Here is a 57,671-nt window from a genome sequence, read left to right on the forward strand (position 1 = left end):
GGCGATTTCTATGAGATGTTTTTCGACGACGCCAGGCTGGCCTCCCGCGAGCTGGAACTGACGCTCACCGGCAAGGACTGCGGACTGGACGAGCGCGCGCCGATGTGCGGCGTGCCTTACCACAGCTGCGAAAACTATATTGCCCGCCTGGTGGAAAAGGGCTACAAGGTCGCCATCTGCGAGCAGGCCGAGGACCCGAAGCTGGCCAAGGGGCTGGTAAAGCGGGAGATCGTGCGGGTGGTCACGCCCGGCACCGTCATCGAGGGCAGCATGCTCGATGAGTCGCGCAATAATTACCTTGCCGCCGTCTGTGTGCGGGATGGGCAGGCGGGCGTGGTCTTTGCGGACGTATCCACCGGCGAGGCGCACGCCACGCTGCTCGCGGGCGAGGAACTGGATGTCAAGCTCACCGGCGAGCTGGGGCGCTTTGCCCCGCGCGAGGTTCTGTTCAACGGCGGCTCGCTGGCGCTGGCGGGCGTGGAGCGCTTTGCGAGGGAACGGCTGGGCGCGTCGGTCACGCAGCCGCAGGAAGAAGCGTTCTCGCCGGACGTTGCGCCCCTTTGCGCGCAGTTTGGCAAGCCGGACGCCGCCGCGCTGGAACTCGACGGCAAAGAGCCGGCCGTCCGCGCGCTGAACGCCCTGCTTGCCTACCTGCGGCAAACCCAGATCACCGGGCTGGAGCGCTTAAACCAGCTCGATGTCTACAGTGACGCGCAGTTTATGCGGCTGGATCTCTCCACCCGCCGCAATCTGGAGCTCTGCGAGACCCTGCGCGGGCGGGAGAAGCGCGGCACACTTCTCTGGGTGCTCGACCGCACCAAAACGGCCATGGGCAAGCGCCTGCTCCGGGCCTGGATCGAGCAGCCGCTGCTGCACCCCGGCCCCATCACGCGCCGTCTGGCGGCGGTGGACGAGCTGTTTTCCGATGCGGTGCTGCGCGAGGACGTGATGGAAATCCTCGACGGCGTGCACGACCTCGAGCGCCTGATGACACGCATCGTCTACGGCACCGCCAACGCCCGGGAGCTGCGTGCTCTGGCCGAAACCATCGGGCGGCTGCCGGGGCTGAAAGAACGCGTCGCGCCCTGCAAGGCGCGCCTGTTGTCCGATATTGCCCGCAACATCGACCCTCTGCCCGATCTCTTTGAGCTGATTACCAAAGCCGTCGAGGAAGACCCGCCCGTTTCAGTGCGGGAGGGCGGGCTCATCCGTCCCGGCTACCACGCGGAGATCGACAGCCTGCGCGAGATCATGCGCGGGGGCAAGGGTTTCCTTGCCGAGGTCGAAGCAAGGGAAAAGGAAAAGACCGGCATCAAAAACCTCAAGATCGGCTATAACCGCGTGTTCGGGTATTACATCGAGGTCACCAAATCGAACATCGCGCAGGTGCCGGAGGATTACATCCGCAAGCAGACGCTTACAAACTGTGAGCGCTACATCACTCAGGAGCTCAAGGAACTGGAGGGCCGCGTGCTGGGCGCTCAAGAGCGTGTGGTGCAGCTTGAGTACGATGTGTTCGACGGAGTGCGCCGGCAGGTGGCGGAGCAGCTCCACCGCATCCAGTCCACGGCCGGCGCGCTGGCGGGGCTGGATGTGCTCTGTTCCTTCGCACAGGCGGCGGCAATGAACCGTTACTGCCGCCCCGATCTCGGGGTGGACGGGCGCATTTCCATCAAAGACGGGCGGCATCCCGTGGTGGAAGCCATCCTTTCGGGTGTTCCGTTCGTGCCCAACGACACCGAGCTCGACATGGACGGCGACCGTGTGGCCATTATCACCGGGCCGAACATGGCGGGCAAGTCCACCTATATGCGGCAGGTGGCGCTCATCACGCTCATGGCGCAGATCGGCAGCTTCGTGCCCGCGTCTGCCGCGCACATTGGCGTGGTGGACAGCATCTTCACCCGCGTGGGCGCGTCGGACGATCTTGCCTCCGGGCAGTCCACCTTCATGGTGGAGATGACCGAGGTGGCCTCCATTTTGGAAAACGCCACTCAAAACAGTCTTGTTTTGCTCGACGAGATCGGGCGCGGCACCTCCACGTTCGACGGTATGAGCATCGCGCGCGCGGTGGTCGAGCATGTGGCCGACCTCAAACGCTGCGGTGCAAAAACGCTGTTTGCCACCCATTACCATGAGCTGACGGTGCTGGAAGACCAGCTTTCCGGCGTGCGCAACTACAGCGTGGCGGTCAAAAAGCACGGCGAGGAGCTAACCTTCCTGCGGCGCATCATTCCCGGCGGCGCGGACGACAGTTACGGCATCGAGGTGGCCAAGCTGGCGGGCATCCCCGCCCGCGTGGTCACGCGCGCCCGGGAAATCCTGCGCGAGCTGGAAGCCGGGCAGCCGGTGGCGGTTCCCGCCGGGCGGAAGCGCGCCGCCGTCGAAGCCGCGCCTGCGCAGATGGCGCTGATGAACCCCAAGGCGGAGGATGTGCTGGGGCGGCTGCGTGGCATCGACGCCAACGCGCTCACGCCCATCGAGGCGCTCAACCTGCTGTTCGAGCTTTGCCGCATTGCAAAAGACGACGCATAAAATTGTGTTAGAGTGATTCCAGATTCCATAGAAAGGCGGTGGACGGATGAACCGGATTCAGGTTCTGCCCAAAGCGGTGGCGGAAAAAATTGCGGCGGGCGAAGTGGTGGAGCGCCCCGCTTCCGTGGTGAAGGAGCTGCTGGAAAACGCCATCGACGCGGGGGCGGCCGCGCTCACGCTGGAGATCCAGAACGGCGGCGTGCGGTTCATCCGCGTCACCGATGACGGCAGCGGCATCCCGGCGGAGGACGTCGCCACCGCGTTTCTGCGTCACGCCACCAGCAAGGTGCATACCGACGGCGACCTTGAGGCTATCGGCACGCTGGGGTTCCGCGGCGAGGCGCTGGCGTCTGTCACGGCGGTGTCGAAGGTGGAGCTCATCACCCGCACGGCGGACGAACTGGAGGGAACGCGCATCGCCCTTGCGGGCGGCGAGGTGCTTGAGCAGGGCCCGGCGGGCTGTCCGCAGGGCACTACCATCCTCGTGCGCGACCTGTTTTACAATACGCCCGCGCGGATGAAATTCCTCAAAAAAGACGTCACCGAGGGCAACGCCGTGCGCGCCGTGGCCGAACGGCTGGCGCTTTCACATCCGGAAATCTCGCTCAAATTCATCAAAGACGGGCGCGAGGAACTCCACACGCCGGGGGACGGCAAGCTGCTCTCCGCCGTCCATGCCGTGCTGGGGCGCGATTTCGCGCGCGATCTGCTGCCGGTGGACTATGCGCTGGGCAGCGTGCGGATCACGGGCTTTGTTCTCAAACCGGTGAGCGCCCGCGCCAACCGCAACATGCAGTTTTTCTTCCTCAACGGGCGGCTGGTCAAATCCCGCACGGCGATGGCGGCGCTTGAGCAGGCGTATAAGGGCAGCATCATGGTCGGGCGTTTTCCGGGTTGCGTGCTGCACATCGCCCTGCCGCCCGCTCTGGTGGATGTGAACGTCCACCCAGCCAAGACGGAGGTGCGATTTGCCGACGAGCACGCCGTGTTCGAGGCCGTCTATTACGCGGTGAAGAACACCATTGCCGAAAAAGACACGCGCCCCGCCCTGCGGCTGCCCGGAACGGAGCAGGCCAAACCCGCCCCGTTCGCGGCGCCGGGCGGCAGCCAGTTGCATTTCGCGCCCGGAAACCACGGAATGGGCACCATGCGCGCGGGCGCGGTCACGGCCTATACCCCCGTGGCGGGTGGCCGGGTGGAAGCATCGGAGCCGGAGCTCTCGCTGCCGCCCGCGCTGCCGAAGTGGCCCGACAGACCCGCTTCCGCATTCCGGGCATCTCCGTTGTCGAAAGCAGGCGGGCAAACGGTCGCGCGGGCGGTGGATTCTCCCGTGGCTGCCCCCGGTGCCGCGCCGGAGGCGGGCCATACCGTTCCGCACACGGGCGGGCTTTCCACACATCCGGATGTTCCGGTGGAAACAGGCAGCCCGCAGCAAACCGTGTCCGAGCAGGTCGTCACCGCACCGCCCGCCGTGGAGGAGGGTGTGCAGCCTCCCGCGCTGCGCGTGGTGGGGCAGTGCTTTGAGACCTATATCCTTGTGGAGGAAGGCGACGCCCTCTATCTCATCGACAAGCACGCCGCCCATGAGCGTATCCTTTATGAGGAAATCAAAAAGCAGGGGCAGGCGGCAGGGCAGCTATTGCTGGCGCCCCGGGCGGTCACGCTTGCGCGAGAAGAATACGCGGCGGTGCTCGAAAATTTTGCGCTGCTGCGGGAGACGGGCTTCGATATGGAGGATTTCGGCGGCGCCACGGTGCTGGTGCGTTCCGCGCCGGTTTATCTGCGCGAGAGCGAGATCGTTCCCGCCGTGGAGGAACTGGCGGGCAAGCTGGCGGGTTTCGGCAAAGATCTCACACCCGAGCGTATCGACGAGCTGTACCATTCGGTGGCCTGCCGTGCCGCCGTCAAGGCCGGAGACAAAACCGGCCCGGAGGAGGCCGCCCGGCTGGCAAAGCGCGTGCTGGAGCTGGACGATGTGCGCTACTGCCCGCACGGCCGGCCGGTGGCGTTCGTGCTCACGCGCGGGGAGATCGAAAAGCAGTTCGGCCGGGCATGACCTGGCTGTGCGGGCTTTTTCTAAAACATTGCAGTATTCGGCGCCGGCGGCGGATGCTATACTTTGGATGAAACAGGAGGTGCGCCGTTGGAGCAGATTCCCGTCCTCGCCGTGGTGGGTTCCACCGCCAGCGGCAAAACCCGGCTGGCTGTGGAGCTGGCGCTGCATTACGGCGGCGAGGTGGTTTCGGCGGATTCCATGCAGATCTACAAGGGCATGGCCGTTGGCACCGCGCAGCCCACGCCGGAGGAAAGGCGCGGCGTGCCGCACCATCTCATCGGTATGCGTGACCCGGCGCAGCCATGCAGCGTGGCCGAGTATGTGGCGCTGGCGGGCGCGTGCATCGCGGATATCCACGCGCGCGGGCGGGTGCCCGTGGTGGCCGGCGGCACCGGGCTGTATGTCGATTCGCTGCTGCTCGGGCGCGCCTTTGAGGAGACCGGGCGGGACGACGCGCTGCGCGCCCGCCTGCGGCGGGAAGCGGAGGAGCGGGGTGGGGAGTCTCTGCTGGCAAAGCTGGCGGCGTTTGATCCGGAAACCGCCGAAAGGCTGCACCCGCACAACATCGGGCGCATCATTCGCGCCATCGAGGTCTATGAGACCGACGGCGTCACCATGTCCGAGCTTCAGCGCCGTTCCCGGCTGGCGCCTTCGCCCTACTGCACGTTTCGCGTCGGGCTGTATGCCGCCGACCGCGCCGCGCTTTATGCGAAGATCGACGCCCGGGTGGACGGGATGATGGCCGCCGGCCTGTTGGACGAAGCAAAAGCGCTCTTTGCGCGCGAAGATGTGCGGGGCGGCACCGCTATGCAGGCCATCGGCTACAAGGAGCTGGCGGGATACCTGCGCGGGGAATGCGCGCTGGAAGACGCCGTGGAGGCCGTCAAGCGCGCCACCAGGCGGTATGCCAAGCGGCAGATGACCTGGTTTCGCCGCGAAAAAGACATCCTCTGGCTTGAAATCGGAATGGGAAATTTTGAAATAATTTGTGAACAGGCCGTGCGCGGCATAGATAATGCGCGCATTCTATGCTATAATTAGGCAATACTCTCTGGTGCTTGTACACAAAACCGGAGCGGTCTTCCGCCGTGCAGAAAGGCATCATTCCCTGCTTTCGGACGGGCCGGTCTCTTTGGAGGAAACAATATGCAGAAGGCAATGAATTTACAGGACGTATTTCTCAACCAGGTGCGCAAGGACAAGATTCCCGTCACCATTTTTCTCACCAACGGGTATCAGTTCAAAGGCGTGGTCAAAGGCTTTGATAATTTCACCGTGATCCTCGAAAGCGACGGCAAGCAGGATCTGGTCTATAAGCATGCCATCTCCACCGTGATTCCGGTGCGCCCGGTCTCCATTCTGGACAGTGCCACCGCGCCCGCTAAAGAGCACGTCTGACGGCCATGCACATGAACAGCTCGCTCAAATGGCTGCTGCGCGTGGGGCTTTCGCTGTTTTTGCTCACCTATGTCGGGTACCAGGCCTACCGGGCGCTCTACCACCCCGTGCGCACGCAGCGGGTCACGATCTCCACCGTGCAGGACAGCATCACCGCCGACGCCGTCGCGCTGCATCAGGAAACGCTGTTGCAGAACACGGCGTCCGGCGTCATTGATTATACGCGCGATAACGGCGAACGGGTGTCCAAAGGCGGTGTGGTGGCCAATATCTACCCCACCGAGCAGGACGCGCAGAACGAGCAGGCGCTCCAGGCCGTGCAGGACCAGATCACCCGTCTGCAGAATCTGGGCGATACCGGCAGCGCGGGTGTGACGGATGTGAGCGTGCTGGACGCGGCGCTGCGCGAGGATTTTCTCCGGCTGGCCGATCAGACCGCCGGTTCCAACTTGGATGGCCTTTCAGACGCGGGTACCAGCCTCTTGAATTATCTCAACCGCAAGCAGCTTGCTACCGGCGCCGTCAGCGATTTCGGCGGCGCCATCGCCACCCTGCAAAAGCAAGCGGATGCGCTCAAAGCGAAGATCGGCGGGGCCGGGCAGCCGCTCACCGCTCCGGTCGCGGGCTATTTTGTGCAGACGGCGGACGGGTATGAGGGCGCGTATAACGTCGCAAATATCGCGTCCATCAAACCGGCGGATGTGCAGAAGCTCCTGACGGAAAAGGTGACGCCGCCTTCTGGCGCGGCCGGCAAGGTCGTGTCGGACTTTGAATGGTATGTCGCTGCGCTCCTCACGCCAAACGAGGCGCACCGGCTGGCCGAGAACGGGCAGGTGGATCTGCGTTTTGCACTTTCCAGCGAGGATGCGGTGCCCGCCACCGTGCTGGCGCTCAACCCCACGGGGAACCAGTACGCCGCAGTCTTCCTCTGCAGCTCCATGACCCAGAAGCTGGCCGTCATCCGTCGCCAGAGTGTGCATATCATCATACAGAGCTATACCGGCCTGCGGGTGGACAACCGCTATATCAGCGTGATCGGCGGGAAAAAGGGCGTGTTCGTGCAGGACGGCGACACGGCCCGGTTTCGCACGATCGTCCCCGTTTTCAGCGGGAACGGCTACACGATCTCGACGGTCGATCCTTCCGATACCGGCAGGCTGCAGGTCTATGATGCCATCATTACGAACAGGGATGATTTACATGACGGAGAATTGCTCCAGTGAGCAGACTGCGCGCGCGCAGGAAATCGCGCGCAACCTCGACGCCGTGCGGGCGCGCATCGAGCAGGCGGCGCGCGTGTCCGGCCGCAGTGCGGACGCGGTCACGCTGGTGGCGGTAACCAAGACCATGCCTGCGTCGGATGTGAATGCCGCGCTGGTGCACGGCGTGCGCGTATTCGGTGAAAACCGCGTGCAGGAGTTGCTCGGCAAGCTGCCGGACATCCGCTTGGGCGAAGGGCAGTGCGCCCATCTCATCGGCCATTTGCAGACCAACAAGGTCCGGCAGGTGATTGACAAAGTGGCGATGATCCAGTCGGTGGACAGCGTCCATCTCGCGGAGGAGATCGACAAGCAGGCGGCCAAACGCGGCCTGCGGATGGATGTGCTCATCGAGGTCAATATCGGCGGTGAGGAAGCCAAATCGGGCGTGCCGCCCCAGGACCTGCCCGCGCTGTTGGAAGCGGCGGCCGGTTTTCCCCATCTGCGGGTCTGCGGGTTGATGGCCGTCCCCCCCGTCTGCGCCGACAAAGAGGCGGTTCGCCCCTATTTTCGGGCAATGCGCAAACTGTTTATTGACATTGCACCCAAAAAATCGGATAATGTATCTATGCACATCCTCTCCATGGGGATGTCCGGTGATTTTGATATCGCAATCGAGGAAGGCTCCACAATGGTGCGGGTTGGAACCGCGATTTTTGGCAGAAGATAAGACCATACACTGCAGGAGGTAGACGGCGATGAGCCTGATGGAAAAACTCAAAAATTTTATGACCGCAGAAGAAGAAGATTACGAGGATATGGGAGAAGAAGTTGATCTGCTGGCGAAAGCGCCGGATAAAGCGGGTGCGCGCACCGAAGATGTCCGCCGCAACAACAAAGTGGTCAACATCCACACTACGGCGCAGCTTCAGGTAGTGCTCATTAAGCCGGAGCGCTTCGACGACGCGGTGGGCGTGGCCGATCACCTCAACGACAAACGCACCGTGGTGCTCAATCTGGAGTCCACCAACAAGGATGTGTCGCGCCGGATCGTTGATTTTCTCAGCGGCGTGGCGTATGCCAACAACGGCCAGATCAAGCGCGTGGCCAACAGTACGTTCATTATCACGCCGTATAACGTGGATATCGTGGGCGACCTGCTGGACGAACTGGAAAACAACGGCGTGTTCTTCTGAAAAATCCGGCATCCTGCCTGTCGGCAGGCATGTTTCGGGCGCCGCCCTGTTTGATGGTGGGGCGGCTTTTCATTTCGGTGCCGTACGCCGCACCGTTTTTGCTGTGGAGGGGATGGATTGGCTTACGCTTTGAGTTATGGGCTTCTGCGTGCGTTTGGCGGCCTGATTTGGATCATCAATGCGTTGATTCTGGTCAGGGTGCTCATTTCGTGGGTGCCGCAGTTGATTCAGTCGCATGTGGGACGTCTCATCGTCGCGCTCACTGAGCCGGTTTTGGCCCCTTTCCGGCATCTGCTGATGCGCATTCCCGCCCTCAGCCGTCTGCCGGTGGATTTTTCCCCGATCGTAGCCTGGATTGCTTTGAGTTTGCTCCAGTGGATCATCAACATGCTGTTCGGCGTCTTTTTCACGATGCTCCATTGACAAGGTGACGCTTTTGAAAATGCCAGGAACAGACGACAGTCTGCTTTTTGCGCGCGCAGACGATGCGTTGCGGGCGGTGGGGCGGTACGCGGCCCGTTTCGTCGGGTTCCTCGACGAGCGGGAACAGGCGGCCGTTTTGCGGCATCTGTCGGCAAAGCATGCTGATGCATCGTTTCTGCTCTGGGGCGGTTATGCGGACGCGGAGCGCCGGATGCTCGGCGTCTTCCCGCAGGAAGAGGTGCCGGACGGCGCGGCGTTTCCCATTACAGCGGTGCAGATCATCTGGAAAGGTGCGGAACTGAACCATCGTGATTTTCTGGGTGCGCTGCTTTCGCTGGGCCTCAAACGCGAAAAGGTGGGCGACCTTGTCGTACGTTCAAACGACTGCGTGGCGTTTTTGGAAAACGCGGTGGCCGCTTTCGTACGGTCCAACCTTTCCCGTGTGGGGCGTATCGGCGTTTCCTGCGAGCCGTATGAGGGGGATGTGCGTCGTGAAGCGCATTTTGCGGAGATCGGCGGCACTGTCGCTTCCGAACGGCTCGACTGCGTGGTTGCCGCACTCACCGGCTGCTCCCGTACCCAGGCGGAGGACGGTATCACGGCCGGGCGGGTGGCGTTGGATTTTCGAACGGTGACCGACCGGGCTTGCCGGGTGCCGCCCGGCGCTTCGCTGTCCATCCGCGGCTGTGGCCGCTTTGTCGTGGATGAACTCGGCCCGCCCACGCGGAAAGGGCGGCTGCGCTTCGCGGCGCGCAAGTATGTGTAACAGGAAATGAGGAGGCGGCGGCATGACGTCGGGTGAACTTTTAAATAAGCGGTTTGAAAAAACGCGCATGGGCGGCTATAAAACCACGGAAGTGGAGGCGTTCCTGACGGAAGCGGCCAACGCTTTTACGCAGCTGACGCGCGAAAACGGCGACCTCAAGCGGCAGGTCGAAGCGCTGCGCACACAGGCGGCGGAAGTGGAAGCCGATAAGGACAGCCTGCGTGACGCACTGCTGAGCGCTCAGAAGTTTGCCGACTCGCTGGTGCACGATGCAAAGGCGCAGGCGGAAGAAATTCTGGTGGAAGCGCGCACCAAGGCCGACCGTCTCACCGGCAGTGTGCAGATTCAGATCGTGCAGGAAAAAGAAGAACTGACGCGCATGAAAACGGAAGTCGCCGCATTCCGCTCCAAGCTGTTGGATATCTACCGCGCACATCTGGAGCTGATCGGCGCCATACCGGTGGAAGCGCCCGCAGGCACTGCGGAGCCTGCAAAGAATGAAAACGAAGCACCGACGGCCGATACCACGGCAGCGTCGGCTGCTGAAGAAAAACCGGCTGCTGCACCTGCCCTGGAAGAAGAGGCGCAGCCTGCCGCACAAGAGGAAGCCGCCGCCGCACAGGCGCCTGCCGGGGAGACTGCAAAACCCATGAACACCGTGTCCGTGCGGCTGAACATGCGCTATGACGAGCAGACGGGGGAATATGTCCCGTTCTCGGCGGACGGCGAGCAAGAGGAAGAATGAACAGGCGCCCCGGCGTCTGCAGCGGAACGGTTTTCGCTTTTCGTAAACATCGGATAAGGAGCGACGTGTACCCATGCCTGAGGATTATAACAATACGCTGAACCTGCCGAAGACGGCATTCCCCATGCGGGCGGGCCTGCCCCAGAAAGAGCCGGAGCTGCTCAAAAAGTGGGAAGAGCAGGATTTCTGGAATGCCCTGATGCGGCACAACGAGGGCAAGCCCCTCTTTGTGTTGCACGACGGTCCGCCCTATGCCAACGGTGATATCCATCTCGGCACGGCCATGAACAAGATCCTCAAGGATTTCATCATGCGCTACAAAAATATGTCCGGCTTCAAAGCGCCTTATGTGCCGGGGTGGGACACGCACGGCCTGCCCATCGAGCGCAAGGCGATCGACAAGGTGGGTCTGAACCGGCGCAGCGATGATCCGGCGGAGTTTCGCGGGCATTGTCGGGATTTTGCGCTTTCCCATATCGAAGTGATGACGGAACAGTTCAAGCGGCTGGGCGTTATCGGCGACTGGAAACATCCCTACCGCACGCTCAACCCTGCATTCGAGGCAAGGCAGATCGAGGTCTTTGGCGAAATGGCGCTCAAAGGCTATATCTATAAAGGGCTCAAGCCGGTCTACTGGTGCCCGCACGACGAGACAGCTCTCGCAGAGGCGGAGATCGAATACGCGGAAGACCCATGCGATTCCGTCTACGTCAAATTTGAAGTGACGGATGACCACGGCAAGCTCTATCCGCTCGGCGCAAAGCCCGGCAGCACCTATTTCATTATCTGGACGACTACCACATGGACATTGCCGGGCAACGTGGCTATCTGCCTCGGGCCGGAGTTTGACTACGCGTTGGTGCGCGCGGGTGATTCCTGTTATGTGGTGGCCGCAGCGCTGGCCGAAAAAGCCATGCAGGCCGGCGGCGTGGAAAACTATGAAGTGCTCGGCACCATTCCCGGAGCAGAGCTTGAGGGCATCACCGCGAAGCATCCGTTCCTGGACAGGCAGTCGCTGGTTATCGTGGGCGGCCACGTTACGCTGGAAAGCGGCACCGGCTGCGTGCATACCGCGCCGGGACACGGCGTGGAGGACTTCGAGGTCTGCCGGAATTATCCGCAGTTGCCCATTGTGGTGCCGGTGGATGACAAGGGTCGCCTGACCAAAGACGCCGGCCCGTTCGAGGGGCTGACCACCGACAAGGCAAACAAGGCCATCCGGGAACACCTCGCAGAGACCGGTGCGCTTTTTGCGACGGAGCACATCACCCACCAGTATCCGCACTGCTGGCGCTGTAAGCATCCGGTGCTTTTCCGCGCGACCGAACAGTGGTTCTGCTCGGTGGACGACATCAAGGAAAAAACGTTCGAGGCCATCCGCGGTGTGGAGTGGCTGCCCGCATGGGGCGAGGAGCGCATCACCGGCATGGTGCGTGACCGCAGCGACTGGTGCATTTCGCGCCAGCGTCTGTGGGGCGTGCCCATCCCTATTTTTTACTGCAAGGACTGCGGCAAGGAGCTCATCACCCGTGAGAGCATCGACGCGGTGGCTGCGCTGTTTCGCAAAGAGGGCGCCGACGCCTGGTGGAAATACAGCGCGGAGGAAATCCTGCCGGGAGGCACCGTCTGCTCCTGCGGCGGGCACGCGTTCGCCAAAGAGCAGGACGTCATGGATGTCTGGTTCGACTCGGGCGTGACCCACGCCGCCGTGCTGGCCACCCGCCCCGACCTGCACTGGCCGGCGGACATTTATCTGGAAGGCAACGACCAGTACCGTGGCTGGTTCCAGTCCTCGCTGCTCACCAGCATCGCGTGGAAAGGCGTCGCCCCTTATAAAATGGTCATCACCCACGGCATGGTGGTGGACGGCGAAGGCCGCAAGATGTCCAAGAGTCTGGGCAACGGCATCGCACCGGGCGATATTGTGAAAAAATTCGGTGCGGATATCCTGCGCCTTTGGGTGGCATCGTCGGATTATCAGGGCGATGTCCGCGTGTCGGACAACATCCTCAAGCAGCTTTCGGAAGTCTACCGCAAGATCCGCAACACCGCGCGGTATATCCTCGGCAACACGTCGGACTTTGATCCGCAGAAAGACGCGGTGGCGTTCGACGCGCTGCTGCCCATCGACAAATGGGCGGTGTGGCGGCTGGACGAGCTACAGAAGACCGTTGTCACGGCGTATGAACACTACGAGTTCCACACTATTTTCCACGCGGTGCACAATTTCTGTGTGGTGGATATGTCCAACTTCTATCTGGATGTGCTCAAGGACCGGCTGTATGTCGAAAAGGCGGATTCGGTTTCCCGCCGCGCGGCGCAGACCGTCATCCACCGCATCCTTGATTCGCTTACCCGGCTGGTGGCGCCCATTCTCGTCTTCACAGCCGAGGAAATCTGGCAGTATCTCCCGCACGACGCAGAGCAGGAAAGCGTGCTGTACGCGGGCATGCCGTCGCTCTCGGGCGAGTCGTTCGACGAAGCGTTTACCGGTCGCTGGGAGCGCATCCACACCATCCGCGACGATGTGAAAAAAGCGCTGGAGCTTTCCCGTACGGCGCATGAGATCGGCGGCTCGCTCGAAGCGGAAGTGACGCTGTATGCCGCCGGCGAACTGTACGACTTCCTCCAGTCCGTGGTGGAAGAGCTGCCCGCTGTGTTCATCGTTTCCGGCGTGCATCTGGAAAAAGAGGGCACGGGCGCGTTCCAGGGCGACGTAGAGGGCCTGTCGGTTACAGTGGCGCACGCGCACGGGGAGAAGTGCGAACGCTGCTGGGTCTACAGCGACACGGTAGGGCAGTCGACGAAACATCCCACTCTTTGCAGCCGTTGTGCGGGGATCGTGGAATGAGACGGAGCATGTTTGCCTCTCGAAGGCGCGGATATGGCCGAAGCAGATGCGGCGTCGCGCCGTGGATCTGGCTGTTGCTCGCGGCTGCACTGGTGGCGGCCGATCGCCTGACCAAGCTGGCGGTGGTCGCCCACATGCAGTTGGGGGAGGACATTCCCGTTCTTGGGCCGCTTCTGCATCTGTATTATCTGCGCAACACCGGCGCGGCGTTCTCGTTGTTTGATACGCTGGCGTTTGGCCGCTGGCTCTTGGCAGGCTTTACCATCGTGCTGGTTGGCGTATGCATTTGGGTGCTGTTTGCGGGCAAACTGCGCGGGTGGCTGGGCAATCTGGCACTCACCCTCATCATCGCGGGCGGCATCGGCAACCTCATCGACCGGTTGACAACGGGCGAAGTGGTCGATTTTCTGTATGTAAAGATCATTCATTTTGCAATATTCAACGTAGCGGACAGTTTTGTGGTTGTGGGCGCGGTGCTGCTCTGCCTGTGTTTCCTGTTGCAGGAAAAACGGGGCGCACGATGACGCGGCAGACCTTTGTGGCCGGTATGGAACAGGCGGGCGAGCGGCTGGACAGGGCGCTCGCCCGTTTGTGTCCGGATCAGACACGCTCCGGTCTGCAAAAGCTGTTGGAATGTGGGCTGGTCACGCTTAACGGCAAACCTGCCGGCAAGCACGACCGCATGCGCGCGGGTGACGAGATCGTGGTCGAGTTTCCGGATCCGGTGCCGCTTGAAGCGAAAGCACAGGACATCCCGATCGAGGTCGTCTATGAGGACGACGATCTGCTGGTAGTGAACAAGCCGCAGGGCATGGTGGTGCACCCGGGCGCGGGCAACCCGGACGGCACGCTGGTGAACGCGCTGCTCTTCCATTGTGGGGACAGCTTGTCCGGCATCGGAGGCGTGCTGCGGCCGGGCATCGTCCACCGCATTGATAAAGACACCAGCGGTTTGTTGATGGTGGCCAAGAACGATCGCGCGCACCAGAGTCTTGCCGCGCAGATCAAGGCGCACAGCTTTCTGCGGGAATACGAAGCGGTGGTCTGTGGCGTCATCAAGGAAGACAGCGGCACGGTGGATGCGCCGGTGGGCCGCCACCCCACCAACCGCAAGCGTATGGCCGTCACGCAGAAAAACAGCCGTCACGCCGTCACGCATTACACGGTGCTGCGTCGTTATACGCATTATACCCACCTGAGGCTGCGGCTGGAAACCGGCCGTACGCACCAGATTCGGCTGCACATGGCCTATATCGGGCATCCTGTGGCGGGCGATCCCGTTTATGGCAAGCCGCTGTGCGGCCTGCGGGGGCAATGTCTGCACGCGCGCACGCTGGGCTTCGTCCACCCGTCCACCGGCCGTTATATGGAATTTACCAGCGAACTACCCGCGTATTTCCGGCAATTTCTCACTACCCTTGCGACATGACCCGCGGTATGATAATATGGTAGATGCGGAACGGCCCGCGCGCATGCGGGAGGGACCGCGAAAAACCCGGTTTGCAAAGCGGCCGGCGTGCGGTACGCCGCCGGCTCAATACAGGAGGGCCGTATGTCGAGAAATCTGCCGTATGAAGGGTATCTGCTCGTATCGGACATGGACGGCACGCTCATTACCGAGACCTTTGAGATGCCCGCGCGCAACATTGAAGCCGCACGCGCATTTATGGAAGGCGGCGGGCATTTTGCATTCGCCACTGGCCGCACGCACTCTTCTGCGGGCGCGTTTCTGGACCGTGTGGAGGTCAACACGCCCTGCATTTTGTATAACGGCGCGGTCATTTTCGATTATGCCAACAAGCGGTTCGTGTGGAGCGCAGACCTGCCCGCAGCGGTGACGGAACTGGCACGGGAAGCCATTCGTCGCTTTCCGGAGGTGGGCGTGGAGCTTATCACGGACGATGCCGTCTACATTGTGCACGAAAGCACGGCCACCCGCAGGCACACCAACAACGAGCGGCTGCATTATGTCATCACCGATCTCGACCACGCGCCCAGAAGCGGTTGGCATAAAATGATCTTCGCAGCGGAGGAAGACCGGCTGCCGGTCTTTGCGGATTTTGCAGGCAAAGCGCCCAACCACGGCTGGGATATGGTCTTTTCCAGCACGCATTTTCTGGAGGTGTTGCCGCGGAATGTTTCCAAGGGCACCACGGTGCTGCATCTCGCCTCGCTTCTCCAAATCGAGAAAGAGCATATTTTCGCCATCGGCGATTATTATAACGATCTCACGCTGTTGCGCACGGCAGCCTTCAGCGCCGCGCCTGCGGGAGCGCCCGATGATGTCAAGGCAGCCGCGGATGTGGTGGTTGGTCCGTGCAAGCTGGGCGCAGTGGCTGATTTTATAAACTGTATTGATGAGCGGCTGGAGAAAGCCGCCAATGCATGACGGGCAGGACCGCGTCCGTCCGGCAGGAAAATTTCAGGAGGATAAAAACCATTGGAGGAACAGCGCAGAGCGGAGTTGGCCCAAAAGGCACTGCAGATCCGCAAATATGTGATCGAGGAAGTTTACGCCGCACAGTCCGGACATCCCGGCGGCTCGCTGTCGATCGCCGATGTGGTCGCCTATCTCTATTTTCATGAACTGCACATCGACCCGTCGCGCCCGGACTGGGAGGATCGCGACCGGTTCGTCCTGTCCAAAGGGCACTGTGTGCCGGCCGTCTATGCGGCGCTGGCGATGAAGGGGTTTTTCCCCGTGGATTGGCTGCGCGGCTTCCGGCATATCGACAGCCCGCTTCAGGGGCACCCCAACATGCTGGATGTCGCGGGGCTGGATATGTCCACCGGTTCGCTGGGGCAGGGCATTTCGGCTGCCTGCGGCATGGCGCTTTCCGCCAAGATTTTCGGCAAGGCCTATCGCACCTACGCCATCCTCGGCGATGGGGAGCTGGAAGAGGGCGAGGTCTGGGAAGCGGCGATGTTCGCCGCGCACTATAAGCTGGACAACCTGGTCGCTTTCGTGGATTTCAACGGCCTGCAGATCGACGGGTGCGTGGAGGATGTCATGTCTCCGCTGCCCATCGCGGGCAAGTTCCGGGAGTTTGGCTGGCATGTCCTCGAAATCGGCGCGCACGACTTCGACGCCATCGACGCGGCGTATACCCTGGCCAAAACCGTTCAGGACAAGCCCACCATCATCGTGGCGCGCTCGGTCAAGGGCAAGGGCGTGTCGTTTATGGAGGACATGGCAGCGTGGCACGGCACCGCGCCGAATAAAGAGCAATATGAACAGGCGATGAAAGAACTGGGCGAAGCGCAGGCAAAACTGGAGGCGGGATATTGATGGCGGAAATAAAACGGATTGCAACCAGGCAGGCCTATGGTGAAACGCTGGCGAAACTGGGCGCGGAGTATCCCGGCCTGGTGGTGATGGACGCCGATCTTTCCAAATCCACCAAGACGGATTTGTTCCAGAAAGCATTCCCGGAGCGCCACATCAACTGCGGTATCGCCGAGAGCAACATGATGGCTGCCGCTGCGGGTATCGCTCTGACGGGCAAGATCGTTTTTGCCAGCACATTCGCCATGTTTGCGGCCGGCCGCGCATTCGAGCAGGTGCGCACCTCCATTGGCTATACGCATGCGAATGTCAAGATCGGTGCCACCCACGCGGGCCTGTCGGTCGGTGAGGACGGCGCCACCCACCAGTGCTGCGAGGATATCGCACTGATGCGCACCATCCCGGGCATGACGGTCATCTCCCCGGCGGATGCGGTGGAGGCGCGGGCGGCCGTACGCGCGGCGGCTGCCTATAAAGGGCCGGTCTACCTGCGCTTCGGGCGTTTGCCTGTGCCGGTGGTGTTCAACGAAGGGGACTATGTCTTTACAATCGGGAAAGGTTACCCGTTGCGCGAGGGACACGACGTGACGCTCGCGGCTACCGGCCTGATGGTGGAACAGGCGCTTGTCGCCGCCGATCTGCTTGCGGGCGAGGGTATCCATGCGCGAGTGCTGGACATTCCCACCATCAAGCCCATCGACGATGATCTGCTTGCCGCCGCCGCGCGGGAAACCGGCGCCATCGTCACCGCCGAGGAGCACAACATCATCGGGGGACTGGGCGGTGCGGTCTGCGAGTCGGTGTCGGCGAGTTGCCCGGTGCCGGTGCTGCGCGTGGGCGTGGAGGATACGTTCGGCCGGTCCGGTCCGGCGCTGGAAGTGCTGCGCTATTACGGGCTGACCGCGGAGCACCTGGTGGAAAAAGCCAAAGCGGCTATCGCGCTCAAAACGCGCTGAGCACGTTCGATCATTCAAAAGCCGACAGCGCCGGAAACGGCGGTGCCGGCTTTTTGCAAACCCGCTTTGTCGAAAAAAGAAGAGTGGGATACCTGTGCGGGCCGCCTGCGTGAATGGCGGACCTGCCGGGCAAACTGTTGATACAGGCATGTGCAGGGAGGACGATCATGGAAATTTTAGGCTTGGACGACACGCAGGTGCGCGCATCCCGCGCGCAGTACGGTGAAAACCGTATCACGGAGAAGATGCAGGAGGGGTTCTGGATGAAATTCCGGACCAATCTGGGTGACCCGATGATCCGTATTCTCTGTGTCGCACTGGCCGTGAACGTGCTGTTTGCCATCCTGGGGCAGACCAGATGGTATGAATCGCTGGGCATCGCGGCGGCGGTGCTGCTGGCCACGCTGGTATCTACCTTTTCGGAATACCGCAACGAGAACGCGTTCCGGCGCTTGCAGGCCGAGGCGGCGGCTATTCGCTGCAAAGTCTATCGAAACGGAGAGATCGTAGAACTGCCCATCACCGAACTTGTGGTGGACGACTGCGTGCTGCTCCAGGCGGGAGACCGTGTGCCGGCGGACGGCGCGCTGGTGCGCGGCAGCTTGAAAGTGGATCAGTCTATCCTCAACGGCGAGGCCAAGGAAGCCGAGAAGGTCGTGATGCCGGAAAACTATATCGAGCAAAACGGCGGAATGGATTTCCTTGATCCCTATCAGGTTTTCTGCGGTTCGGTGGTCTGCACGGGGAATGCGGTGATGCGCGTCACCACGGTGGGTGACCATTCGGTCTACGGGCAGATTGCGGGCGAGCTTCAGGTGGACAGCGAGCGCGATTCGCCGTTGAAAGTGAAACTGACAAGACTGGCCGGCGGCATCAGCCGGTTTGGATATATCGGCGGCGTGGGCATCGCACTGGCGGTGCTGTTTGAGCGCATCGTGGTGCGCAACGGGTTCGACTCCGCGCGTATCCTTGCCTACTGCGCCAACTGGATGGGCCTGCTCAACCAGTTGGTGGAAGCGGTTATACTCGCGGTCATCATCATCGTCATGGCGGTGCCGGAGGGTCTGCCGCTGATGATCGCCATCGTGTCGGCGCTGAACATGGGCCGCATGCTGCGCGATCACGTGCTGGTGCGGAAAATCTCCGGTATCGAGACGGCGGGCAGCCTGAACATTCTGTTCAGCGACAAGACCGGCACCATCACCAAGGGCAAGCTGGAGGCCGTCATTTTTCTGGACGGGCAGGGCAGGGCCTATCCCAGCTATGACGAGGTGGTGGGCGGTTTGGGACGAATACTCGCACTCAGTCTGCACCATAACACCGATGCCGTGGTCACCGGCGAGGGTAAGAACATGCGGGTGGTGGGCGGCAACGCCACCGAGCGGGCCATCCTCAGTTTTGCCGCAAGGCGCAACGAGGCTCCGCACGCAGCGACCATCCATTCCATCCCGTTCGACAGTGCGAACAAATATTCAGCCGCGCAGATCGAGGGCGAGCGCACCCTTACGCTCATCAAAGGCGCGCCTGAAACAATTTTGCCGCGTTGCCGTTCGTATTACGACGCACATGGACGGCCCCAGCCATATGCGCACGGGCTCTGTGCGGACGGCTGTGTGGTTGCTCACATCGACGCGTTGGCGCACCGCGCCATTCGGGTGCTGGCATTGGCCGTGAGCCACCAGCCGCTGCGGGGGGACGCGTTGCCCGAGGGGGACGACTGGACACTGGTGGGCGTCATCGGCATACGCGATGAGGTGCGGCCGGAATCGGTGGAGGCTATCCGCGAGGTGCACGGCGCGGGCGTGCAGGTGGTGATGATTACCGGTGACCGGCGGGAAACCGCAGTGGCCATTGCCAGAGAGGCTGGTTTGTTCACCGGGAATGATGACCTCGTGCTCACTTCGGATGAACTGGCGCGGCTTTCCGATGTCCATGTGAAAGCGAAAATGCGGCAGATCCGCGTAGTGGCGCGCGCCCTGCCCAGCGACAAGAGCCGTCTGGTACGTCTGGCGCAGGAGATGGGGCTGGTGGCCGGGATGACAGGCGATGGCGTCAACGATTCGCCCGCACTGAAACTGGCGGACGTGGGCTTTGCAATGGGCGGCGGCACCGAGGTGGCCAAGGAGGCGGGTGATATCGTCATCATGGACGACAATTTCAGTTCCATCGACAAGACCATCCTGTATGGCCGCACCATTTTCAACAGCATCCGCAAGTTCATCGTCTTCCAGCTTACCATCAACGTGGCCGCCGTGCTGCTTTCGCTGGTTGCGCCGTTTCTGGGGATGGACAACCCGCTTTCCATCATGCAGATCCTGTGGGTGAATCTGGTAATGGATACGCTGGCCGCACTGGCGTTTGGTGGAGAGCCGGCGCTGCGCCGTTATATGCAGGAACGGCCCAAGCGGCGCGACGAGGCGATTGTCAGCCGCTCTATGTGGAGCTCTATCCTTACCGGCAGCCTGTGGATATTTGCGATGGGTATGGTCTTTTTATATGCACCGTTTGTACGCGGCTGGTTCCGTCCGGCGGCAGATGCCCGGTATCTCTACACCGGCTTTTTTGCGTTTTTCATTTTCTCCGCGGTCTGCAACGCATTCAATGCCCGCGCCGACACGGCCCGTCTGTTTGAGCACCTCGGGCGCAACAAGGTTTTTCTTCAGATCATCGCGCTGATCGTCACCGTACAAATCGGCATGACCTATCTGGGCGGCACGGTTCTGCGTTGTTACGGGCTGCATGCACGGGAATGGTTGGTGGTCATCCTGCTCGCGCTTTCCATCCTTCCGGTAGATCTGCTGCGCAAGGCCATTCTAGTAAGACGCCGTTCGCGCCCGTCTTGACAGGGTTCGTGTTTTTGCAATGAAAAAAGGCTCTCCCGATTTTCGGGAGAGTCTTTGACTGTTGTCGCTTATTTTTTGGTAATCAGAAACGCGTTGGGCAGATAACGTTCGCCGTCCGCACTGGAAGGGTTGTTGACCACCTTGGCGTTGGTACCGTCGTTGTAGACCAACGTGGAGGAAGAACCGCCGTCCAACGTGGCGGCCTCGTAGGCACCGTACTTCACCATGAGCTGCTGCAAGTCCTTGAATGTGGCGCCGTCGCTCACGCCGGGGCGCCTGCCATCGATGATGAGGAAGATCAATACGCCGGTTTTGGTTTGGCCGATGGCGGTGCGCGGCTGGGGCGCGCCTCCCGAATACGCCGTCATGGAGGAAAGCTGCCCGTCCATGATGAGGAACGGAGACCATTCCACGGCGGTCTTCAGTCCCTTGAGCCCCGCGCTCTGCGTAGCTTGGCTGGCAGTCAGCTTTTGCAGTGTGAGGCGGTTGGCGGAATCCAGCCCGATGATGGAATGGATGCTGGTGTTGCTTTGCAGGGGGTGTTCAATCTTGAAGTTGGAGATGAGCAGTGCATTGGGCGTGCCGCCGTTGCCCTCCCCGCCCGGATCCTCAAAGCCGCCGGCATTGATGCCCACATATGCGCCGGTGCGTTCTACCATATGCGAGATACGTTCGCCGCTGGTGCCGAATTTGTAAGAAAGTGCCATATAAACGCGGGAGGGGTCATATACCTTGACCACCCAGCCTTTGTAGAGGTGCCCAAGCCCGCTGTCCGAACGGATCCGGATAAAGCCGACGCCGTTGATGATGTTTTCCTGACCGTATTCGGTGGGCAGGGTGGTGGCGGTGTCCTTTACCTTGCCCGATACCTTGATAGCGTTCGGGTTGGTATTGTTGGACGGTTCCACCACCTGGTTGCTGGCCAGAATGGCATTGATGGTTTTCTGGTCAAAGAGCATGGTGGCCAGCCATTGGTGCTGGCCGGTGCCCATGGCCGTTGTCACCCACATATTGCGTACATAGGGGAAGGGGCCGTACATGACGAAGAGCCCGATGCAGAAGATGCCAACCAGTGTGCCAAAAAAAGATAGGAAAAAATGCTGCACTGCGCGTTTCTTGCGTTTTTTCTGCGCCAGCTTTTTCTGTTGCTTGACCTTGCGCACGATCTCTCTGCGCTGGGCTTCGATTGAATCATCCATTTTCATCCATACTCCTGGACCGTGCCGCATCCCGCCCGGCAGCCGGCGCGGGAACGGAAAAGGGTTGCACACAATGTTTTCATTATACCGTCCGCCCCTGAAAAAAGCAAGAAGAAATAGGCCGCGGTGTATGGACACTTGTATTCTCCGGGCAGGACTGCTATAATAAAAGAAATATCCCGTTTTTGGGTTTTACACAAGATATTCCGGGGCTGTGGACATTTCTCATACAAAAAATGTAAAAATGTGCGCTCCCTTTCACCGGCAGGCCGCCGGCATCCCCGCGGTCTGCCGGTCCTGTGCGTCAAAACCGGGATCTGGCGCAAAATCTGAGGATTTCAGATCGCTTGATTATTTTTTACATAATGAAAGGGTATGAGTTTGCATGGCAGAGATAAGCGTGGAGCTTACAAAAACACCAAAGAAAAAACCGCAGGATGAGCATCATCTCCCGTTCGGGGACATTTTTACCGACCATATGTTTCTGATGGACTATGATGAAGGACAGGGATGGCACGATGCGCGCATCGTGCCCTATGGCCCGCTGCCCATCGACCCGGCTGCCATGGTATTGCATTACGCGCAGGAAGTGTTTGAGGGACTGAAAGCCTACAAGACACAGGACGGCCGCATTCTGCTCTTCCGTCCGGAGGAAAATTTCAAACGCATGAATGTTTCCAACGAGCGGCTCTGCATTCCGCCTATCGATCCGGCGTTTATGATCGAGGCGCTGAATAAGCTGATTCTGGTGGAAAAAGACTGGGTTCCATCTCTGGAGGGTACTTCGCTCTATATCCGTCCGTTTATCATCGCCACCGACCCTCATCTGGGGGTGCGTCCGTCTCATCATTATTATTTTATTGTTATTCTCTGCCCGGTTGGCGCCTATTATCCCGAAGGGCTCAATCCGGTGAAAATCTATGTGGAAACCAACTACGTCCGCACCGTGAAAGGCGGCATGGGGTTTGCCAAGACCGGCGGCAACTACGCCGCATCGCTCAAGGCGCAGGATGAGGCGCATGAGCAGGAATATACGCAGGTGCTCTGGCTGGATGGTGTGGAGCGCAAATATGTCGAAGAAGTCGGCACCATGAACGTCTTCTTCCAAATCAACGGCACGGTGGTCACACCGGCGCTGCAAGGCAGCATCCTTTCGGGCATCACACGTAAATCCACTATCGAGATGCTGCGTTATTGGGGCGTGCCCGTGGAAGAACGCCGCATCACCATCGACGAGATCGCCCAAGTGGCGGACGAAGGTCATCTTGATGAGGCGTTCGGCACCGGAACCGCCGCGGTCATTTCCCCCATAGGCGAGCTTAAATGGGGAGAAAAGCACATGGTCATCAACAGCGGCGAGATCGGCCCGCTTTCCCATCGCCTGTACGATACGCTTACCGGCATTCAGTGGGGCAAACATCCCGATCCTCTGCACTGGACGCACGAAGTCAAATAAACCGGGCGGATGGCCATGCCTGAACGGCGCGGCTGCTTTGCGTCATTTTGTAAACAAATCGGGCTGTATTTTTGCAGATACAGGGCATTTTATAGCAATGTTTCCCATCGTGTTTGAAAAAATTATGATTCTTGTGCATTTTTCTTTACACTTTAGCCACAGCTTACGCAAAGCTGTGGCTTTTTTCAATGCGATGTGCTATAATACCGATGGCTGGGAAAAGCGCATATGTAGTTGTAGTTTGCGCATCTCGGCCGTATTTTGTGCCGGATTGTATGAAAATTGCATCGAAAGTAACAAAATTCTATAAATAGAAAACATTTCCATTTGTCTATATTTTTATAGATAAAAACTTCATTTGGGTGCAATACTATAAAGGACACAAAAGCAAACGTATTTTGTATGATAGAACAAGACCGCACGGTTTCAGGGCGTTTGCATTTCCCGGCAATGCGGCGGGAAATGGCCGACGGAAAACCGGGGACACCGCGTCGGCTGTTCCGAATGCCCGCAGAATGACCGATGTCGAATAAAGGAGCGTTCTGGTTTGAATAAGTATGTCATCACAGGCGGGAAAAAACTTCAGGGCGAAGTGAGCATCAGCGGCGCGAAAAATGCTGCTGTGGCGATATTGCCGGCAACCGTGCTGGCCGGCGGCGTATGCCGCATCGAGAACGTTCCCAATATCAGCGACGTAAGTAGCCTGTTGGATATTCTGACGCACATGGGCGCGCGGGTGCGTTTTCTGCAGCGCTCGGTGGTGGAAATCGATACGACCCATCTGCACACGCCGCAGGTGCCGTATGAACTCGCACGGAAAATGCGTGCGTCCTGCTATTTTCTGGGCGCACTGCTGGGGCGCTATCACAGGGCGCAGGTGGCGATGCCGGGCGGCTGTGATTTCGGTGTGCGCCCGATCGATCAGCACATTAAAGGGATGGAACTGCTTGGCGCGACCGTCCTGCTCGAGCACGGTGTGGTGGAGGTTTCGGCATCCGCCCTGTGCGGCACCTCGATTTATCTGGATGTGGTGTCCGTGGGCGCGACGGTGAACGTTCTGCTTTCCGCCGTCTGCAGCGAAGGTCTGACGGTGATCGAAAACGCGGCGAAAGAGCCGCATATCGTTGATCTGGCAAACTTCCTGAATGCCATGGGCGCAGATGTGCGCGGAGCGGGCACCGACGTCATCAAGGTGCATGGCGTGCCCCGTCTGCATGGCTGCACCTATTCCATCATCCCGGACCAGATCGAGGCGGGAACGTTTATGGCGGCGGCTGCGGCGACCGGCGGGCGCGTGCTCCTGAAAAACGTTATTCCCAAGCATCTGGAGTCGATCTCCGCGAAACTGGCGGAAATGGGCGTGCAGATCACCGAGTACGACGACTCGCTCCTGGTCGAACGTAACGGCGCGCTCAACCATGCCAACCTGAAAACCATGCCGCATCCCGGTTTCCCCACCGATATGCAGCCGCAGATGGCGGTGCTGCTTTCGCTTGCGCAAGGTACCAGCATCATCACCGAGGGTGTGTGGGACAATCGTTTCCGCTATGTGGAAGAACTCAAGCGGATGGGCGCGAACATTCAGGTGGACGGCAAGATCGCGGTCGTAGAAGGCGTGGGCAGGTTGCTGGCGGCCCCTGTGAAGGCGACCGATCTGCGGGCCGGCGCGGCCATGCTGATCGCCGGGCTGGTGGCGCATGGCGTCACGGAGATCGAGGATATCCGGCATATTGAGCGTGGCTATGAGTATGTGGATGAAAAATTCCGGGCACTGGGCGCGCAGATCGAGCGCGTGTCCGTCACACCGGATGGTGAACCGCTGGCCAGTGCGGTCTGAGTTCGTTTTCTGTTTTACAGGCATCCATCATTTTTAAGGGAAAGGTTTTCCTGTACATATGGCGAGGTTTTGCTCACTTTACAGCGGCAGCAGCGGCAACTGCATCTATGTGGAAGACGGGGATGCCGGCGTCCTGATCGACGCGGGCGTCAGCATGCGGCGCATCTGCGCGGGCCTGCTGGCCATTGGGTCGGACATTTCGCGCGTGCGCGCCGTATTCCTTACGCACGAACACAGTGACCACATCAAGGCTCTGCCGATGCTGTTCAAAAAATATGAGATCCCGGTTTTTGCCACGCCGGGTACCATTCGGGGCGCCTGCGCCGCGGTGGAGGCGCTGAATCCGGATCGCTTTGAGCAGATGGAAACCGGTTGCTGTGCCGAAGTGGGCGGAATGGCCGTTTCTTCATTTGCCACCTCGCACGACAGCTTGGAGAGCGTAGGCTATCGCATTTCATTTGCGGGCGGAGAGGATGCCGCCGTGGCGACGGATCTGGGCTTTGTGGATGAGCCTGTGATGCGCGGTGTGCAGGGCTGCAAAATGGTTATGCTTGAGTCCAACCACGACATTGACATGCTGCGCAACGGCCGGTATCCGTATTATCTGAAGCGCCGCATCCTGTCGGCCATGGGGCATCTTTCCAACCGGGACTGCGCCGCCGTGTTACCGGCGCTGGCGGATGCGGGCATGCGGCATGTGGTATTGGCGCATCTGAGCGCGGACAATAACCTGCCCGCGTTGGCGCTGGAAACCGCGACAGAGGCTCTTTGCGCCGCGGGGATGCAGGATATGGTGAGTGTGGAGGCCGCTCCGCGGAGCGGCCCGGGCCGTGTTTATACATTGTGAGGCGGACATGCTTTCGATTGAATTGTGGTGTGTCGGTGGGCTGAAAGAGTCCTATTGGAAAGCGGCCTGCACCGAATACAGCAAGCGGCTGGGCGCGTGGGCGAATGTGACCGTGCATGAGCTGCGTGAGCAGCCGCTGCCCAAGGATGTTTCTCCCTTGCAGATTGAGATGTCGCTGCGGGCGGAAGGAGTTCGGCTGTTGGCGGCGCTTCCCAAAGATGCATGTGTTACAGCGCTTTGCGTGGAGGGCCGGGAGATGGACTCGGGAGCGCTGGCGCAGACGTTGGACCGGCGGATGACCGGCGGTCAGTCCAGATTTTGTTATGTGATCGGCGGCTCCCACGGGCTTTCCGCGGAAGTGAAAGCTCGTGCCGATGAGAAGTTTTCCCTTTCTCGCATGACAATGCCGCATATGTTGGCACGCGTGTTTCTGCTGGAACAGCTCTACCGTGCCATCAGTATTCTGCATGGTGCAAACTATCATAAATAACAGATGCCCGCCAACAGACCCGCCGGATCCGATGATCCGACGGGCCTGTTGATTTATCATGCATGTTGGCTTGCTGTCACGCCTGCGAACTGGCACTGGAAAGGGATGCATAAGCGGACTGGAACTGCGTGATCCAGTCCGGCGCGGGGGCAATGGGCGTGGAAAGCGGGTCAGCGGCATTGGCATGGATTTGCACATAGATACCTTCGGAAGAGAGGATATCGGTCAAATGGAATTGCGTATTCAACGATTCCAATGTCTGCGAATTCTGCGCGGCTACTTCCCGCAGCATGGAAAACAGATCCTGCGCTGATTTCTGCGCCAAAGGTTGCAGATAACTGGAACGATCCAGACGGCAGATGATGAGCGAAAGGGCGATGCGCCCGGGTGTGGAGGCATAGGTGCGCGCCATGGTATTCAGATCGGCGGTTGCCGGCAGGGTGCTGTCAATAGTCCCGCCGTGTAAGGAAGACGGGATGGCTTCAGCCGTGGAGCTTTTAGACTGTCTCGGCTGTGTGCCGCAGGCGGACAATAACGCGAGCGCCGCTACGGCGACAGCCAGAAATAAGAGCCTGCGCAGCACACAAATTCCTCCTTTATGGTGAGGTTGGCAGTTGGAAAGCGGGGCTTTGGCCGCAATGCCGAAAAAAACCTTGAGTCTATGGTGGTTTCATCCAATCTGGAAGGGAAAGATACATTTTGAATTTTGTCATATATTTTTTACAAAATTTGAAAAAATATCGCCTGATGTTGTTTCAATTTGCAAAGAACAAAGGCCTGGGCGGGGGAGCCCAAGCCTTTGTCTTGTAAGCCTGAGGGGTAATGAGGAGGGTTAAGAGCATGTACATTTGAAATAAGTGCGGCTCCTATCTCAAATGTACAAACTTATTATAACGAACAATACCACGGGGTTTGTTAACATAATATGAATTTTTTAGACGCGTGACTGTGCGCGGTTGGTGGAATATGGTCTGCCGCAAGGCGTTTGACGGCCGGAACATGGTGTATAAACACCGGAACCGGCGCGGATACTATGGGCGAAGGAGCGTTCAATGCGCCGTTGCATGTTAGTGTTCGCCGCGCGCCCGCATGGCGCATATCCTTTCCGCGGCGGAAAGAAGGAGGGGACGATGCAGGTAAGTGAGATCATGACTACGCGGATCGTCAGTGTGGAGCCGACCGCAACGGTGCGGGAAGCCGCCACGCTGATGAGCCGCAACAACATCGGCTCCGTGCCGGTGGTGGACGGTGGCGCCGTGCGCGGTATGCTGACCGACCGGGATATCGTGCTGCGCTGTGTATCCGAAAACAAAGATGCGGACACCGTAAAGGTTTCGGATATCTGCACGCATGGCGCGGTGTCCGTGCGGCCGCAGGACCCGGTGAGCAATGCTATGCACCTGATGTCTGCGGAGCAGGTGCGGCGGCTGCCGGTGGTGGATAACGGCAAACTGGTGGGGATGCTGAGCTTTGCCGACGTTGCCCGCGAAAAAACGGGCATGGAAGTTGCCCAATCTATCTCGGAAATTTCCATGCCGTGAGTCGTCTGAAAAAGAAAGCGTCAAAAAACGGGCAGGACTATTTTATAGTCCTGCCCGTTTTGCAGCAAAAGAATGCGCAGCAGCGTCAGTTTTGCAAAAAATTCGGCATACGGATCGGGTGGCGGGTAATCAAAAAAATCTTAAACGGTTTTCCAAGTTTGATGCAGCAGCCGAGCGCATGGCGAGTGCCTTTGGATTGGCCGTCCCAAAACGCGAGGACACAGTCTGCGTTTTCCACGATGTCGATGTTGCGCACCAGCGGCGCGGAGCGCCCATACCGCTGGTAACGCGGGCGGATGCAGGTGTGCTTGACGCCTAGTTCCGCGGCGGCACGTTTGGCCAGAGCATCTACTCCACACGCGCCACCGGTGATGATCTGCGAGCATCCCTTCGGCAACTGCCGGAGAATCAGATTGTACGTTTCTTCCCCCGCATGACGGGAACCAATGACAGCAACCTTCAAGTATAACACCGCCTTAAAATGAAAGTCTGGCCGCCTGTCAGCCAACAAGATTATAGTACCATCCCCGCGGGTAAATGTAAACACTTTAGCGCGCCTTTCCCAGCAGGTGAAGATATTGCATCTGATATCCACCCCCATTGCGGAAAGATTAAAGGACGACGGTTTTCATATGCCGATCGTTCAGAATAGGTGGGGATGTCCATGAAGAAATATCTGCGTTCTGCATGGGTACTGGCAGGCATGACCATGCTTTCGGCCGTGTTGTGTGGAGAATTGTTTGCCGGGGCGCTGCCGGATACGCTGCAGGTGCACCAGGGACAGACGCTGCAATTTGCAGGCTTGCCGCTTTCCTCCACGCAAGACGGGGCGGTGAGTGCCGGACGTACCCTTCGCGCGGGCGCGACTTATACCGCCGATGTCCGCTTGCTTGGCCTGTTCCAGGTGAAGAACGTGCGAGTGCAGGTGGTGCCGGCGCGCAGCGTGGTGCCCGATGGGGAACCGTTCGGCATCAAGCTTTATACCGAAGGTGTGATGGTTGTCGGCATCACCGATGTGGATACAGCCGCCGGCAAACAGTCGCCCGCCGCCGAGGCCGGTATCCGCAAAGGAGATATTCTGGTGGCCATCAACGGGCAGACGGTTAACTCCAACACGGAAGTGGGCGAGCGCTTTGCCGGTTCGGCAGGCGAGGTCTGTACACTCAGTATGCGGCGCGGCGGCATGGCGTTCCAGACACGCCTGCGTCCGCGGCAGAGCGTGACGGACGGTGTGTTCAAAGCAGGCCTTTGGGTACGGGACAGCACGGCGGGCATCGGTACCGTTACCTATTTTGATCCGCAAAACGGGGTATATGCTGGGCTGGGGCACCCTGTTTGCGATGCGGATACCGGCAAGGTGCTGCCGCTTCTGGAAGGGGAGGCTGTGAACAGCACTATCACCGGCGTGGACAAGGGCACCAAAGGAAAGACCGGTGAGTTGATCGGCACGCTGGCCGACGCCCACCTGGGCAGTCTGCTCATTAACGGCAGTACCGGCGTCTATGGTGTACTCACCCAGCCGCGGGCGGGCAAAAGTTATCCGGTGGCCACACGACAGCAGGTGCATGTGGGAAAGGCGACGATGCTTGTCACAACGGATGAGGCGGGCCCTCGCGCGTATGCCGTATGCATTGAGCAGGTGCGCTACGGAAGTGGAAGCGGCGAACACAATATGGTGGTGCGGGTGACAGACCCGGCGCTTATTTCCCGTACCGGCGGAATCGTGCAGGGCATGAGCGGCAGTCCGCTTCTTCAGGATGGCATGTTTATCGGGGCAGTCACGCATGTTTTTGTCAACGACCCCGAAAAAGGGTACGCGATTTTTGCAGAAAACATGTTGCAGACGGCTCAAACGCTTGCAGAGCGGCATTAAAAAGGTGTATGATGAGGTCGGCATAGAAATCGTGCCGGTTTTGGAAAATGCGACGGATTCGGCATAGTTTTGACACATACCGACTTGCAGGATGCGACAGATCCCGACGTATGAAACCGATGCAAACGTTTATTGCGTTGCAAGTTGCTTCCCCTAAAAAACGTGCAACCTCTAAAAATTTCCAAAAAATTGAAAAAATGAATCCAAGCACTTGAAAAATCTGAAATTTAATGGTATTTTATAACTATAAGATTTAGGGGGGAACCGTCACAATGGATAAAAAATTGAAAGTATTGGTTGCTGATAACAGTGCGGAGATGGGGCAGGTTTGTGCCGCCACATTACGTACCTATGGGATGGATGTCGTCACCATTGCCAAAGACGGCCAGGAGGTGCTCGACAGCTTGCAGGGAGAAGTACCTGAAGTTGTCCTGATGAACGCGTTTATGACCCGGATCGATGCGATCGGTGTCCTGAAGGCCGTGCGACGAATGAACCTTTCGCACCGGCCGGTGATGATCGTGATGTCCACCGACAACAACGGCGCTATCAGCGCACAGGTGATGGAAGCGGGAGCGGATTATTTCTTCCCCATGCCGTTTGATCATGATCTTCTGGCAGAGCGCATCAACCAACTGGCCGGGGGCGAGAAGGAACTGCACACAGCTTCTGCCAAGCCGTTGACTGCGTCGTATGACTCATCCCAGGATGTGGAGATGATTGTTACCAAGATTTTTCATCAGATCGGTGTGCCGGCGCACATCAAGGGCTACCATTATCTGCGGGAAGCCATCATGATGGCCATCCACAACATAGATATCATCAACTCTATCACCAAGCAACTGTATCCTTCCGTGGCCAAAAAATATGGCACCACTTCGTCACGCGTGGAACGGGCCATCCGCCATGCCATCGAGGTGGCGTGGGACCGGGGAGATGTCGATATCCTCAACTCTTATTTCGGCTATACCATCCACAACAGCCGTGGCAAGCCTACCAACAGCGAATTTATTGCCATGATTGCCGACAAACTGCGTCTGCAACTGCATATTTCGTGATGTGAACCTTTGGCGCGGGACAATCGAGGCGGTTTACGCTTCATAGCAGTCTGCCAGGTTGGTACAAGGTATTGCGTGCGGGCGGTGTGCGAAAAACGCTTCTTCATAAAGGAATAAAATTCCTTTATGAAGAAGCGTTTTGTTTTGGTGAGCCATCCGAGATTCGAACTCGGGACACCCTGATTAAAAGTCAGGTGCTCTGCCAACTGAGCTAATGGCTCAAATAAGCGGCTTGAATAGTATACCAAAAATCGACGGGCATGTCAAGAAAAATTGAAAAATTGTTCTGTGGCACATCGCTGTGTGCAAAACGCAAAAAAATGAAATGATCTTCCTGCTTCCGTGCACATGCCCCGGTTGGCCCCGGAAGGAGTTTTCGCCGAGATATCGGACGCGTATGAGAAAAAAGCGTACCCGCTGGTTGGGATGGCAGGACTCGGACCTGCGGAATGACGGAGTCAAAGTCCGTTGCCTTACCACTTGGCTACATCCCAATATACAACTGCACGCGGAAAATCCGCGCGCAGATTTTTTGCAAATGGGGTGGATAATCGGATTCGAACCGATGACCTCCAGGGCCACAACCTGGCACTCTAACCGACTGAGCTATACCCACCATATATTTTTTTAGGCCGGAACAAAAACCGGCAAGCTGCCTGCGCCCGGCACGCAGTGGACATGGATGCGGGCTATTCCGCATGCTGGTGCGCCTGAAGAGACTCGAACTCCCGACCCACTGCTTAGAAGGCAGTTGCTCTATCCACCTGAGCTACAGGCGCATGAAAAGGAGATGAACCACAGTTCTGAGCAAAGGAAAGCAACCGGTATGGCCTGCGGCTGCCTGCCTACGCGAACCGCTGTGAACGCAACTGCCGCGGCACAGCCATTGGAGCGGGTGATGGGAATCGAACCCACGCGACCAGCTTGGAAGGCTGGAATTCTACCATTGAACTACACCCGCTTATTAAGCGACGAATGGTATTATAGCATGGTTTTGACGAGTTGTCAAGGCTGTTTTCGGGATATTTTCCACAGGTATGCTGCCGCAGCTTGCATTTGGGGGTGGAGTACGGTATAATGAAAGCTATTGTAAAATGATTGGAACAGGTGATGAACGCAATGGCATCTTCCGCGCAGATCACGGTGCCGCGCTATTTGAAGATCGCGGTGGATCTGGCCGCCCGCATTGCTTCGGGCGAGATTCCCGAAGGTGAAAAGCTCAAGGGCCGCTCCATCCTTTCAACAGAATATCATGTTTCTCCCGAGACGATCCGCAGGGCCATGTCCATCCTGGCGGATAAGCAGGTGGTGGAGATTTATCTGGGCAGCGGTATCATCGTTGCGTCCAAAGCCAAAGCCATCCAGTTTGTCAACAGTTTTCAGGATGACGAGAGCATCTCGCATCTGCGCCGGGAACTCGCCCAGCTTTTTGCGAAACGTGAACAGATGGACGAAGAGATTATGACCTTGACCAGTCGGATCATTGACATGTACAAATACAAGCGCTCGGACCTGATCTCTCCGGTGGAGGTGGCTATTCCCGATACGTCCGGCGCCATCGGGAAGAGCATCGGGCAGTTGGAGATCTGGCACAATACCGGTGCCACCATTATCGGCGTGATTCAAAATACCCATATTCTGATCTCACCCGGTCCGTATTACGAATTTGTGAAAGGTGACAAAGCACTGATCGTGGGCGATGAAAACGTCATCGGTCGCTTCAATGCATTCATTCAGGGGCTTGTCTGAAAAAGCAGTCCGGTTTCTTTCATGCAAGATGGTTCGCATATGCCAAGCTGCGGCGGGCAGGCCGGTGATTACCGGTCTGTCCGCCGCTTTTTGAATGTCACCGGCCCGGCTTACCTGTTGTAAACTCTGTACATTTTCCATTTCGCACAAGATTATGGCTCGGCTTTTGGCAGATATACTATATAAAAAAACTCCAAAAGCCCGTTGACATTTATGCAAATTACTATATAATATAGACATTACAAAATAATATAGACATCACGAAACAACATGCGTGTCACTGATTCGATCAGGCATCAGCATTTTGGCTTAAACAAGGCTGAATGTTGGTGCCTATTTCTATTTTTAATTGAGGTGTATTAATAATGAAAGAACTGCAGTATGTAATCAAAGACAGCGCGGGCATCCATGCACGCCCGGCCGGCCTGCTGGTGAAAAAAGCCGCTGAGTTTTCGTCCAAAATCACTCTTAAAAAAGACGGCAAATCCGCTGACGCGCGCCGCCTGTTTGCCATCATGGGCCTGGGGGCCAAGCAGGGCGAAAACCTGACCATCGAGATCGACGGCGCCGATGAAGACGCAGCCGCAGAAGCGTTCCAGGCATTTTTGGCGGAAAATTTGTAATATATTTGCCGCATTTATACATCATGTGTGACTAGCAGGGGGAAACAATGGAAATATTAAAAGGCAAAGGGATTTCCGGCGGCATCGTGTTCGGCAAACTGTATTTTTACAAACGCACGGAACTGACGCTTACACGCCGCCACATTGACGATGTGGAAGCGGAGATCGCGCGTTACCACAATGCCAAACAGCGTGCGCTCGACAGCCTAAAGGCGCTCTATGAAAAAGCGCTCAACGAGGCCGGTGAGCACGAAGCGGCGATTTTCGAAGCCCACCAGATGATGCTGGAAGACCTTGACTATGAAGATACCGTGGTTGACATCATCACGAAAGAACGCGTGAATGCTGAATTCGCGGTGGGGCAGACGGCGGATCGCTTTGCGGAGATGTTTGCTGCTATGGAAAATGAGTATCTGCGCGGCCGGGCGACCGACGTGCGCGACGTTTCCGAACGACTGATTTCCATGTTGCTCTCCAAAGGCGACGACAGGCTGCTTCAGACCGATGAACCGGTCATCGTAGTGGCGGATGATCTGATGCCGAGCGAAACGGTGCAGCTCGATAAAGACCAACTGCTGGGCTTTGCGCTCTTGCAGGGCTCCACCAACTCCCACACCGCCATCCTCGCCCGCACCATGAGCATTCCGGCGGTCATCCATCTCGACGGCCAAGTGGATGAGAGCTGCACCGGCAAAGACGCGATCGTGGACGGGTTCTCCGGCACGGTTTACCTTGAGCCGGACGCCACTACCGTGGAGCAGATGACCAAGCTGCGTGAGCAGCACCTCCGGCATCTGGAAATGCTCGAGCAGCTCAAGGGCAAGGAAAATATCACCAAAGACGGGCAGACGGTGCGCGTTTACGCCAATATCGGCCATGTGCCCGATCTGGACTATGTGCTCGAAAACGATGCGGGCGGCATCGGCCTGTTCCGGAGCGAGTTTTTGTATCTGGACAGTGCCGACTATCCCACCGAGGAAGAGCAGTTTGAGGCCTATAAAACGGTGCTCGAAGCCATGAAAGGCAAGCTGGTCATCATCCGCACGCTGGACATCGGCGCCGACAAGCAGGTGGATTATTTCGAACTCCCCAAAGAGGAGAACCCGGCGATGGGCTTCCGTGCCATCCGCATTTGCCTGCAGCGTCCGGATGTGTTCAAAACCCAGTTGCGCGCACTGTTCCGCGCTTCGACCTATGGCAAGCTGGGCATCATGTTCCCCATGATCATCTCGGTGGAGGAAGTCCAGAAGATCAAAAAGATTGTCGAGGAAGTCAAAGCGGAGCTCAAGGCCGAAAACGTCACGTTTGCGGACGATGTGGAGCTTGGCATTATGATCGAGACCCCGGCCGCCGCCGTTATCAGCGACGACCTGGCCAAAGAAGTGGACTTCTTCAGCATCGGCACCAACGACCTCACCCAGTACACACTGGCGGTCGACCGGCAGAACCAGGAACTGGAGAATTTCTACGATCCGCATCATAAAGCCATCCTGCGCCTTATCAAGCGCGTGGTGGAAAACGGCCACAAGCATGGTACCTGGGTGGGCATCTGCGGCGAGCTCGGTGCAGACCCCACGCTGACGGAAACCTTCCTTTCCATGGGTGTGGATGAACTGTCGGTGTCGCCGTCCAAAGTGCTGGAAGTGCGCGCTAAAGTCCGCGAGGCGGATGTCGGCAAAGTGAAAGACGACATTCTGAAATCAATCGAGGGCTGAGTTTCATGGATTATCGCGTGGTCACCGCTATGAACAATAATGTTGTGCTGGCATGCGATGAAAAAACCAATGAGCAGATCGTTCTGATGTCCAAAGGGATCGGTTTTGGCCGGAGACCGGGCGACATCGTGTCCGATGACGGTGCGAACCGGCAGATATTCAAACTCTGGGCGGGCGAAAAAGACATCGGGCCGCTGCAGGCAGACCGCGTGGCAGTGGAAGAAGTGGTTCGCGATGTGGTGGAACTGGCCAAAGCGCAGTTGGATGTGGAAAACCCCAAACTGTATGACGCGTTGCTTGACCATATTCAGTTTGCTGTTGACCGTCTGCGTTTCGGTCTGCCAATTGAAAACCCGTTTATTCACGAGACCGCCGTCCTGTATACACGCGAGTACGAAGTGGCTACCACGGCGGCCCAAATGATTCAGTCGCGTCTGCATGTGAATGTAGGCGAGGCGGAAATCGGGTTCATTGCCTTGCATCTTCATTCGGCAGGCAAAACAGGGCAGATTGACCGATCAATGCGGTCGGTGCAGCTTTACAAAGAGGTCATGGAACTGCTGGAGCGCGAGCAGATAGGCAATACGAACAGTCGGCGCGTGTTCCTGCAGGCGTTGTTCGATATACTCGATACCGTGCGGCATGGAATCCATTTGCAGTTTCCCTTTCCTGCGGTGGTTATGCAGCGCCTGTATGCCGCGAAAGCGCAAACGGATGAAATCTGCCGTTGCATTGAAAAATCCTGTAAGCTGTCGCTCGACGAAGATGCTATTGATTTCCTGATTCTGGATCTGGAGCGCTTGCGCCAGACGAATACGCCATAATGCGGATCGCAAACTTTTCTGTATTTACAATTTTTACATGAATCCATCCGAATGTACCATCTTTCTTGAAAGAAAGGATTTTGCATCATGTTTCATTTTGGCCGCAAGAAAAGCGAACCCGCCCGGGTGGTTGCCACCCAGACCGGCAAGGCTGTTGCGCTGAGTGATGTGCCGGACGAAGCGTTTGCCCAAAAAATGCTGGGCGACGGCGTTGCCATCCTGCCGAGCGAGGGCACCGTGGTGTCTCCGGTGGAAGGTGAAATCGTAGAAGTGCTCGATTCCCTCCATGCCTATGGAATCCACACCAAAGACGGGCTGGATATCCTTGTGCACATCGGCATCAACACCGTGGAGCTCAAAGGCGAAGGATTCAAGGCATTCGTCAAAGTGGGCGACCAGGTCAAAGCGGGCGACAAGCTGGCGGAAGTTGACCTTGCCCTGCTGAAGGAAAAAGGCTTCCCGGCCTATACCCCTATCATCATTACCAACAGTGATGCGGTCAAGTCTATGGAAACAACGCTTGGCGACACCAAAGCCGGTGAAACGGTGGTTCTTACCTACCAGGTCTAACGGTGTGCCTTTCAGCGTGCCGGATGTTCTGCGGGCTGTGTAAGGCGGATCGGCTTTCATAAGTGAATAGATCCATGTGAGATGGAAAAGGCAGGGTTTGCCCGTAGTGCAGGGATGCGCGTTAAAAGCGGAGAAGCCGCGCTCCCTGTCGCCCTTTTTTAACCTTAAAATGGATTTTATTCAATAGATAATCAATTTTGTAATCTGTTGCCATCGAAGTGCGGTGGCACACGGAAAATCATTTCCGTGCCGTATACATCATTTGTTTTGAGGAGGAAAATACTCATGAACAAAAGCGGAGCTTTTGGGGTTCTGCAGCGTGTCGGGCGTTCCTTCATGCTGCCGATCGCACTTCTGCCGGTTGCAGGTCTGCTGCTCGGTATCGGTTCTTCGTTCAGCAACACGACGACCCTGACGGCCTATCATCTGTTGGGAGTTCTTGGCCCGGGCACGGTCGGCAACGTCATCTTCACCTTGATGGCCAACACCGGCAATATTATCTTCAGCAACCTGGCGCTGCTCTTTGCCATGGGCGTGGCGCTCGGCATGGCTGAAAAAGAAAAAGGCACCGCCGCGCTGGCTGGCGGCATCGCGTTCTTAGTCATGAACCAGACTATCAACACCATGCTCCAGATTTTCGGCAAAATCGACAGCACGGGTAAAGTGTTGGACAAGACCGTGCATGCGGGTGCCATCGCACCGGTGCTTGGCATCACAACACTGCAGATGGGCGTGTTCGGCGGCATCATCGTGGGCCTCGGTGTCGCGGCCCTGCACAACCGGTTCTATAAAATCAAGCTGCACGATGTGCTTTCGTTCTTCGGTGGTGTGCGTTTTGTGCCCATCATCTCCACGGTCGTATACATCGGCGTGGGTGTGGTCATGTTCTTCCTCTGGCCGATCATCCAGAACGGCATCTATGCACTGGGCGGTGCGGTGCTCGGTTCCGGTTACATCGGTACCTGGATCTACGGCATCATCGAGCGCGCGCTCATCCCGTTCGGCCTGCACCACATCTTCTACCTGCCGTTCTGGCAGACCGGTGTGGGCGGCTCCATGGTCATCAACGGCAAACTGATTCAGGGCGCGCAGAACATCTTCTTCGCGGAACTGGCCGATCCGAACTGGACACAGCACTTCAGCGTGAGCGCCACCCGCTTTATGTCCGGTAAATTCCCGCTGATGATGTTTGGTCTGCCTGGCGCTGCGCTGGCTATGTATGTCACCGCAAAAGACAGCAAGAAAAAAGCGGTGGGCGGTCTGTTGCTCTCCGCAGCTCTGACCTCGTTCCTCACAGGCATCACCGAGCCGATCGAGTTCACCTTCCTGTTCGTCGCACCGGTCCTCTACGGTATCCACTGCATTCTGGCAGGCGCTTCCTACATGATTATGCACATTCTGGGCGTCGGCATTGGCATGACGTTCTCCGGCGGTGTCATCGACTTTATCCTGTTTGGTGTGCTGCAAGGCGCGAACAAAACCAGTTGGCCGTGGGTACTTGTCGTTGGCGTGGCCTACTTTGTGATCTACTTCTTCCTCTTCCGCTTCCTCATCCTCAAATGGCAGCTGAAAACGCCGGGCCGTGAGGACGATGATGAAGAGACCAAGCTTTACACCCGTAAAGATGTGGAAGCGAAAAAAGCAGGTGGCACGGCTGCTTCCACTGCGGCCGGTAGCAAAGACGATGAAGTCTCCATCCTGATTGTGGATGGCTTGGGCGGGCCCGAAAACATCTCCAATCTGGACAGCTGCGCCACTCGCCTGCGTGTGACAGTCGAGGATGCTTCCAAGGTGGAGGACAGCGTCCTCAAACAGTCCGGTGCCGCTGGCATCATTAAGAGCGGCAATGGTATCCAGGTCATTTATGGCCCGAAGGTTACCGTTATCAAGAGCAATGTGGAAGACTACCTCGAAAAGATCGGCAAAACACTCAACAGCTGATTCATTACAATCGCGAAAAAAATCCCCGGCGGATATCCGCCGGGGATTTTTTTTCGGTTTGCAGCAAAGGAAAAATCATTTGTTCTTGTATGCAGAGAGATCATAGAGGGTGCCGGAGCTGTCGCCCATACGCGTAAACGAGCCGGCGTCGGAGGAAGAGGATGTGCTGTCGCTATATTCGCTTGTATCGACTTTGGTGCCGTTTGCTTCGACCCATGCGGTTAGCTCGCTGGAAGAACTGCCGCCTCTGCCGCCGACCATAAAGTATTTGATTTCGCCCGCCTTGACCATCTGTTGCAGTTTGGAAACGGAGAGGGTATTGTCGTTCCCGCTGAACCCGCCGATGGCCATGACCGGTTTTCCGGTGGCGAGGATGATGGATTCTGCTTCCGAGGCGGACGGCACGGCAATCAGCCATTTTTCACCGGTGTTGTTTTGCAGAAGGAAAGAGATCAGCTTGCTGCTGGAACTGCTTTCGGAGTTTCCGCTGCTCTTGCCGCTGCCGCCAAATCCAGCTCCACCAGTACTGCCTTGGCCCATTTGTGCGCCGCCTTGACCCATCTGTGTGCCGCCAAAGCCGCCGCGGCTGCTGTTGCCTTCGCTTGCCGTGGGTCCGGCGGATGGGATGGAGGAACTGAAGCTGTTGGTGACCACGGACGAAATGGTCCAGACCGCAGGTGTAAGGAGCAGCCCCGCAAGCGTGATACCGCTGACGGCCGCCATGCCGAGTTTGCCGATTTGCTCCTTTTTGAATGCTTTGGCGACGAACAGCACAGCGGTGGGAATGCCCACAAACACGAGCACCAGCGGGATGAGCACTTTGGCGTAGGTTGGATAGTATGTTAGCATGGCGATCTGCACGGCCAGTGTGACGGCGGACGCCACGGGCAGCAGGAAAGAAACAACGCCTTTGGTTTTATAGAGCTTCCACATTTCCACAGCGCCGATGCCCACCAGCGCGGCAAGCACCGGGCACATGACGGAAATATAGTATGGATGGAAGAAACTGGACACGCTGAAATAGCCGAACATGATGAGAAGTGAAACGCCCCACAGGAGCGTATGGCGCAGCAGCTTCCGGCGGGTGTCCGCATCCTCTCCCATGGATTTACGCATGCGGAGGATCAAAGCCAGGATAGCAAAGAACCCGAATGGGAGGAGCCAGCTGTCCTGCCCGCCGATGGTGGAGTTGAACATGCGGAGAATACTGGCGCTGCCGCCGCCGTTGAACATGCTGTTGCCTCCGCCGAAGGTTCCGCCAGGCGTGCTTTCGCCTCCAAAGTTTCCGCGGCTGAACCCGCTGTTTTCACCGCCGCCGAAATTGCCGCCCCATTCGCCGGCATTGCCGCCGGGTGCGCCATTCCCGTTGCCGGAGCCGCCGCCGGGTGCGCCGCTGAAGCCGCCGCCGTTGCCGGAGCCACCGCCGGATCCGCCGCTGAAGCTACCGCCGTTGGTGGACGGCGGGGTGGTGTTTCCAGCCGCTGTGGAGCCGCCGGCAGACGATTCCCCGGTGCCGCCTTGTGGTGCCTGCATCCGGTCGCCGCCGGCGCCTCCGTTGCCGCTGGTTTGCCCGGTGATGCGCTGGATGCCGTTATAGCCCAGCGCCAGTTCCAGTTCGGAGTTGGTGGTACTGTTGTCCACATACGGCCGCTCGCTTGCGGGCGTGAGGTCCACGATTGCCGACCAGGAGAGGGAGACTACCGCGAGCACCACCGCAGCCGCCACAAGATGCAGGATGCGTTTCTTCCATTTGATGTTGGTTGTGAGCAGATACGCCAAAAACATGGCGGGCAGGATGAGGAACGCCTCAAGCGTTTTGGCGTTGTAGGCGATGCCCAGCAACACCGCAGAGAGGAGCAGATAGCGCAGTTTGCCCTTGTCCGCAGCGGTCAGCAGTGCCCACGTGGCCAGCGCCATGAAGAAGATGAGGATGGAGTCGGTGTTGTTGGTTTTGCTCACGACGATGAAGATGGGGGAGAGTGCAAGTACGAGTGCCGAAATCAGCCCGGCGGCTTTGCCGAACCGGCGCCGCACCACATGATGGATGACGGCCACTGTGCCCACGGCCGCCAGACATTGCGGCAGGATAATGCTCCAGCCGTGGAAACCGAAGAGCTTGGCAGATGCCGTCTGTATCCATAAGGAAACCGGCGGTTTATCAACCGTTACCCATCCACCCGGATCGAGTGAGACGAAAAAGAAATTTTTCCAGCTCAGGGTCATGCTTTTGACTGCGGCCGCGTAAAATTCGTTGCTGTAGCCCTGGTTCCAGATGCCCCAGACGGAGAGAAATGCCGCCAGCGCCAAAATGGCCGCCAGCGCCAACTTGTCCCCGTGTTTTCGAATGATAGTCATATTGCTGCAACACCTCTTGTGACGGATTGGTTTGTTCGGTCGTAGCGGAGGAAAAGACGCCGGAGGAGCCGCGAAGGGTACAACCCGGCCACCTGTAAAGAGTATAGCCCGCTCATGTGAAGAGAACATGACGCGCCGGTGAATCTTTCCGCATGGACTTTTTCAGAATAGCCCGGCTTTGTGATGGGTTTGTGAAAGCCGGGTGAAACTTTGCACAAGAGGGGGGGTCCTCATTTTTCCACAACGAACATGGAAGGCAGGTAACGTTCCCCGTCGCCGCCGCTGGGCTTGTTCATCAACTGCCCGTTATAATACATCACGGTGGAGGCACCGCCGTCCAGGTTGGCGGCATTGTAGGCACCGTATTGCTGCATGATGTCCTGCACGTCCTTCAGCGTTGCTCCCACACTGTAGCCCGGCTGTCTGCCGTCGATGACCAGCAAGAGGATCTTGCCGTCTTTGGTCTGCCCGATGGCGGTGCGCGGCGCGATACCCCACCCGCCGTTGCCCGAGCTGATCATGGCTTGTCCGTTGACGATGAGGAATGGTTTGAACGTGACAGCCTCGGTGATGCCCTGAGCGAGAGCTTCTTTCGGCGTAAAGCTGCCCAGTGTGAGCACGCCGGTGTCGGTGAGGGCGACCATGCTGTAGCTGGTGCCCATGTCCCCATAAACAAGCTTTCCATTCGCGATGATACAGCCCAGCGGCACGCCGCCCGTGCTCTGGTCGTTTTCAAAGCCGCCCGCATTGACGCCGGCGGCCAGGTCAGCGTCGGACGCCATGACGGTTTTGAGCTTTTCACCCTTGGTGCCCAGTTGGTTGGAATAGGCCACATGCACTTTGGTCGGGTCGCTTATGATAAGCAGATGGCCTACATAACCATTCCCGCTGATATCGACCGACTGGATGGTATTGGTGCTCTCGCTCTGGGTGTCCGCCACCTGGATGGCCGCGATATCGGTGTTCTCGCTGGAGGTTTTCACCTGGTTGCTCTTCATGATGGCGTCGATGTCCTTGGCGCTGAAAAAGAGCTTTGCGAGATACTGGTGGTTGAGGGAAGTCATCGCCGAGGTGACGAACAGATCGCGGTAGGTGGTAAAAAACGGCGAATACAGCACCGTGAAGATGCCTGTTGCGGCGGCGACCAGCACCGCCGCAAAGACAATGCCGATCTGAAAAACGATTCGTTTGATGCGCATCGGTATCTGCCCTGCCTTTGGATCATAAAAGATCCTGTCGAATCCTGTGTGTTCATGCAGCAGTATACCAGATGCCCGGGGCGATTGTATAGATAATATGTAAATTTGACCGGTACCAGTAGGTGGAAGTTTCCGGAAAATGCGCCGCAATGCAAAAGCCGTCCTGCGCGGCGGCGGCCGCGCAGGACGGCGGGGAACAGCGGCGTTCCGTGTCAGTACCGGATGCACCGATCCTCACAGCGGATGAGGCGGTTGCTGTTGTGGTGCCTGGTGTGAAGCACCACGGGGTGCTTCCAGAGATCGTAGAGGTATTTCAATGTTTCTTCCGTGTATCCGGCGTCCAGTTCCCGCCCGTCGTAGACATGCTCCAGTGTGAGGGTCTTGTCCCGGCGGGACATTTCGATCACCCGGATATACGGGACCGTGCCCATGCCGGTGGTGTCCGCCAGCGTGTCGCGGATCTTTTTCCAGCCGGCCTCGTCGGCAATCTCCTCCACGAAGTAATCGGATGCCTGCTTGGCATATTTAAATAGATGGAGCTTTTCGCAGAGCTCTCTTGTGAGATATTTGCGGATGAACGACGCGTCGCGTTCCAGCGCGCGCACTTCGAAGATTTTTTCTTCCCCATAACGGGCCGCGATGTCACGCAGCATCTCAAACCCCAGGAAATACGGATTGAGGCCGCCGGGAATTGGCCGGACCACATCGTTGTGCCGTTTGATGAATTCCAGGTGCAGGGCGGGCGGCAGGTCCAGACGGCCGAGGGTGGTATAGTGCCAATAGCTGGCCCAGCCCTCGTTGAGGATCTTGGTCTCAATCTGGGGCAAAAAATAGGCGGCTTCTTCCCGCACGGCGCCCAGAATGGTCTGCTGCCAGTCCTCCAGATCCCCATGCGCCATGATGAACGCCAACAGGTCGTCTTCCGGCTCGAGCGGAATCTTTTCCAGTTCCGGAGGAAGGGCGGGCGTGTGCGGCTCCAGCAGGCTGCGGGATTCGCTCCGCCGGTTGTATTGGTCGATGCGTTCCTGGCGGCGTTCGGCATCGCTTTTGCGCTTTTCGCCCGCGGTGCGGCCGATTTGCAGCTTGACTGAATGCGCGGCGTTGAGCATTTCCTCCACTTTGGCATAGCCGATGCCGGGGTCGTTGATATAGCTGCGGATCATGGCGGCATGGCTGCGGAACGACTCCAGTGTGCGGCTGGCGTCGGTGCCTTCTTTGAACAGGCGGTTGTTCTTGAAAAAGTCGTTGTGCCCGTACACATGCGCCATGGTCAGAATCTGGAGCAGGAGCGTGTTGTCCCGGATGAGGTAGGCGATGCAGGGGTCGGAGTTGATGACCATTTCATACGGCAGACCGGAGAGGTTGTACCGGTAGAGCGTTTTGATCTTTTCGTAGGACTTGCCGAAGCTCCAGTGCGGGTAGCGCGAGGGCATGCCGGTATAGGCTTCGTAGCCGATCATCTCGTTGTAATCCACCAGCTCGAACTCCTGGGGGTAATAATCCAGCCCTGCGGTGCGGGAAAGCGCTTCGATCTTTTCATTCCAGTTTTCCAGGTCGTCCAGCGTATATGCCAACGTTATCCGCCTTCTTTCCGGTCTGACTTGAGCACGTTTTTGAACACGGGCCAGACGTCTTCTTTCTGCGTGATGCGGCCGACGGCAAAATTGCGCGACTGGATGCGGGAGGTGTAGAGCCTGCGGATGGCGCTCTCATACGAACCGGGTGTGATCTCGATATACCCGAACAGGTTGGCGATGTCGCATAGCGCCTGCACCGCGTTTACGGCGCGTTCGTTGTCGTCCGTCCAGTTGTCTCCGTCGCTCGCGTGGAAGACGTAGATGTTCCAGAAATCCGGGTTGTACCGCTGTTCAATGAGGTTCAGTGCCAGTTTGCAGCCGCTGGAAAGGTAGGTGCCGCCCGATTCCACCTTGTGGAAAAATTCCGTTTCGCTCACTTCCTTGGCCACGGTGGAGTGCGCGATGAACACCACGTCCACATGCAGGTACCGCAGCTTGACGAACCGTACCATCAGAAAATAGAATGAGCGGGCCAGATATTTTTTCGTTTGGTCCATCGAGCCGGACGCATCCATGATGCAGAAGACAACGGCGTTGGATTCCCGCTTTTTGGTGACGTGTATGCGGTAGTATTTGATGTCGTCTTCCTTGAATGGAAAGCGTGTGATTTTTTTCTGGATACCCTGGGCTGCGAGCGCACGCTTCATGCCCTGTTTGCGTTTGAGCTTTTCAATGACCGAGCGCTTTTTTGCGAGTCTTGGCGGAATGCCTTTGCGCTGGTAGCCGGATTTTTTGCGCGCGTGCTCGGTCCAGACCTCCGAGAGACGCTTGCGGTCGAGGAAGGGGAGATGCAGATCCTCGAACAGGTAATCGATAATCTCCTCGATGGTCAGCTCCGTTTCGTAGATGTCCTCGCCGTCCTCGTTGCCGGCCTTGCCGCCGTTTTTGCCCGGGCCGGCCTGGTCGCCGCCGAGCTTGTCGCCGCGTTTTTCGCTGCCGGTGCCGCTGCCCACGCCGTTGCCGTTGTTGCGGCCGTAGATGAACGTATATTCCTTCAGGCCTCGGATAGGAATCTTGACCTTGCGGTTCTTGCTCTGCCCGATGATGGCTTCCTCCGAGAGAATGTCGGGCAGGTTTTTCTTGATGGAGTCTTCGACCAGCTGGCGGTGCCTGCGCCGGTCTTCGGCCGCGCGGTCGTGATGGAACGGGTCGGACTCTCGGAATATAGCCATATCCCTCAGTCCTTCCACAAATTGTTCGCGGCGTATTTTAGGATAACATCGCAGCACTGGTCGCAGTAGCCGTTGGCTTTCAGTTGTTCCACCATGGCGTTGTATTTCTTATCCTGCTCGTTGTCGCGTATTTTTGCTTTTGTGATGATGCGTGAAAGTTCCCGGACAGACTGGGTCAGCTTCTTTTCGATGGCGTCTTTCAGCGGCTCGTAGCAGGTGTAGGTGATGGTTTCCCCCTTGCGCATCAGGTAAAACATATACGAGGTGACGTCTTGCCGAAATCCTTTGGCCGAGCTTTCCGAAATGCCGATATGCTCCTCGATGGAACGCAAGAATTTTTCGTCCGGGTCAAGGATCTCGCCCGTGGACGCATCCTTGATCTTGGTTTTGTTGACATAGGCTTCGGCGTGGTCAAGGTAGTTGTTGAACAGGCTTTCCGCTTGGTCCCGGAAGCTGTGGATGAACGCCTTGGTGATCTCTTTTTCTAACATCTTGTGATATTCCTTGCGCACGGTGTCCTGCATCAGGGTGAGGTAGCGCTTTTTATCGTCTTCGCTGATCTCCAGGTCTTTCACCGATTTGATGATGCTTTCCATCACGCCGAGCGGGTTGATGCAGCCGTTTTCGGAAGTGGAGAGCGCATTGTCGATCGCCTTGATGATGAACCGTGTGGATACGCCGGAAAGGCCTTCACGCTGGCCGGCCTCCTCGCGCAGTTCGCTGATGTCGATGCGCATGGTGGTGCCTTTTTCCACGATCTCCTCGCCGTTGTAGATCTTCAGCTTGGTCAGGGGGTCCACCTTGGCCGAGGGAGTCAGGCGGGTGAGGATGGCGAACATGGACGCGACTTCGATGGTGTGCGGCGCGATGTGGGCGCGGAAGCGGCTTTTTTTCAAAATCTTCTCATAGATTTTGGATTCTTCGTTCAGTTCCAGGCAATAGGGTACCTCCACCCGGACGATACGGTCGAGGATGGCTTCGTTGGTGTGGTCGGATTTGAAGCGGTTCCACTCGGATTCGTTGGAGTGCGCGAGGATGATGCCGTCAAAGTAGATCATCGAACCTTTGCCCGGCGATGGGATGGATTTTTCCTGCGTGGCCGTGATGAGGGTGTGCAGGTATTCCACGTCGTTCTTGAACACCTCGATGAATTCGACGATGCCGCGGTTGCCCACGTTGAACGCGCCGTTGAGCGAGAGGGCGCGCGGGTCATCCTCGGCATAGAGGTCGAGTTTTGAAATGTCCACACTGCCGGTCAGCACCGAAGTGTCTTGGTTGTTCGGGTCTACCGGCGGCACCACGCCGACGCCCTTGCGCGCCCGGATGGAGAAGTCCGTCGTCACCACCGGGAAGCGCTCGTATTCGCCGTGGTATTCTTCCTTGAGCCGGTAGCGGCAGACCGGGCAGAGGTCCCCTTCGATCTTTACGCCCAGCAGTTCTTCAAATTGTTCACGCCGATGCTTGGGAATAAGGTGCAGCGGGTCCTCCCGCATGGGGCAGCCTTTTAGCGCGTAGATCGGCTCGCTGGATTCCAGCGCCCGCTTGAGCGCCTCCACCAGCGAAGATTTGCCGGAGCCGACCGGCCCGACCAGATAGAGTACCTGCCGGGATTCTTCACCCTGCATGGAAGCGGAGTAAAAATAGTCCACGATTTTCATGATGGTTTTGTCGATGCCGAAAAAATCGTTTTTGAAAAAGGCATAGCGTTTTACACTCTCGTTGCCGTAGAGCTTTTTGACACGGTTGTTTTCTTCTGGCTTGATGGTTTCGACGCCCTTGCCCACGATGATGTCATACATCCGTTTGTGCGCCAGCTTTGCCACGTCCGGATTTTTCTCGACTATATGCAAATAATCCAGTAAAGTCCCCTCAAAGTGCCGCTTTTCCCGGTTGGCGCGGTCTTCCTCGAGCAATTGGTTGAAATCCATAGGACCCTCCCCTGTTTCATGAAACCTCTAGAGATGTTGTGAACGTTACAGTATATGAAAATTTCAGAAATGTTACAACTTGTTTCCGGGAATTGCATGAAAACGGGAGCCGGACTGCAAAAAATTCTCCGGCTGCCCGGTTGAAAACAAGCACACGCAAAAAGAGCGGGATGCCGATAAACGGCATCCCGCTCTTGAGCAGAGAAGAACGGTCAGGAACCTGCGCCGGGGATGGGCGTGGCCGAAAAGGTGTAGTTTCCTCCCGCGTCCGAGGCAAAATAGAGATAATTGGTGTTTGCGGGGTTGGTCGCGGCGTCCAGCGCCTGTAGGCCGGGGTTGCATATGGGGCCGGCAGGCAGGCCGTGTACGCGGTTGTCGGTGTTGTAATAATATTTGTATGTATCGACCAGATCGGAGCCCATTGCCGTATCCACGCCGTGGATATACGTTGTGAGATATTTCACGGTGGCGTCCGAACCGAGATAAGGGAACTGCTTGGTGTCGTTCAGACGGTTATGGAAAACGGAGGAAACGTTTTTCATGCCGGTGGGGTCCGGGATCTCCTTTTCAATGATGGAGGCAAGAATGACGGTTTGAAAACTGTATTTGCCTACGATTCGGCTGTCGGCGTTGGCGAGCATTTTGCCGATGGCATCCTGTGCCTTCATGTTCTGGTAGAATTGATAGGTGTCGGGGAACAGGTAGCCTTCCAGCCGGAAGCACATTTTGGAGGAATCGTACGGGATGGCGCCCAGACTGGCCTCGGTGAAAGGGTATTTGTTGACGGCGGAAAGGAAATCCGTCTCGCTGCAAACGCCGTTTGCCTGCAGCCGTTCTGCAATCTGCGGTACCGAGAACCCTTCGGGGATGGTAACCGTTACGGTGACCCGAGGAGCAGACGAGGCCGGCTGTGCCGCGGATGCCGAGCTGTCGGTGCCGGACGGCGCGGGTTGGGAAGACGCGCCTGTGTCCGAGCCGCCGGATGCGGAAGAAGTGCCGGAAGAGACGGAAGAACTTGGTGATGCCGTTTTGGAACCGGACGCGGTGTGTGTCGGTTTGCCGCACGAAACGGCGGACAGGCAGAACAGGATGGCCAAGCAGCCGGCAAGCAGGCGCTTATACAACATGACGGTTTCCTCTCGTTGACTCAAAAATATGTCAGAATACGTAGATGGCGATTCAGGTAATGGACGCGTTATAGATGGCCTGAATGGAGTCGGCGAGCGCACGGTTGAATTCCGCGTCGGTCTGCCAGGCGGTCAGTCCCTGGGACAGTGCACGGGAGAAGCTGGCAATCAGCCCGTGGTTGCGCGCCAGCCGTTCATTGGCTTCTTTCTGGGAATATCCGCCTGAAAGCGCGACCACCCGCACAACATGCTCATTTTCCATCAGGTCTTTGTAAAAATCGTCCCGGGTGGGGATGGAAAGCTTGAGCATGACCTTGACCTGTGGATCAAGCACGGCGAGGTGGTCGAGGATTTCCTGTTTTAACAGGGCTTCGGAGGCTTCCTTGTCGGCACTCTGGATGTTCACTTCCGGTTCCAGGATGGGTATCAGACCGGCGGCGAAAATCTGTTTGCCGACCTCGAATTGCTGCGCCACGATGGCTTTGATGCCCTGCGGGTTGGCTTCCAGTATGACAGAACGCATCTTGGTGCCGAAAACGTGCTTTTGAGTGGCTTGCTCCAGCAGGTTGTCCAACCCCGTAATGGGCTTCATGAGCTGCACGCCGTTTTCCGGCCCGGCAAGGCCCTGATCGACTTTCAGAAACGGGACAACGCCCTTTTGATTCCACAGGTAATCCGCAGTGGGTTCGTCGTCGATAGTGCGGTAAAGGGTATTTTCAAACAGGATGGCACCCAAAATAGAGTCGGAATTGAACGCGGGGCTCTTGATGATGCGCGTCCGCATGAGATGCACCAGATAGAACATCTCCTCATCACTGTGGTATTTGTTCGTATCAATGCCGTATTGCAGGAGAGCTTTCGGTGTGCTGCCGCCGCTTTGGTCCAGGGCGGCAATGAACCCTTTCCCGGTATGGATGCGGTCGAACTGCTTTTGATCCATGACGATTCTCCTTCCATATTTGGGTGATACGGTTGTCCCCCTTGCTATTATAACACGTTCCTATTGAAATTTCGTTGCGTCGGCCCCAATCTTCTTCAAAAAATATATGCGGCAGCCTGGTTGTCGGCATTTTCCGGCTGCTCATGCAAACGTACCGCCCGTCGGGCACCCGCACAATTTACACGCATTTTACATGGTGTTTACTAGCTCTTGATGGTGCGTTGTCCGTAGGGCTTTTATAATAAATAGAATGAGATACTTTTTTGATCGGGCAGATATTTCGAAATGTATACAAACAGTATATTTATTAACAAACACACAATCTGCCTGATGTGGGATTTGACAAAACAGTATGGAGGAATTGGAATGAAAAAAGCCCGAAAACTGCTTTCCGCCGGGTTAGCGGTCGCCATTGCGGCATCCGTGTTTGGCGGCGTATCCTTTCAGGTGCACGCTGCCGGCGCGACGGCCGGCACCCCGTATTCCAGCACGGGGACCTATGATGTGGCGGTGCCGCACGTCATCATCAACCAGGTCTATGGCGGCTACAACTCCAGCAAAGACAAAATCACCAACAACCCGGACGGCACCTTCAGCATTACCTATAAAGACAAAGGGCAGGCGTGCTCGAACAGTTTCATTGAGCTTTACAACCCCACTTCCGCGGATGTGAACCTGAACGGCTGGTCGGTGCAGTATGCCACCAGCCCGTATTATCCCACCAACCAGCCGACGGCCGTGCAGAACGGCCAGTGGGCGGTGCTGCCGCTGACAGGCACGATCAAGGCGCACAGTTCCTATCTTATCCGCGGCGCCGCCACGGGTTCGACGGCGGTTGCCCCTGGTTTTGGGCTTGACCTCACCGGCATGGCGGCCGACCAGGACTGGAACATGCCGATCAATACAAAAGGGCTTGCGGTGGCGCTGATGAGCAATACCACACAGCTTACCGCAAACTCCGACCCGTTTGACAACACCGCACATGCACCGGCAGCGGCCGGATATGTCGATATGATCGGCGTCAACGGCAATGACGGCACCACCACCAGCCCAACCAACGAGATCATTTCCGCCTATGAAGGGGACGTGACCAACTCGCAGTCCAAGCAGAAAGCCATTCGCCGCATGGATTTTGCTGATACCGACAACAACGCGACGGTGGACGACGCTTCCGGTAACCAGGCATATGACACACAAATCATCGGCTATAATACGTCCGACCAGAACTTCCTTAACTGGGCCAGGCCCCGCTGCGGCGCGGACGGCGCGTGGTCCGCATCCGAGGAGCCAAACCCGGTGGAAACGACCACCCTCAGTTCCACAGCCATCAACTGCCTGACCAACAGCTTCGGTTCCGATCCGCGCACGACCCACACCTTCACCTGGGAAATGCCGGCTTCCGTCACCAGCGGTCTGGTGCGTATTTCCAAAAGCGGTGATATGAGCAACGCTAAAACATACGCGGCTGCCGCCACATCCAGCGACAGCGGCACGGCCAATACCTTCCGTGTGACGGCAACGGGTCTGACCGCCGGCACGACCTACTATTATACGGCCGAAAACGGCGGTGTGACAAGCAACGTGTACTCTTTCACCACCGAGGACCAGACGGTCAATTCGTTCAGCTTCCTCCACATTTCCGACACGCAGGCGGATGTGCAGACGGATACCACGGGCGCAAAGCTCAGCTATTCCACATGGGGCAACGCCATCAGCACTGTGCTCAAACAATACAAGCCCGACTTCCTGTTTGAAACAGGCGACATCGTCGACCAGGCCAACAGCGAAGACCAGTGGCGCTGGTTCTTTGGCGCCGCGCAGGATGCACTTGGCGACTGCCCGTATCTGCCGGTTATCGGCAACCACGACCAGAGCACCGCTTATCCGGCCACCGCGTTTCGGGAACATTTCACCGTGCCGAACGCCTGCACCGATGCGAATGTGACCCCCGGTACCACCTATTCGTTCGATTACGGCGCCGCGCACTTTGTGGTGCTGGACAGTGAAGACAAAGGCGACGGGTTTGCCGCGCAGCACGCATGGGCCGATGCGGACATGGCCAAGACCAAACAGCCGTTCATCATCGTCGCCCTCCACCGCGGCATGTACGGCGGCAGCGGCATCAGCGATACGTTCACCGCGTTTGGCGATCTGCTCGATAAATACTCCGTTTCCCTGGTGCTGCAGGGCCACGACCATGCTTATATCCGCACCAAATCGATGAAGTCCAATAATGGCAATCCCATCCCGGCTACAGACGGCACGGGCACTATCTCGCTCGAAACCGGCGGCAGCGGCAGCAAGCAGGACAATGCGCCCACACTGCAGGATTATATGGACACGGTGGCCACGCCAAACGCTCCCTGCTACAGCCTCATCACCGTGACCAACTCGCAGATTCAGGTGCACACCGTGACGGTGCAGAACGCTACCAACCCGACGGCGGACAGCCCGGCCACCGTGGAGCCGCTGCAGACCAGCGCGAAGGACATCAACCCCACCGACGCGCAGATCGACTTCACCATCAACGCGCCCGCAGCCAGACAGAACCTTGGCGCGGACAACACCACTTCGAGCGGTAACGGGGACGATTCCGGTTCCTCGACCAGCAGCGGGAATGCCAACACCTCTGCGACGTCCGGAAGCAGCGGTTCTTCCACCGTCAGCGGTTCTTCCGCCGTCAGCGCTTCAAGCGCCTCCAATCCCTATACTGGTACCAGCGGCGATCCCACTGCCGCCGCAGTCTTTGCACTGTCCGGCCTGGGCGCGCTGGTCGTCCTGATGGTGGCCAAAAAACGCTCGGGAGCCGTCGGCAAAAAATAAACGGTACCCGCTTGTTCCATAGCGGTAACAGGAAGCCCGTCCATTTTACAATGGACGGGCTTCCGTGCGTTCTGCGGAATGCTCAGTGCGTGAACCCTTTGATGTCCCCCCGCTTTGCCCGATCGGCCCGGGGATGCGCGCGTCCCAGCGTTTCGATGGCAAGATGGATATCTTCCATCAGCCTCTGCGCCAGATTCAAAGACATATCGCTGCGGCAGACCAGGCGGCAGACGATGATATTCTGTGCATGATTTGGCAGCGGATAGACCGGAACCTGCCACCCGTTTCGCTCCAACTGGTCGGACAGATCGTATAGCGTCCAGTCTGCCGCCTGCTCTTTCATCGTGAAGCAAACGACGGGGATGCTGTCGCCGCGGTTGATAAGGGCGAACAGACCGGTGGCATCCAGATTTTCCGCGAGGTAATCCGCGATCTTCCGCGTGTGCCGGTGGACCCTGCAATATCCGTCGTAGCCCAGCCGCAGAAAATTGTAATACTGACCGATGATGTGGCTGGCGGAACGTGAGAAGTTGATCGCCATGGTGGGCATGGTGCCGCCGAGGTAATTAACCTCGAAGATCAGCTCTTTGGGCAGGCAGGTTTTGTCCCGCCACACCACCCAGCCGATGCCCGGATAGACCAGTCCGTATTTATGCCCGGAGGTGTTGATGGAAACCACATTTTCCAGCCGGAAATCCCATTCCAGCTCCGGTTGGGAAAACGGTGCGAACAGCCCGCCGGAAGCCGCGTCCACATGAATGTAGACCGTTTCCTCCGTTTGGCTGTTGTATTGCCCGACCGCCTTGTCCAGCAGCCGGATATCGTCGAATTTTCCGGTATAGGTCTGCCCCAGAATACCCACTATGCCGATGGTGTACGCATCGACCGCCCGGATGGCCGCATTGACATCCAGACTCAGATGCTCCGGGTCCATCGGGACGGCGCGCAGTTCCACATCCCAATAGACGCAGAATTTTTCCCAACAAACCTGATACCCCGAGGAAATGACGAGGTTCGGCTTTTTTTCGCAGATGTCCAGCCCCAAGCGCTGCGCCCGGTTGCGCCAGCGGAACTTCATGGCAAGGCCCGCCAGCATGCAGGCTTCGGACGAGCCCACCGTGGATGTGCCGATGAACTGGTTCTCGGGCGCGTGCCACAGGTCGGCAATGATATTCACACAGCGGTTTTCCAACTCGATGGTGCTGGGGTATTCCGATTTGTCGATGGCGTTTTTCTCGAGAGTGTCCGCCATCAGCCGGATGGCTTCGTCTTCCATGAACGTGGAGCAGAACGTCGCCAGGTTCAGGCGGGCGTTGCCTTCGTCCAGCAGCTCGTTTTTAATCAGTCGGCAGGCGACGTCGGGCTCGATGGGCTGTTTTCGGAGTGTGTATTTGGGAATGTCAACGTCGTCATAAAGAGACAGGGTGTTCGCCGGATGAATCTTCTGGAGCTTTTCGTTGTTTTTGTTCTGGTGCAGCATATTGCAGCACTCCTTTCGTGCCTGTGCCCGATTGGAACGGCGGCTGTGGTGCCCGCCGCTATTCTTTATTGTATTCGCCCGCGCGGGTGTTTTCAACTGCAGGAATACAGAAAAACGCGTCCACAGATGTGGGCGCGTTTTTGTGTCCGATTCAGGACAGCCTGCATTTGAAATCATTGTAGCCGAAGCGGTGCAGAAGCTTGCAGTCGCCGTCTGCATTGCGCAGGGCGATGGACGGCAGGGGCATGCCGTTGAACGTGTTGTTTTTTACCATCGAATAAATGGCCATGTCGCCGAACGTGAGCCGGTCGCCGGGCGCAAGCGGCCGGTCGAACGAATAGTCGCCGATGACGTCGCCCGCCAGGCAGGTGGGGCCGCCTAACCGGTAGGTGTACGGTTTCTCATCCGGTATACCTGCCCCCAAAAGCGGCGGGCGGTAGGGCATTTCGAGTACGTCGGGCATGTGGCAGGCGGCGGAGGTATCCAGAATGGCGATGTCGATGCCGTTGCGAAACGTGTCCAGCACTGTGGTGACGAGGAAGCCGGCGTTCAGCGCCACCGCTTCGCCCGGCTCCAGATAGACCTGCACGCCGTAGGTCTCCTGCACCCGGTGGATGCAGGCTTCCAGCGCGGCGAGGTCGTACCCTTCGCGGGTGATGTGGTGCCCGCCGCCGAAATTGAGCCATTTCATCCGGGGCAGCCACGGCCCGAACTGTTCTTCCACCGCTTCCACCGTGCGGACGAGCGGGGCGGCGTCCTGTTCGCAGAGCGTGTGGAAATGCAGGCCCTCTACACCGTCCAGCCGGTCGGGGCGAAAGTTTTCGCGCGTGACGCCCAGACGCGAGCCGGGCGCACAAGGGTCGTAGAGCTCATGCCCTTCCTGCGTGGAGTATGCGGGGTTGATGCGCAGGCCCACGCTCTTGCCGGCGCGCAGCGCCCGGTTTTTGAATTTTTCCAACTGCGAAAACGAGTTGAAGATGATGTGATCGCAGAGCGACACAATCTCGTCGAAGTCTTCGTTGCGGTAGCCGGGGGAGAAGACATGGTTCTCCTTGTCCATCTCCTCCCGGCCGAGCCGGGCTTCATACAGGCCGCTGGCCGCCGTGCCGCTGAGGTATTGCCCAATGAGCGGATAGAGCGCATACATGGAGAACGCTTTTTGCGCCAGCAGGATGCGGCAGCCGGTGCGGTCCATCACGCCGCGCAGGATATCCAGGTTGCGCACGAGCAGGGATTCGTCCACCACATAGCAGGGGGTGGAGAGCTGTTCCGTCCGCATCTCAGTCCACCAGATCGGGGTGAAAGCTCTCTTTCCACGGCAGGCCCCATTTGTTCAGCGCGGCCATGAACGGATCGGGATCGAACTCCTCGATGTTGTGCACACCGGGCGTGTTCCATGTGCCCGAAAGCAGCATGGATGCCCCGATCATGGCGGGAACGCCGGTGGTGTAGGCCACGGCCTGCATCCCGGTCTCTTTGTAGCAGGCCTGATGGTCGCAAATGTTGTAGAGGTAGTAGGTCTTTTCCTTTCCATCATTCACACCGCGGAAGATGCAGCCGATGTTGGTCTTTCCCTTGGTGCGCGGGCCGAGAGAAGCCGGATCGGGCAGCACCGCCTTGAGGAACTGGAGCGGCACGATCTGCATGCCCTGGTATTCAATGGGCTCGATGGAGGTCATCCCCACGTTCTCCAGGCAGCGCAGGTGAGTGAGGTAGCTCTGCCCGAAGGTCATAAAGAAGCGGATGCGCTTGATGCCGGGCATGTTCAGCGCAAGGGATTCGATCTCCTCGTGGTGCAGCAGATACATGTCCTTTTCACCGATCTCGGGGAAATCATAGACGCGCTTGATCTCCATTGGTTTGGTTTCCACCCAGTGCCCGTCTTCCCAATAGCTGCCGTTGGCCGACACCTCGCGGATGTTGATCTCGGGGTTGAAGTTGGTGGCGAACGGATAGCCGTGGTCGCCCGCGTTGCAGTCGAGAATGTCGATGTAGTGGATTTCGTCGAACTGGTGCTTGAGGGCATAGGCGGAGAACACGCTGGTCACGCCCGGGTCGAAGCCGCTGCCGAGCAGCGCGGTGATGCCGGCCTGCTCAAAGCGCTCGCGGTAGGCCCACTGCCATTTGTATTCGAACTTGGCGGTGTCTTCCGGCTCGTAGTTGGCGGTATCCACATAATTCGTTCTGGTGGCGAGACAGGCGTCCATAATGGTGAGGTCCTGATAGGGCAGGGCGAGGTTGAGCACCACGTCCGGTTTTTCCCGTTGAATGAGGGCGACGAGCTCGTCCACCTTGTCGGCGTCCACTTGCGCGGTGGTGATTTTTGTTTTGCCGCCGTCGAGCTTGGCTTTAACCGCGTCGCATTTCGATTTGGTGCGGCTGGCGATGCAGATTTCTTCAAACACGGCGCTGTTCTGGCAGCATTTGTGAATGGCTACCTGAGCCACGCCCCCGCAGCCGATGATGAGTGCTTTTCCCATGATGTTCGTTCTCCTTTGTTGTCTGTTTTATGCTTCTTCGACCTTTTGCAGAATCTCCTGCACATAGGTCGGCAGGGCAAACGCCGCGCTGTGCAGGTTCGTATTATAGTAATGCGCCGGGATGCGCAGGGCATTCCACGCGTCGGGGCGGAAATCGTGCGTGGGGTGATATTTTTTAGACGCAAATCCAAAGAGCCAATGCCCGGACGGATAGGTGGGGATATGCGCCTGGTAGACGCGACTGATGGGGAACCGGGCCCGGATGCGCTGGTGCGCGCGCTGCATGGCGGCGGCATCTTTGGCGTAGAACGGGCTTTCGTGCTGGTTGACCATGATGCCGTCTTCCCGCAGGGCCTTGAAGCAGTTGCCGTAGAACTCCTTGGTGAACAGGTCCTCGCCCGGCCCGAACGGGTCGGTGGAATCGACGAGGATGACGTCGTATTCGTTTTCGTGCGAGCGGGTGTATTTCAAGCCGTCTTCATAGCGGATGTGTACGCGCGGGTCGTTCAGCCGACAGGCCGTTTGCGGCAGGAATTCCCGACACGCGTCCACCACCACCTCGTCGATCTCAATAAGGTCGATGCGTTCCACCGAGCGGTACTTGGTGAGCTCGCGCACCGCGCCGCCGTCGCCTCCCCCGATGACGAGGATGCGCCGGGGGTTCGGGTGCACCGCCATGGGCACATGCGCAATCATTTCGTGGTAGATGAATTCGTCCTTTTCGGTAAGCATGATATAACCGTCCAGCACGAGGATGCGGCCGAACTCGATCGATTCAAAAATATCAATGCGCTGGAATTGGCTCTGCGCGGAATAGAGCTGCCGGTCCACCTTGATGGAAAACCGCACGTTGTCCGTATGGAGCTCCGTAAACCAAAGTTCCAAGTTTAAACTCCTTTCAGCACGTTCAGATGCTTGATCTCGAGGTCTTCCGGCCCCGTCATGGAACAGCCTTTTTCCTTGGCGTAGGCGATGTAGTCCAAAATATCCCGGGTGATGCGTTCGCCTGGCGCCAGCACCGGGATGCCCGGCGGGTAGCACATGACGAACTCGCTGCACACGCGGCCTTCCGTTTTCTCGAGCGGCAGAGATTCTTTTTCTGCGTAGAACGCGTGCTGCGGCGTGGTGACCACCTGCGGGCTGATATATTCCTGCGTGAGCATGCCGGCTTTGTCCTGCCGATAGAGCCGCCGGACCTCGGAGAGCGCGCTCACCAGCCGCTCCACATTCTGCCTGCTGTCGCCCAGCGAGACATAGGCAAGGATGTTGCCGATGTCGCCGAACTCGATCTGGATGTCGTATTCGTCCCGCAGCAGGTCGTAGACCTCCACGCCAGCCAGCCCGATATCCAGCGTGTGCACGGAGAGCTTGGTCACGTCGAAATCGAACACGCTGTCCCCGTTGATGAGCTCTTTTGAGAAAGCGTCGTAATCGCCGATGGCGTTGATTTCATTTCTGGCGTACTGTGCGAGTGCGGCAACCTGTGCAAAGACCGCCTCGCCGCGCAACGCAAGGTTGCGGCGCGAAATATCCAGACTGGAGAGCAGCAGATAGGAGCCGCTGGTGGTCTGGGTGAGGTTGATGATCTGCCGGACATAGCCCGCGTTCATGGCGGGACCGGTGAGCAGGATGGAGCTTTGCGTGAGGCTGCCGCCTGATTTGTGCATGCTCACCGCAGCCATGTCCGCTCCGGCCGCCATGGCGGACACGGGCAGATCTTTCCCGAAATAGAAATGCGTACCGTGCGCTTCGTCCGCCAGCACCTTGATGCCGTGCGCGTGCGCCAGCTTCACAATGCCGCACAGGTCGGAGCAGATGCCGTAATAGGTGGGGTTGTTGACGAGGATGGCCACCGCGTCCGGGTTCTCGCGGATGGCCTGTTCCACTTGTGCCAGGGACATGCCCAGCGAGATGCCGAGCCTTGTGTCTACTTCCGGGTTGACATAGACCGGCTCCGCGCCGCAGAGCACCAGTGCGTTGATGACGCTGCGGTGCACGTTGCGCGGCAGGATGATCTTGTCGCCTTTTTTGCTGACGGAAAGCACCATGCCCTGCACGGCTGAAGTGGTGCCGCCCACCATGAAGAATGCGTGTGCCGCGCCGAACGCCTCGGCCGCCAGCTCCTCCGCATCCTTGATGACGGACACGGGGTGGATGAGATTGTCGAGCGGCTTCATGGAATTGACGTCCACCGACACGCATTGTTCCCCCAGAAAACGGGTCAATTCCGGGTTGCCCTTGCCGTGCTTGTGGCCCGGTACGTCGAACGGGACCACACGCATCTGTTTGAAACGCTCCAATGCCTCATATATGGGCATGCGTTCCTGAGAAAGCTGCTGCATGCACTTCCCCCTCCGTTTTTCTTATTTTTGGCTGGATGCCGGAGATTAATCCGCGCGCGGGTTTGCCGCACCCTCCGGGCATGTTGCGGGGGGATGGCAAAACAAAAAACGCAAGCGCATAGCGGCAGACCGCGTATCACTTGCGTTTCGATTCAACAGCGATTTTGTCCGGCGGAAAGCGTGTCCCGGCAGGGAGCCGCTTTCCGACTTTCAAAATGCAGGACTTTCAGAGTCTATACAGCAAAAACTTACTTTTACTACTCTTATTGAC

The 57,671-nt window shown here is 58.1% G+C and carries 46 protein-coding genes and 5 tRNA genes (1 of these 51 only partly in view); 31 read left to right on the forward strand and 20 right to left on the reverse strand.

From position 1 onward, the window contains the following. From mutS to ETHHA_RS03570, 17 genes are all read left to right on the forward strand, one after another. On the forward strand, positions 1–2,535 hold the 3' portion of the coding sequence (mutS, locus tag ETHHA_RS03490; RefSeq protein ID WP_013484630.1) for a DNA mismatch repair protein MutS. The gene continues 81 nt to the left of window position 1, outside the view; only the last 2,535 of its 2,616 coding nucleotides appear in the window; its start codon lies beyond the left edge, outside the window; the stop codon is at positions 2,533–2,535. A 46-nt stretch (positions 2,536–2,581) separates the two neighbouring features. After that, positions 2,582–4,591 carry a DNA mismatch repair endonuclease MutL gene (gene mutL, locus ETHHA_RS03495; RefSeq protein WP_013484631.1) on the forward strand — a complete coding sequence of 670 codons (2,010 nt, stop codon included), beginning with the start codon at positions 2,582–2,584 and terminating at the stop codon, positions 4,589–4,591. Between the two features lie 63 nt (positions 4,592–4,654). Continuing rightward, on the forward strand, positions 4,655–5,632 hold the full coding sequence (gene miaA / locus ETHHA_RS03500; protein WP_242822092.1) for a tRNA (adenosine(37)-N6)-dimethylallyltransferase MiaA: 978 nt from the start codon (positions 4,655–4,657) through the stop codon (positions 5,630–5,632). Positions 5,633–5,737: 105 nt separating this feature from the next. Continuing rightward, positions 5,738–5,989: an RNA chaperone Hfq gene (hfq, locus tag ETHHA_RS03505; RefSeq protein ID WP_013484633.1), complete on the forward strand. Its 252-nt coding sequence runs from the start codon at positions 5,738–5,740 to the stop codon at positions 5,987–5,989. Positions 5,990–6,000: 11 nt separating this feature from the next. Continuing rightward, on the forward strand, positions 6,001–7,212 hold the full coding sequence (locus tag ETHHA_RS03510; protein ID WP_041686630.1) for a biotin/lipoyl attachment domain-containing protein: 1,212 nt from the start codon (positions 6,001–6,003) through the stop codon (positions 7,210–7,212). Then, a complete protein-coding gene (locus tag ETHHA_RS03515) occupies positions 7,190–7,918 on the forward strand; it encodes a YggS family pyridoxal phosphate-dependent enzyme (protein ID WP_013484635.1) in 729 nt (242 codons plus the stop codon). Before ETHHA_RS03510 ends, ETHHA_RS03515 begins: the two co-directional genes overlap by 23 nt. 28 nt (positions 7,919–7,946) lie before the next feature. Further along, positions 7,947–8,384, forward strand: a complete 438-nt coding sequence (locus ETHHA_RS03520) for a cell division protein SepF (RefSeq protein WP_013484636.1) — start codon at positions 7,947–7,949, stop codon at positions 8,382–8,384. Between the two features lie 117 nt (positions 8,385–8,501). Next, positions 8,502–8,807: a YggT family protein gene (locus ETHHA_RS03525; RefSeq protein ID WP_013484637.1), complete on the forward strand. Its 306-nt coding sequence runs from the start codon at positions 8,502–8,504 to the stop codon at positions 8,805–8,807. A 19-nt stretch (positions 8,808–8,826) separates the two neighbouring features. Next, positions 8,827–9,573 (forward strand): YlmH family RNA-binding protein, encoded by a 747-nt coding sequence (locus tag ETHHA_RS03530; RefSeq protein ID WP_013484638.1) that lies wholly within the window; start codon positions 8,827–8,829, stop codon positions 9,571–9,573. 22 nt (positions 9,574–9,595) lie between these two features. Next, a complete protein-coding gene (locus tag ETHHA_RS03535; RefSeq protein ID WP_013484639.1) occupies positions 9,596–10,318 on the forward strand; it encodes a DivIVA domain-containing protein in 723 nt (240 codons plus the stop codon). 73 nt (positions 10,319–10,391) lie between these two features. Beyond that, a complete protein-coding gene (gene ileS, locus ETHHA_RS03540) occupies positions 10,392–13,169 on the forward strand; it encodes an isoleucine--tRNA ligase (protein WP_013484640.1) in 2,778 nt (925 codons plus the stop codon). After that, positions 13,166–13,693, forward strand: a complete 528-nt coding sequence (lspA, locus tag ETHHA_RS03545; RefSeq protein ID WP_013484641.1) for a signal peptidase II — start codon at positions 13,166–13,168, stop codon at positions 13,691–13,693. Before ileS ends, lspA begins: the two co-directional genes overlap by 4 nt. Continuing rightward, entirely contained in the window at positions 13,690–14,598 is a 909-nt protein-coding gene (locus tag ETHHA_RS03550; protein ID WP_013484642.1) for an RluA family pseudouridine synthase, read from the forward strand. Before lspA ends, ETHHA_RS03550 begins: the two co-directional genes overlap by 4 nt. A gap of 123 nt (positions 14,599–14,721) precedes the next feature. Then, the gene (locus ETHHA_RS03555; protein WP_013484643.1) at positions 14,722–15,558 is read left to right on the forward strand and encodes an HAD-IIB family hydrolase; all 837 of its coding nucleotides are present in this window, start codon (positions 14,722–14,724) and stop codon (positions 15,556–15,558) included. A 51-nt stretch (positions 15,559–15,609) separates the two neighbouring features. Then, on the forward strand, positions 15,610–16,458 hold the full coding sequence (locus tag ETHHA_RS03560; RefSeq protein WP_013484644.1) for a transketolase: 849 nt from the start codon (positions 15,610–15,612) through the stop codon (positions 16,456–16,458). Further along, positions 16,458–17,411, forward strand: a complete 954-nt coding sequence (locus ETHHA_RS03565; RefSeq protein WP_013484645.1) for a transketolase family protein — start codon at positions 16,458–16,460, stop codon at positions 17,409–17,411. Before ETHHA_RS03560 ends, ETHHA_RS03565 begins: the two co-directional genes overlap by 1 nt. 167 nt (positions 17,412–17,578) lie before the next feature. After that, positions 17,579–20,254, forward strand: a complete 2,676-nt coding sequence (locus ETHHA_RS03570) for a calcium-translocating P-type ATPase, PMCA-type (protein WP_013484646.1) — start codon at positions 17,579–17,581, stop codon at positions 20,252–20,254. Between the two features lie 68 nt (positions 20,255–20,322). Here ETHHA_RS03570 and ETHHA_RS03575 read toward each other — a convergent pair whose 3' ends face one another. After that, positions 20,323–21,453 (reverse strand): phosphodiester glycosidase family protein, encoded by a 1,131-nt coding sequence (locus ETHHA_RS03575; RefSeq protein ID WP_159033350.1) that lies wholly within the window; start codon positions 21,451–21,453, stop codon positions 20,323–20,325. Between the two features lie 385 nt (positions 21,454–21,838). On the opposite strand from ETHHA_RS03575, the gene ETHHA_RS03580 reads away from it, so the two are divergent. From ETHHA_RS03580 to ETHHA_RS03595, 4 genes are all read left to right on the forward strand, one after another. Then, positions 21,839–22,909 carry a branched-chain amino acid aminotransferase gene (locus tag ETHHA_RS03580; protein ID WP_013484648.1) on the forward strand — a complete coding sequence of 357 codons (1,071 nt, stop codon included), beginning with the start codon at positions 21,839–21,841 and terminating at the stop codon, positions 22,907–22,909. 547 nt (positions 22,910–23,456) lie between these two features. Beyond that, positions 23,457–24,746, forward strand: coding sequence for a UDP-N-acetylglucosamine 1-carboxyvinyltransferase (locus ETHHA_RS03585; RefSeq protein WP_013484649.1), 1,290 nt, complete (start codon positions 23,457–23,459; stop codon positions 24,744–24,746). 58 nt (positions 24,747–24,804) lie between these two features. Continuing rightward, positions 24,805–25,593, forward strand: a complete 789-nt coding sequence (locus tag ETHHA_RS03590; protein WP_013484650.1) for an MBL fold metallo-hydrolase — start codon at positions 24,805–24,807, stop codon at positions 25,591–25,593. 7 nt (positions 25,594–25,600) lie between these two features. Continuing rightward, positions 25,601–26,083, forward strand: coding sequence for a 23S rRNA (pseudouridine(1915)-N(3))-methyltransferase RlmH (locus ETHHA_RS03595; protein ID WP_013484651.1), 483 nt, complete (start codon positions 25,601–25,603; stop codon positions 26,081–26,083). Positions 26,084–26,159: 76 nt separating this feature from the next. Here the strand turns inward: ETHHA_RS03595 and ETHHA_RS03600 are convergent, their stop codons facing one another. Further along, positions 26,160–26,666 (reverse strand): hypothetical protein, encoded by a 507-nt coding sequence (locus ETHHA_RS03600; RefSeq protein ID WP_013484652.1) that lies wholly within the window; start codon positions 26,664–26,666, stop codon positions 26,160–26,162. A 547-nt stretch (positions 26,667–27,213) separates the two neighbouring features. On the opposite strand from ETHHA_RS03600, the gene ETHHA_RS03605 reads away from it, so the two are divergent. Further along, positions 27,214–27,624 (forward strand): CBS domain-containing protein, encoded by a 411-nt coding sequence (locus ETHHA_RS03605; RefSeq protein WP_041687114.1) that lies wholly within the window; start codon positions 27,214–27,216, stop codon positions 27,622–27,624. 85 nt (positions 27,625–27,709) lie between these two features. Here the strand turns inward: ETHHA_RS03605 and ETHHA_RS15780 are convergent, their stop codons facing one another. Continuing rightward, positions 27,710–28,087 (reverse strand): DNA-processing protein DprA, encoded by a 378-nt coding sequence (locus ETHHA_RS15780; RefSeq protein ID WP_013484654.1) that lies wholly within the window; start codon positions 28,085–28,087, stop codon positions 27,710–27,712. Between the two features lie 201 nt (positions 28,088–28,288). Here ETHHA_RS15780 and spoIVB point away from each other — a divergent pair, with 201 nt between their 5' ends. Next, a complete protein-coding gene (spoIVB, locus tag ETHHA_RS03615; protein WP_013484655.1) occupies positions 28,289–29,497 on the forward strand; it encodes a SpoIVB peptidase in 1,209 nt (402 codons plus the stop codon). 272 nt (positions 29,498–29,769) lie between these two features. Continuing rightward, positions 29,770–30,555: a sporulation transcription factor Spo0A gene (gene spo0A / locus ETHHA_RS03620; RefSeq protein WP_013484656.1), complete on the forward strand. Its 786-nt coding sequence runs from the start codon at positions 29,770–29,772 to the stop codon at positions 30,553–30,555. Positions 30,556–30,700: 145 nt separating this feature from the next. Here the strand turns inward: spo0A and ETHHA_RS03625 are convergent. The 5 genes from ETHHA_RS03625 to ETHHA_RS03645 all read right to left on the reverse strand — a co-directional run bounded on the left by ETHHA_RS03625 (position 30,701) and on the right by ETHHA_RS03645 (position 31,516). Next, positions 30,701–30,776: transfer RNA gene (locus tag ETHHA_RS03625), tRNA-Lys, on the reverse strand. A 197-nt stretch (positions 30,777–30,973) separates the two neighbouring features. After that, a tRNA-Gln gene (locus ETHHA_RS03630) sits at positions 30,974–31,049 on the reverse strand. Between the two features lie 45 nt (positions 31,050–31,094). Then, a tRNA-His gene (locus ETHHA_RS03635) sits at positions 31,095–31,171 on the reverse strand. An 86-nt stretch (positions 31,172–31,257) separates the two neighbouring features. Continuing rightward, positions 31,258–31,334: transfer RNA gene (locus tag ETHHA_RS03640), tRNA-Arg, on the reverse strand. A gap of 108 nt (positions 31,335–31,442) precedes the next feature. Beyond that, positions 31,443–31,516 (reverse strand) — tRNA-Gly (locus tag ETHHA_RS03645). A 158-nt stretch (positions 31,517–31,674) separates the two neighbouring features. On the opposite strand from ETHHA_RS03645, the gene ETHHA_RS03650 reads away from it, so the two are divergent. The 6 genes from ETHHA_RS03650 (at position 31,675) to ETHHA_RS03675 (ending at position 37,977) form a co-directional block, all read left to right on the forward strand. Continuing rightward, positions 31,675–32,304 carry a GntR family transcriptional regulator gene (locus ETHHA_RS03650; protein ID WP_041686634.1) on the forward strand — a complete coding sequence of 210 codons (630 nt, stop codon included), beginning with the start codon at positions 31,675–31,677 and terminating at the stop codon, positions 32,302–32,304. Between the two features lie 365 nt (positions 32,305–32,669). Next, positions 32,670–32,927, forward strand: coding sequence for an HPr family phosphocarrier protein (locus tag ETHHA_RS03655; RefSeq protein WP_013484658.1), 258 nt, complete (start codon positions 32,670–32,672; stop codon positions 32,925–32,927). A gap of 47 nt (positions 32,928–32,974) precedes the next feature. Beyond that, positions 32,975–34,642 carry a phosphoenolpyruvate--protein phosphotransferase gene (ptsP, locus tag ETHHA_RS03660; RefSeq protein ID WP_013484659.1) on the forward strand — a complete coding sequence of 556 codons (1,668 nt, stop codon included), beginning with the start codon at positions 32,975–32,977 and terminating at the stop codon, positions 34,640–34,642. Positions 34,643–34,647: 5 nt separating this feature from the next. After that, positions 34,648–35,466, forward strand: coding sequence for a PRD domain-containing protein (locus ETHHA_RS03665; protein WP_013484660.1), 819 nt, complete (start codon positions 34,648–34,650; stop codon positions 35,464–35,466). An 87-nt stretch (positions 35,467–35,553) separates the two neighbouring features. Further along, positions 35,554–36,036, forward strand: a complete 483-nt coding sequence (locus tag ETHHA_RS03670; protein WP_013484661.1) for a PTS sugar transporter subunit IIA — start codon at positions 35,554–35,556, stop codon at positions 36,034–36,036. A 285-nt stretch (positions 36,037–36,321) separates the two neighbouring features. Beyond that, positions 36,322–37,977, forward strand: coding sequence for a PTS transporter subunit EIIC (locus ETHHA_RS03675; RefSeq protein WP_013484662.1), 1,656 nt, complete (start codon positions 36,322–36,324; stop codon positions 37,975–37,977). Between the two features lie 75 nt (positions 37,978–38,052). Here the strand turns inward: ETHHA_RS03675 and ETHHA_RS03680 are convergent, their stop codons facing one another. The 7 genes from ETHHA_RS03680 to ETHHA_RS03710 all read right to left on the reverse strand — a co-directional run bounded on the left by ETHHA_RS03680 (position 38,053) and on the right by ETHHA_RS03710 (position 48,275). Then, positions 38,053–40,332 carry a glycosyltransferase family 39 protein gene (locus tag ETHHA_RS03680; RefSeq protein ID WP_013484663.1) on the reverse strand — a complete coding sequence of 760 codons (2,280 nt, stop codon included), beginning with the start codon at positions 40,330–40,332 and terminating at the stop codon, positions 38,053–38,055. Between the two features lie 230 nt (positions 40,333–40,562). Further along, positions 40,563–41,531, reverse strand: a complete 969-nt coding sequence (locus ETHHA_RS03685) for a phosphodiester glycosidase family protein (RefSeq protein WP_013484664.1) — start codon at positions 41,529–41,531, stop codon at positions 40,563–40,565. Positions 41,532–41,743: 212 nt separating this feature from the next. Beyond that, a complete protein-coding gene (locus ETHHA_RS03690) occupies positions 41,744–43,105 on the reverse strand; it encodes a SpoVR family protein (protein ID WP_013484665.1) in 1,362 nt (453 codons plus the stop codon). A 2-nt stretch (positions 43,106–43,107) separates the two neighbouring features. After that, a complete protein-coding gene (gene yhbH / locus ETHHA_RS03695) occupies positions 43,108–44,280 on the reverse strand; it encodes a sporulation protein YhbH (RefSeq protein WP_013484666.1) in 1,173 nt (390 codons plus the stop codon). A gap of 5 nt (positions 44,281–44,285) precedes the next feature. Then, on the reverse strand, positions 44,286–46,208 hold the full coding sequence (locus ETHHA_RS03700; protein ID WP_013484667.1) for a PrkA family serine protein kinase: 1,923 nt from the start codon (positions 46,206–46,208) through the stop codon (positions 44,286–44,288). 212 nt (positions 46,209–46,420) lie between these two features. Continuing rightward, positions 46,421–47,335 (reverse strand): endolytic transglycosylase MltG, encoded by a 915-nt coding sequence (mltG, locus tag ETHHA_RS03705; protein WP_013484668.1) that lies wholly within the window; start codon positions 47,333–47,335, stop codon positions 46,421–46,423. 52 nt (positions 47,336–47,387) lie between these two features. Further along, positions 47,388–48,275 (reverse strand): fructose bisphosphate aldolase, encoded by an 888-nt coding sequence (locus ETHHA_RS03710; protein WP_013484669.1) that lies wholly within the window; start codon positions 48,273–48,275, stop codon positions 47,388–47,390. A 366-nt stretch (positions 48,276–48,641) separates the two neighbouring features. Between ETHHA_RS03710 and ETHHA_RS03715 the strand changes: the two genes are divergently transcribed. Beyond that, on the forward strand, positions 48,642–51,098 hold the full coding sequence (locus tag ETHHA_RS03715) for a metallophosphoesterase (protein ID WP_013484670.1): 2,457 nt from the start codon (positions 48,642–48,644) through the stop codon (positions 51,096–51,098). 82 nt (positions 51,099–51,180) lie between these two features. Here the strand turns inward: ETHHA_RS03715 and gad are convergent, their stop codons facing one another. The 5 genes from gad to ETHHA_RS03740 form a co-directional block, all read right to left on the reverse strand. Continuing rightward, entirely contained in the window at positions 51,181–52,578 is a 1,398-nt protein-coding gene (gad, locus tag ETHHA_RS03720; protein ID WP_013484671.1) for a glutamate decarboxylase, read from the reverse strand. Between the two features lie 151 nt (positions 52,579–52,729). Next, on the reverse strand, positions 52,730–53,857 hold the full coding sequence (nspC, locus tag ETHHA_RS03725) for a carboxynorspermidine decarboxylase (RefSeq protein ID WP_013484672.1): 1,128 nt from the start codon (positions 53,855–53,857) through the stop codon (positions 52,730–52,732). Position 53,858: 1 nt separating this feature from the next. Further along, positions 53,859–55,058: a saccharopine dehydrogenase family protein gene (locus ETHHA_RS03730; RefSeq protein ID WP_013484673.1), complete on the reverse strand. Its 1,200-nt coding sequence runs from the start codon at positions 55,056–55,058 to the stop codon at positions 53,859–53,861. 27 nt (positions 55,059–55,085) lie between these two features. Further along, on the reverse strand, positions 55,086–55,943 hold the full coding sequence (speE, locus tag ETHHA_RS03735; protein ID WP_013484674.1) for a polyamine aminopropyltransferase: 858 nt from the start codon (positions 55,941–55,943) through the stop codon (positions 55,086–55,088). A 2-nt stretch (positions 55,944–55,945) separates the two neighbouring features. Further along, entirely contained in the window at positions 55,946–57,400 is a 1,455-nt protein-coding gene (locus ETHHA_RS03740; RefSeq protein WP_013484675.1) for an aminotransferase class I/II-fold pyridoxal phosphate-dependent enzyme, read from the reverse strand. Between the last annotated feature and the right edge of the window lie 271 nt (positions 57,401–57,671).

Origin of the sequence: Ethanoligenens harbinense YUAN-3, assembly GCF_000178115.2 — a bacterium.
GTDB lineage: Bacteria > Bacillota > Clostridia > Oscillospirales > Ethanoligenentaceae > Ethanoligenens > Ethanoligenens harbinense.

Coding starts and splice junctions, on each gene's coding strand:
- mutL (WP_013484631.1), top strand. CDS start 2,582: ATGAACCGGATTCAGGTTCTGCCCAAAGCGGTGGCGGAAAAAATTGCG.
- hfq (WP_013484633.1), top strand. CDS start 5,738: ATGCAGAAGGCAATGAATTTACAGGACGTATTTCTCAACCAGGTGCGC.
- ETHHA_RS03510 (WP_041686630.1), top strand. CDS start 6,001: ATGAACAGCTCGCTCAAATGGCTGCTGCGCGTGGGGCTTTCGCTGTTT.
- ETHHA_RS03515 (WP_013484635.1), top strand. CDS start 7,190: ATGACGGAGAATTGCTCCAGTGAGCAGACTGCGCGCGCGCAGGAAATC.
- ETHHA_RS03520 (WP_013484636.1), top strand. CDS start 7,947: ATGAGCCTGATGGAAAAACTCAAAAATTTTATGACCGCAGAAGAAGAA.
- ETHHA_RS03530 (WP_013484638.1), top strand. CDS start 8,827: ATGCCAGGAACAGACGACAGTCTGCTTTTTGCGCGCGCAGACGATGCG.
- ETHHA_RS03535 (WP_013484639.1), top strand. CDS start 9,596: ATGACGTCGGGTGAACTTTTAAATAAGCGGTTTGAAAAAACGCGCATG.
- ileS (WP_013484640.1), top strand. CDS start 10,392: ATGCCTGAGGATTATAACAATACGCTGAACCTGCCGAAGACGGCATTC.
- lspA (WP_013484641.1), top strand. CDS start 13,166: ATGAGACGGAGCATGTTTGCCTCTCGAAGGCGCGGATATGGCCGAAGC.
- ETHHA_RS03550 (WP_013484642.1), top strand. CDS start 13,690: ATGACGCGGCAGACCTTTGTGGCCGGTATGGAACAGGCGGGCGAGCGG.
- ETHHA_RS03555 (WP_013484643.1), top strand. CDS start 14,722: ATGTCGAGAAATCTGCCGTATGAAGGGTATCTGCTCGTATCGGACATG.
- ETHHA_RS03565 (WP_013484645.1), top strand. CDS start 16,458: ATGGCGGAAATAAAACGGATTGCAACCAGGCAGGCCTATGGTGAAACG.
- ETHHA_RS03570 (WP_013484646.1), top strand. CDS start 17,579: ATGGAAATTTTAGGCTTGGACGACACGCAGGTGCGCGCATCCCGCGCG.
- ETHHA_RS03575 (WP_159033350.1), bottom strand. CDS start 21,453: ATGGATGATTCAATCGAAGCCCAGCGCAGAGAGATCGTGCGCAAGGTC.
- ETHHA_RS03580 (WP_013484648.1), top strand. CDS start 21,839: ATGGCAGAGATAAGCGTGGAGCTTACAAAAACACCAAAGAAAAAACCG.
- ETHHA_RS03590 (WP_013484650.1), top strand. CDS start 24,805: ATGGCGAGGTTTTGCTCACTTTACAGCGGCAGCAGCGGCAACTGCATC.
- ETHHA_RS03595 (WP_013484651.1), top strand. CDS start 25,601: ATGCTTTCGATTGAATTGTGGTGTGTCGGTGGGCTGAAAGAGTCCTAT.
- ETHHA_RS03605 (WP_041687114.1), top strand. CDS start 27,214: ATGCAGGTAAGTGAGATCATGACTACGCGGATCGTCAGTGTGGAGCCG.
- spoIVB (WP_013484655.1), top strand. CDS start 28,289: ATGAAGAAATATCTGCGTTCTGCATGGGTACTGGCAGGCATGACCATG.
- spo0A (WP_013484656.1), top strand. CDS start 29,770: ATGGATAAAAAATTGAAAGTATTGGTTGCTGATAACAGTGCGGAGATG.
- ETHHA_RS03650 (WP_041686634.1), top strand. CDS start 31,675: ATGGCATCTTCCGCGCAGATCACGGTGCCGCGCTATTTGAAGATCGCG.
- ETHHA_RS03655 (WP_013484658.1), top strand. CDS start 32,670: ATGAAAGAACTGCAGTATGTAATCAAAGACAGCGCGGGCATCCATGCA.
- ptsP (WP_013484659.1), top strand. CDS start 32,975: ATGGAAATATTAAAAGGCAAAGGGATTTCCGGCGGCATCGTGTTCGGC.
- ETHHA_RS03665 (WP_013484660.1), top strand. CDS start 34,648: ATGGATTATCGCGTGGTCACCGCTATGAACAATAATGTTGTGCTGGCA.
- ETHHA_RS03670 (WP_013484661.1), top strand. CDS start 35,554: ATGTTTCATTTTGGCCGCAAGAAAAGCGAACCCGCCCGGGTGGTTGCC.
- ETHHA_RS03675 (WP_013484662.1), top strand. CDS start 36,322: ATGAACAAAAGCGGAGCTTTTGGGGTTCTGCAGCGTGTCGGGCGTTCC.
- ETHHA_RS03680 (WP_013484663.1), bottom strand. CDS start 40,332: ATGACTATCATTCGAAAACACGGGGACAAGTTGGCGCTGGCGGCCATT.
- ETHHA_RS03685 (WP_013484664.1), bottom strand. CDS start 41,531: ATGCGCATCAAACGAATCGTTTTTCAGATCGGCATTGTCTTTGCGGCG.
- yhbH (WP_013484666.1), bottom strand. CDS start 44,280: ATGGCTATATTCCGAGAGTCCGACCCGTTCCATCACGACCGCGCGGCC.
- ETHHA_RS03700 (WP_013484667.1), bottom strand. CDS start 46,208: ATGGATTTCAACCAATTGCTCGAGGAAGACCGCGCCAACCGGGAAAAG.
- mltG (WP_013484668.1), bottom strand. CDS start 47,335: ATGTTGTATAAGCGCCTGCTTGCCGGCTGCTTGGCCATCCTGTTCTGC.
- ETHHA_RS03710 (WP_013484669.1), bottom strand. CDS start 48,275: ATGGATCAAAAGCAGTTCGACCGCATCCATACCGGGAAAGGGTTCATT.
- ETHHA_RS03715 (WP_013484670.1), top strand. CDS start 48,642: ATGAAAAAAGCCCGAAAACTGCTTTCCGCCGGGTTAGCGGTCGCCATT.
- gad (WP_013484671.1), bottom strand. CDS start 52,578: ATGCTGCACCAGAACAAAAACAACGAAAAGCTCCAGAAGATTCATCCG.
- nspC (WP_013484672.1), bottom strand. CDS start 53,857: ATGCGGACGGAACAGCTCTCCACCCCCTGCTATGTGGTGGACGAATCC.
- ETHHA_RS03730 (WP_013484673.1), bottom strand. CDS start 55,058: ATGGGAAAAGCACTCATCATCGGCTGCGGGGGCGTGGCTCAGGTAGCC.
- ETHHA_RS03740 (WP_013484675.1), bottom strand. CDS start 57,400: ATGCAGCAGCTTTCTCAGGAACGCATGCCCATATATGAGGCATTGGAG.